The organism is Pseudobutyrivibrio xylanivorans DSM 14809, from assembly GCF_900141825.1.
GTDB lineage: Bacteria > Bacillota > Clostridia > Lachnospirales > Lachnospiraceae > Pseudobutyrivibrio > Pseudobutyrivibrio xylanivorans.
Window position 1 is genome coordinate 1 of record NZ_FQYQ01000021.1, and the last position, 43,393, is coordinate 43,393.

General features: G+C 37.5%; 47 protein-coding genes and 1 pseudogene. 2 read left to right on the top strand and 46 right to left on the bottom strand.

Translation table 11 applies throughout. The annotated features are described in order from the left end of the window. Nucleotides 1–146 precede the first annotated feature (146 nt). The 31 genes from BUA88_RS12440 to BUA88_RS12595 all read right to left on the bottom strand — a co-directional run bounded on the left by BUA88_RS12440 (nucleotide 147) and on the right by BUA88_RS12595 (nucleotide 24,913). Nucleotides 147–1,463 carry an IS4 family transposase gene (locus BUA88_RS12440; RefSeq protein WP_072916781.1) on the bottom strand — a complete coding sequence of 439 codons (1,317 nt, stop codon included), beginning with the start codon at nucleotides 1,461–1,463 and terminating at the stop codon, nucleotides 147–149. A gap of 210 nt (nucleotides 1,464–1,673) precedes the next feature. Continuing rightward, on the bottom strand, nucleotides 1,674–2,021 hold the full coding sequence (rsfS, locus tag BUA88_RS12445) for a ribosome silencing factor (RefSeq protein WP_072918555.1): 348 nt from the start codon (nucleotides 2,019–2,021) through the stop codon (nucleotides 1,674–1,676). Nucleotides 2,022–2,024: 3 nt separating this feature from the next. Then, a complete protein-coding gene (gene nadD, locus BUA88_RS15935; protein WP_083572517.1) occupies nucleotides 2,025–3,218 on the bottom strand; it encodes a nicotinate (nicotinamide) nucleotide adenylyltransferase in 1,194 nt (397 codons plus the stop codon). Nucleotides 3,219–3,227: 9 nt separating this feature from the next. Continuing rightward, a complete protein-coding gene (locus BUA88_RS12460; protein WP_028247079.1) occupies nucleotides 3,228–3,515 on the bottom strand; it encodes a YhbY family RNA-binding protein in 288 nt (95 codons plus the stop codon). 13 nt (nucleotides 3,516–3,528) lie between these two features. Beyond that, nucleotides 3,529–4,812 (bottom strand): GTPase ObgE, encoded by a 1,284-nt coding sequence (obgE, locus tag BUA88_RS12465; RefSeq protein WP_072918558.1) that lies wholly within the window; start codon nucleotides 4,810–4,812, stop codon nucleotides 3,529–3,531. A gap of 59 nt (nucleotides 4,813–4,871) precedes the next feature. After that, nucleotides 4,872–5,156: a 50S ribosomal protein L27 gene (gene rpmA / locus BUA88_RS12470; RefSeq protein ID WP_015549701.1), complete on the bottom strand. Its 285-nt coding sequence runs from the start codon at nucleotides 5,154–5,156 to the stop codon at nucleotides 4,872–4,874. 3 nt (nucleotides 5,157–5,159) lie between these two features. Further along, entirely contained in the window at nucleotides 5,160–5,486 is a 327-nt protein-coding gene (locus BUA88_RS12475; RefSeq protein ID WP_072918561.1) for a ribosomal-processing cysteine protease Prp, read from the bottom strand. Between the two features lie 2 nt (nucleotides 5,487–5,488). After that, a complete protein-coding gene (gene rplU / locus BUA88_RS12480) occupies nucleotides 5,489–5,797 on the bottom strand; it encodes a 50S ribosomal protein L21 (protein WP_072918564.1) in 309 nt (102 codons plus the stop codon). Between the two features lie 162 nt (nucleotides 5,798–5,959). After that, complete coding sequence (locus BUA88_RS12485; RefSeq protein WP_072918566.1) at nucleotides 5,960–6,328, bottom strand: hypothetical protein; 369 nt, start codon at nucleotides 6,326–6,328, stop codon at nucleotides 5,960–5,962. 24 nt (nucleotides 6,329–6,352) lie between these two features. Continuing rightward, nucleotides 6,353–6,925, bottom strand: coding sequence for a thermonuclease family protein (locus BUA88_RS12490; RefSeq protein ID WP_072918568.1), 573 nt, complete (start codon nucleotides 6,923–6,925; stop codon nucleotides 6,353–6,355). Between the two features lie 36 nt (nucleotides 6,926–6,961). Continuing rightward, nucleotides 6,962–7,846: a ribonuclease E/G gene (locus tag BUA88_RS12495; protein ID WP_072918570.1), complete on the bottom strand. Its 885-nt coding sequence runs from the start codon at nucleotides 7,844–7,846 to the stop codon at nucleotides 6,962–6,964. Then, on the bottom strand, nucleotides 7,836–8,552 hold the full coding sequence (locus tag BUA88_RS12500; RefSeq protein WP_072918573.1) for a TIGR03936 family radical SAM-associated protein: 717 nt from the start codon (nucleotides 8,550–8,552) through the stop codon (nucleotides 7,836–7,838). Before BUA88_RS12500 ends, BUA88_RS12495 begins: the two co-directional genes overlap by 11 nt. Next, entirely contained in the window at nucleotides 8,542–10,410 is a 1,869-nt protein-coding gene (locus BUA88_RS12505; protein ID WP_072918575.1) for a TIGR03960 family B12-binding radical SAM protein, read from the bottom strand. The genes BUA88_RS12500 and BUA88_RS12505 overlap by 11 nt, the downstream gene beginning before the upstream one ends. 9 nt (nucleotides 10,411–10,419) lie before the next feature. Beyond that, on the bottom strand, nucleotides 10,420–11,700 hold the full coding sequence (hisIE, locus tag BUA88_RS12510; protein ID WP_072918577.1) for a bifunctional phosphoribosyl-AMP cyclohydrolase/phosphoribosyl-ATP diphosphatase HisIE: 1,281 nt from the start codon (nucleotides 11,698–11,700) through the stop codon (nucleotides 10,420–10,422). Nucleotides 11,701–11,721: 21 nt separating this feature from the next. After that, the gene (gene hisB, locus BUA88_RS12515) at nucleotides 11,722–12,318 is read right to left on the bottom strand and encodes an imidazoleglycerol-phosphate dehydratase HisB (RefSeq protein WP_072918580.1); all 597 of its coding nucleotides are present in this window, start codon (nucleotides 12,316–12,318) and stop codon (nucleotides 11,722–11,724) included. Between the two features lie 126 nt (nucleotides 12,319–12,444). Further along, nucleotides 12,445–13,737, bottom strand: coding sequence for a histidinol dehydrogenase (gene hisD / locus BUA88_RS12520; protein ID WP_072918583.1), 1,293 nt, complete (start codon nucleotides 13,735–13,737; stop codon nucleotides 12,445–12,447). Then, nucleotides 13,724–14,380 (bottom strand): ATP phosphoribosyltransferase, encoded by a 657-nt coding sequence (gene hisG / locus BUA88_RS12525; protein ID WP_072918586.1) that lies wholly within the window; start codon nucleotides 14,378–14,380, stop codon nucleotides 13,724–13,726. Before hisG ends, hisD begins: the two co-directional genes overlap by 14 nt. Before the next feature lies 1 nt (nucleotide 14,381). Then, nucleotides 14,382–15,368: an ATP phosphoribosyltransferase regulatory subunit gene (gene hisZ / locus BUA88_RS12530; protein ID WP_072918588.1), complete on the bottom strand. Its 987-nt coding sequence runs from the start codon at nucleotides 15,366–15,368 to the stop codon at nucleotides 14,382–14,384. A gap of 82 nt (nucleotides 15,369–15,450) precedes the next feature. Next, on the bottom strand, nucleotides 15,451–15,984 hold the full coding sequence (locus BUA88_RS12535; RefSeq protein ID WP_072918591.1) for a Holliday junction resolvase RecU: 534 nt from the start codon (nucleotides 15,982–15,984) through the stop codon (nucleotides 15,451–15,453). Beyond that, nucleotides 15,971–16,906 carry an RluA family pseudouridine synthase gene (locus BUA88_RS12540; RefSeq protein ID WP_072918593.1) on the bottom strand — a complete coding sequence of 312 codons (936 nt, stop codon included), beginning with the start codon at nucleotides 16,904–16,906 and terminating at the stop codon, nucleotides 15,971–15,973. Before BUA88_RS12540 ends, BUA88_RS12535 begins: the two co-directional genes overlap by 14 nt. After that, nucleotides 16,875–18,740 (bottom strand): YgiQ family radical SAM protein, encoded by a 1,866-nt coding sequence (locus tag BUA88_RS12545; RefSeq protein WP_072918596.1) that lies wholly within the window; start codon nucleotides 18,738–18,740, stop codon nucleotides 16,875–16,877. The genes BUA88_RS12540 and BUA88_RS12545 overlap by 32 nt, the downstream gene beginning before the upstream one ends. Nucleotides 18,741–18,797: 57 nt before the next feature. Then, on the bottom strand, nucleotides 18,798–19,493 hold the full coding sequence (locus BUA88_RS12550) for an ATP synthase subunit B family protein (RefSeq protein ID WP_072918599.1): 696 nt from the start codon (nucleotides 19,491–19,493) through the stop codon (nucleotides 18,798–18,800). Nucleotides 19,494–19,499: 6 nt separating this feature from the next. Next, nucleotides 19,500–19,988, bottom strand: coding sequence for a pantetheine-phosphate adenylyltransferase (gene coaD / locus BUA88_RS12555; protein WP_072918602.1), 489 nt, complete (start codon nucleotides 19,986–19,988; stop codon nucleotides 19,500–19,502). Between the two features lies 1 nt (nucleotide 19,989). Then, complete coding sequence (gene rsmD / locus BUA88_RS12560) at nucleotides 19,990–20,541, bottom strand: 16S rRNA (guanine(966)-N(2))-methyltransferase RsmD (protein WP_072918605.1); 552 nt, start codon at nucleotides 20,539–20,541, stop codon at nucleotides 19,990–19,992. Between the two features lie 2 nt (nucleotides 20,542–20,543). After that, nucleotides 20,544–21,023, bottom strand: a complete 480-nt coding sequence (locus BUA88_RS12565) for a CinA family protein (RefSeq protein WP_072918608.1) — start codon at nucleotides 21,021–21,023, stop codon at nucleotides 20,544–20,546. Further along, nucleotides 21,023–21,565: a CDP-diacylglycerol--glycerol-3-phosphate 3-phosphatidyltransferase gene (gene pgsA / locus BUA88_RS12570; RefSeq protein ID WP_072918611.1), complete on the bottom strand. Its 543-nt coding sequence runs from the start codon at nucleotides 21,563–21,565 to the stop codon at nucleotides 21,023–21,025. Before pgsA ends, BUA88_RS12565 begins: the two co-directional genes overlap by 1 nt. Further along, nucleotides 21,562–22,890 (bottom strand): 30S ribosomal protein S12 methylthiotransferase RimO, encoded by a 1,329-nt coding sequence (gene rimO, locus BUA88_RS12575; protein ID WP_072918613.1) that lies wholly within the window; start codon nucleotides 22,888–22,890, stop codon nucleotides 21,562–21,564. Before rimO ends, pgsA begins: the two co-directional genes overlap by 4 nt. A gap of 5 nt (nucleotides 22,891–22,895) precedes the next feature. After that, on the bottom strand, nucleotides 22,896–23,138 hold the full coding sequence (gene rpoZ, locus BUA88_RS12580; protein ID WP_028247100.1) for a DNA-directed RNA polymerase subunit omega: 243 nt from the start codon (nucleotides 23,136–23,138) through the stop codon (nucleotides 22,896–22,898). A gap of 2 nt (nucleotides 23,139–23,140) precedes the next feature. Next, complete coding sequence (gmk, locus tag BUA88_RS12585; RefSeq protein WP_072918637.1) at nucleotides 23,141–23,776, bottom strand: guanylate kinase; 636 nt, start codon at nucleotides 23,774–23,776, stop codon at nucleotides 23,141–23,143. Further along, nucleotides 23,769–24,032 carry a DUF370 domain-containing protein gene (locus BUA88_RS12590; RefSeq protein ID WP_330390300.1) on the bottom strand — a complete coding sequence of 88 codons (264 nt, stop codon included), beginning with the start codon at nucleotides 24,030–24,032 and terminating at the stop codon, nucleotides 23,769–23,771. Before BUA88_RS12590 ends, gmk begins: the two co-directional genes overlap by 8 nt. Before the next feature lie 2 nt (nucleotides 24,033–24,034). Next, nucleotides 24,035–24,913: a YicC/YloC family endoribonuclease gene (locus BUA88_RS12595; RefSeq protein WP_072918618.1), complete on the bottom strand. Its 879-nt coding sequence runs from the start codon at nucleotides 24,911–24,913 to the stop codon at nucleotides 24,035–24,037. A gap of 116 nt (nucleotides 24,914–25,029) precedes the next feature. Between BUA88_RS12595 and BUA88_RS12600 the strand changes: the two genes are divergently transcribed. After that, nucleotides 25,030–26,781, top strand: a complete 1,752-nt coding sequence (locus BUA88_RS12600) for an Rqc2 family fibronectin-binding protein (protein ID WP_072918620.1) — start codon at nucleotides 25,030–25,032, stop codon at nucleotides 26,779–26,781. On the opposite strand, the gene recG is transcribed toward BUA88_RS12600, so the two are convergent. The 9 genes from recG to BUA88_RS12645 form a co-directional block, all read right to left on the bottom strand. After that, on the bottom strand, nucleotides 26,749–28,797 hold the full coding sequence (gene recG, locus BUA88_RS12605) for an ATP-dependent DNA helicase RecG (RefSeq protein ID WP_072918621.1): 2,049 nt from the start codon (nucleotides 28,795–28,797) through the stop codon (nucleotides 26,749–26,751). The two genes, BUA88_RS12600 and recG, sit on opposite strands and share 33 nt — an antisense overlap. Before the next feature lie 5 nt (nucleotides 28,798–28,802). Further along, a complete protein-coding gene (locus BUA88_RS12610) occupies nucleotides 28,803–30,317 on the bottom strand; it encodes a DAK2 domain-containing protein (RefSeq protein WP_072918622.1) in 1,515 nt (504 codons plus the stop codon). 14 nt (nucleotides 30,318–30,331) lie between these two features. Further along, a complete protein-coding gene (locus BUA88_RS12615) occupies nucleotides 30,332–30,691 on the bottom strand; it encodes an Asp23/Gls24 family envelope stress response protein (protein ID WP_072918623.1) in 360 nt (119 codons plus the stop codon). A 119-nt stretch (nucleotides 30,692–30,810) separates the two neighbouring features. Further along, a complete protein-coding gene (gene rpmB, locus BUA88_RS12620) occupies nucleotides 30,811–30,996 on the bottom strand; it encodes a 50S ribosomal protein L28 (protein WP_015549663.1) in 186 nt (61 codons plus the stop codon). Nucleotides 30,997–31,119: 123 nt separating this feature from the next. Further along, entirely contained in the window at nucleotides 31,120–32,604 is a 1,485-nt protein-coding gene (locus tag BUA88_RS12625; RefSeq protein WP_159430898.1) for a peptidoglycan D,D-transpeptidase FtsI family protein, read from the bottom strand. Next, entirely contained in the window at nucleotides 32,543–33,874 is a 1,332-nt protein-coding gene (locus tag BUA88_RS12630) for an FtsW/RodA/SpoVE family cell cycle protein (RefSeq protein ID WP_072918625.1), read from the bottom strand. Before BUA88_RS12630 ends, BUA88_RS12625 begins: the two co-directional genes overlap by 62 nt. 1 nt (nucleotide 33,875) lies before the next feature. Continuing rightward, the gene (locus BUA88_RS12635; RefSeq protein ID WP_072918626.1) at nucleotides 33,876–35,984 is read right to left on the bottom strand and encodes a peptidase U32 family protein; all 2,109 of its coding nucleotides are present in this window, start codon (nucleotides 35,982–35,984) and stop codon (nucleotides 33,876–33,878) included. A 56-nt stretch (nucleotides 35,985–36,040) separates the two neighbouring features. Continuing rightward, nucleotides 36,041–36,466: a cell division protein ZapA gene (locus BUA88_RS12640; RefSeq protein WP_072918627.1), complete on the bottom strand. Its 426-nt coding sequence runs from the start codon at nucleotides 36,464–36,466 to the stop codon at nucleotides 36,041–36,043. A 98-nt stretch (nucleotides 36,467–36,564) separates the two neighbouring features. Continuing rightward, a complete protein-coding gene (locus BUA88_RS12645; RefSeq protein WP_072918628.1) occupies nucleotides 36,565–37,188 on the bottom strand; it encodes a hypothetical protein in 624 nt (207 codons plus the stop codon). 201 nt (nucleotides 37,189–37,389) lie between these two features. On the opposite strand from BUA88_RS12645, the pseudogene BUA88_RS12650 reads away from it, so the two are divergent. Then, a pseudogene (locus tag BUA88_RS12650) lies at nucleotides 37,390–37,644 on the top strand (substrate-binding domain-containing protein); the annotation flags it as partial. A gap of 110 nt (nucleotides 37,645–37,754) precedes the next feature. Here BUA88_RS12650 and BUA88_RS12655 read toward each other — a convergent pair. The 6 genes from BUA88_RS12655 to BUA88_RS12685 all read right to left on the bottom strand — a co-directional run. Further along, nucleotides 37,755–37,955 (bottom strand): hypothetical protein, encoded by a 201-nt coding sequence (locus BUA88_RS12655; RefSeq protein ID WP_072918630.1) that lies wholly within the window; start codon nucleotides 37,953–37,955, stop codon nucleotides 37,755–37,757. A gap of 131 nt (nucleotides 37,956–38,086) precedes the next feature. Further along, nucleotides 38,087–38,740, bottom strand: coding sequence for a hypothetical protein (locus tag BUA88_RS12660; protein WP_072918631.1), 654 nt, complete (start codon nucleotides 38,738–38,740; stop codon nucleotides 38,087–38,089). Between the two features lie 23 nt (nucleotides 38,741–38,763). Further along, nucleotides 38,764–38,958: a hypothetical protein gene (locus BUA88_RS12665; RefSeq protein WP_143151439.1), complete on the bottom strand. Its 195-nt coding sequence runs from the start codon at nucleotides 38,956–38,958 to the stop codon at nucleotides 38,764–38,766. A 165-nt stretch (nucleotides 38,959–39,123) separates the two neighbouring features. Further along, on the bottom strand, nucleotides 39,124–39,369 hold the full coding sequence (locus BUA88_RS12670; protein ID WP_072918633.1) for a hypothetical protein: 246 nt from the start codon (nucleotides 39,367–39,369) through the stop codon (nucleotides 39,124–39,126). A 276-nt stretch (nucleotides 39,370–39,645) separates the two neighbouring features. Continuing rightward, on the bottom strand, nucleotides 39,646–39,912 hold the full coding sequence (locus BUA88_RS12680; RefSeq protein WP_072918635.1) for a hypothetical protein: 267 nt from the start codon (nucleotides 39,910–39,912) through the stop codon (nucleotides 39,646–39,648). Continuing rightward, on the bottom strand, nucleotides 39,900–43,393 hold a 3,494-nt coding region (locus BUA88_RS12685; RefSeq protein WP_278335528.1), incomplete at its 5' end, for an RHS repeat-associated core domain-containing protein. The genes BUA88_RS12680 and BUA88_RS12685, both read right to left, overlap by 13 nt.

Sequence of the window (43,393 nt, forward strand, 5' to 3'; positions counted from 1 at the left end):
CAATGTCATTAAGTTAACATTGCAGTGGAGACTAAAATAAAGAAAACGAGATTGGAGCTATAAACTTCAATCTCGTTTTTTCATTTTAAGCATAACAAATAGACAGATGATAAATCTGCCAGCAAAGCGTTTTTAAATTATTATTTTTATGCTACTCTATATAAGAAACCACGAAATACTTTTGCTGTGAGGTTTCTTTCTCGGTGCCTTCCAGTTCTAATTGGGATTGTATTTCTAGCAATAATGGTTTCTAAATTAGGTGATGTTGTTTTTCCTTGAAAAAATTGTCTACATACATGAGCAGCGACTGAGAAGTTCGCCTTGTATGTATATTTTCTTTGCTTTTTTTCAATGACTACGTGCGAGGTAATCATTTCTGCAAAGTTATACATTATCAAATGGGCATAGATTTCCTGATGAATACACATCACCTTTTTTGAATGAAAATTAAGCATTCCTATTGTGTATTTTAAGTCTCTAAATGAGCTTTCTATTCCCCAGCGTTCTGCGTACAATTCTTTAAGTTTTGATGGCGGATATTTCAATGAATCTAAGTTTGTTACAACACTCTCATATATTCCATCACTAATTTCAAAACGTACAAGTCTAAAATAAAGCTTATAAAATCTAGTAGGGTCACTTTTCCTAGATATAGAAGGAAGATAGTCAAACGGTGTGGTTGCAGGAAGTGCCCTGTAATGATTTCTGTCTTTAAACAATTTTTTTGTTTCAATCGTTTGCTTGCGAGTGAGGTTTAATTCAATACTAACATCATATTCAGGCTCTTCAGGTAATTCAAAACCTGCTTTTATTCCACATATTCCATCTCTTATACGAATTAGAAAGAACCATCCCTTTTCCTGTATATGTGCCATGCTGTTATAAGATTCATATCCTCTGTCAGCTATGATGAGAGCACAATCTATATTTGATTTATCTACCATTTGTTGTAATGCTAAATGTTCATTTAGATTTCGTTTTCCCTGTATTAATGCATCTGCATATATGTGCTTATTTAAATCATACAGCGCATTCAAATGCAGAAGATTATATGGCTTTTGCCCATTAGCACCTGGATAATACGAGCTTTTATCATCATAATTGGTCGGTATTTGTATATCAGAACCATCAACCGCAAGAATTACCATATCGTTACTATCTTCCGACATCAACTTATTAGTAAAACCATTAAAAATAGCTTTAAATGCTTCTGCCTTAATCTTTTGTCGTTGCTGCACAAAAGCAGATGCAGACGGCAAAGATTCAACATTTGGGAAAATATCTATTAGTTCATTTGTAAGACTTTTACTTTCCATACCAATAATGGATTTGATAATCGTCAGGAATGGTAATTTCCTATTTCTTATGAAGTCAGTTTCTTTATTATTTACATAGTTACACATACTCTTAGCGGTAGATTCAATCTCTGAAATTAAAATTTTTTTGACATGTTTAGGTTTCATATGTTACCTCCTCGTAATCAAGTTTTCCCTTAATTACAAGGGCCGCTTTCGCTACCTTAAAAACATCAGTAGCGAAAGCGGCCACATATTTCTCTTGTTATGTCAACATATATTTATAAAAAAGAAGACCCCTATACCATTTCTGGTATAGAGATCTCAATTGATTCATCTTAACTTAATGACATTGACCATTTTGGTCGTCCTTATATTTTATAAATCTTTTGCATCAATTAAGATTCCATCTTTCCAGATTCTCTCAAGATCATAGAAAAGTCTATCCTCTTCAGAGAAAAGATGAACAATAACATCCTCATAATCCATAAGTACCCATGTACTCTGTCTGTTTCCTTCAATTGACTTAGCATGAATACCCTGCTCATAAAGGAGTCTGTCTACTTCATCCTGCATTGCATTGAGCTGATTCTGATTAGATGCTGAAGCAACAATAAAATAATCAGCCATAATACTGATATTTGAAATATCAATCGCTTTAATGTCGATTGCTTTTTTATCATCAAGGGCTTTGCAAACAATCTTTGCCATTTCTCTTGCGTCCATAGTCTACCTCTTTTCTTTCATGTACTGTTTATAGTAATTATATGTATCTACTGTAGTAGGGTCTACCATATCTGGATTATTGTTCAAATAAGCGACAGAATCCTCTAAAATCATGTAAACACATCTATCTAAATCTGTATATGCTTCCGATCTCAATATATCAAGTCTAGGCTGTTTATCTCTACCTGGTTCAATATAATCAGCGACAAAGATAATCTTATCTAATAAATTCATATTAGGGCAACCTGTTGTATGATACGTGATTGCGTGAGCTATCTGTGGGTCATACACATCATATTTTGAGGAACAGAAATATGCTCCAACCTTTCCATGCAATAAATGTGGATATTTTCGCTCTATATCACTGATTGGAAGATCGTTGCTTTCGCATATATCTAAGCGTTCTTCATCACTAATGCATTTAGCACAATCATGAAGCATTCCGGCAACCATAGCTGTGTAAGCCGGATAATTCCATTTAAGGGCCAATGCATAAGCTGTAGTAGCAACACCTAATGTGTGTACATATCTGCCTGGCTTAAGTGCAATTTTCATCTCCTCTGATAATTTCAAAATATCAGGATATGAATACTGATGCTCACTATATAAATTATGATTGATAATATATTGAATGACTTCAGGTTTAAGACAATCTTTAACCTTCTCATCTTTATAAAAATCTTCTCTTACTTTTGATGAAGCAATACCGTTAGCTGCATAATCTATTAGGAAAAACTCTCCTTCAAAAAGAGTTTTACACTCTTCTATAGATTTATTGAGAAGCTCAGTATCATCACCCAGTCTTGGTGCCACTAAAATAGTAGCAGCATTGGAAATAATCTCAGGTTTTACCCAGTTTTTAAAATTTAAAAGACTATCACTACCCATTATAAAGAACAAATCATCATCAGGATGCTCGTTCTTTAATTCTGTCAAAGTGATATATGAGTAGCTCTTACCGGAACGATAAATTTCTCTATCATCAATAGATAATTCTTTATCGTTCTGGATTGCCAGTTCTACCATTTCAAGTCTGCAAATATCAGCAACCGATTCTGCAGTATCCTTATGGGGCGGCGTTCCGGCAACCAAAAGGTATACTTTGTCTAGGTTATACTGATTAAGCGCGGCCTTAGCTATCTCTATATGTGTGTTGTGAATTGGATTGAATGTCCCGCCATAAATACCAATTCTCATGCTGTCTCCTTACTGAGGAAGCTTAATAGTAGGCTTCTTCGCTGCTCTATAAAGAATAATTTTTCTGCCGATTACTCTAACAACCTCTGAATGTGTACGCTCAGAAAGAACCTGTGCAATCTCCTTTGGGTCATCAAAGCAGTTCTTTAAAACATTAATTTTAATAAGCTCTCTTGCCTCAAGTGCCTCATCTACAGCGTTTGTATACTCCGGAGTAAGTGAAGCCTTACCAATCTGAAGAATTGGACTCATATCAGCTGCAAGAGATGATAAATATGCTCTCTGTTTATTTGTCATTTCGATCTCCTAATTACTTGTAATAATCAAACACAAGGCCATACATTCTAACTGTATCACCTTCCTGGATACCCTTTTCCTCAAGTTCCTTTAAGATACCCTGCTCTTTAAGGAAGTTCTGGAAGAATAAGAAGCCCTTCTCAGATTCGAGATTAGTGTAACCAAGCATTTTCTCAATGCGAGGACCTTCAACTACATAGTCGCCCTCATCGTTAATCTCAACAGTGTATGGCTCCTCACTAAATGCACGAATTGTAGGATCAAATTCCTGCTCGTATACGATAAGCTCGTCATCGCATGTATCAAGAAGTCTTACAACCTCGTAAAGAAGCTCTTTAAGGCCCTTTCCACTAACTGCAGAAATAGGATAAACCTTAATTCCCTTAGGCTCGAATTCAGCCTTTAATGCTTCGATAACCTCATTAGATTCCTCGCCGATAACATCCATCTTATTAGCAGCAATAACCTGTGGCTTCTTAAGAAGCTCTGGGTCGTATGCTTGAAGCTCTGCTGAGATAGTCTTAATATCCTCTACTGGATCACGACCTTCAACTGACGCTCCATCTACCATATGAATGATAACCTTAGTACGTTCAATATGACGAAGGAACTCGTGTCCAAGGCCGATACCTTCTGAAGCACCCTCGATAAGGCCTGGAATATCAGCAATAACAAATCCATTTATATCATCAACATCAACAACACCTAAGTTTGGAGAAAGTGTTGTAAAATGATAATTTCCAATTTTAGGCTGAGCATTAGTTACACGTGAAAGGAATGTTGATTTTCCAACATTTGGATATCCAACAAGACCAACATCAGCAATAACCTTAAGCTCAAGGATAACTTCAAGTTCGATGGCATCAACACCTGGCTTAGCATACTTTGGTGCCTGCATTGTAGAAGTTGCAAAGTGCTGATTACCAAGACCGCCCTTACCACCTGGAAGAACTATCTGACGCTTATTATCTCCAGACATATCAGCAATAACTCGACCGCTTTCAGCGTCCTTTATTACTGTACCCTCTGGGACCTTAAGGATAAGATCCTCGCCATTTTTACCATGACAATTATCTTTGCCACCCTCTTCACCTGCTCCCGCAGCAAATTTGCGTCTATGACGGTAATCAACCAAAGTATTGAGTCCTGGGTCGACTTCAAAAATAACGTCGCCACCTTTACCACCGTCGCCACCATTTGGACCACCATTTGGTACATACTTTTCACGTCGGAAGCTTACGTGACCGTCGCCACCTTTACCTGATTTTATAATAATTTTTGCTCTATCAGCAAACATAGATTTCTCCTCAAATTTAAAATTGACCCGACTTACATAATGTTAGTCGGGTCAAATGATTACTGTTCTACTGGATAGACAGAAGCCTGCTTCTTGTCTCTACCTTTTCTTTCGAAACGAAGTACTCCATCAACTAAAGCAAAAAGTGTATCGTCTCCACCGAGACCTACATTGTTGCCTGGAAGAATCTTTGTACCACGCTGTCTGTAAAGAATATTGCCAGCCTTAACGAACTGACCGTCTGCTCTTTTAGCGCCTAATCTCTTAGACTCTGAATCTCTACCGTTCTTTGTAGAGCCTACACCCTTTTTATGAGCGAAGAACTGAAGGTTCATCTGTAACATGTCTTACACCTCCTTGTATTGTAATGAAATATATTCATCACCGTATTGTTTTTGAATTTCGTCCAAACCTAATATCATAGAATCAAGCAATAGCTTTGATTTATCCGAAATACCATCCGGGAATGCCATGGTCATATAACCACCATCCTCGGCAGCCTCACTGGAAAATGCATCATCCGTAAACTGTTCAATACTATTAAAAGTATTAATAACAAGAACTGATACCGCCGCACAAACAATATCCTGACCGTGATCAGCATATCCTGCATGGCCATCAAGTGAAACATTAACTATTTCATTATTGTGTTTGGAAATCACTACGCTAATCATAATTAGCCGTTAATCTTTTCGATCTTAACCTGTGTGAATGACTGTCTGTGGCCATTCTTCTTGTGGTAACCTGTTTTTCTCTTATACTTGTAAACGATTACCTTCTTACCTCTGCCTTCCTTAACAACAGAAGCCTCAACTGTTGCGCCTGCTACTGTAGGTGCACCAACCTTGAGTTCCTTGTCGCTAACAGCAAGAACCTGATCAAAAGTAACCTTCTCACCAGCCTCAACGCCGAGCTTTTCAATGGTAATGATATCGCCTTCAGAGACTTTGTACTGCTTACCACCTGTTGCAATAATTGCGTACATGGTTTGTTCCTCCTTTTTATCATTACTCGCCAGTTTCGGTGGTGCTTCGGAATGAAACACACTTTAAAAACCACACTGAGCGGCATACTCAAGTATATTAACACAGGATTTTCACTACGTCAATCCAAATTGTTCATAAAACTTAGAAAATTTATAAGATAACTAATCCACCTGATGAACAGCTCCAAGATGCTTTTTTAAATAGGCGTCCAATGAACTTAAATTCTTACTATTTACATCACGAATCTTCTTTGCCTCATCTTCTAGACAATGTCTACAAGTACGCCTTAAATCATCCTCTTCACTCTGCTCGAACCAACTATTAAACTGCTCATCCAAATCCATATCCTTATGAAATCTGAATTTGCTCAGCTGTAAGGTAAGCTGAGAAGTCGAACGAACACGGACAGAATCCTTTGCTTCATCGGTAAGTGTAATTTCTGGAAAGTCTTTAATATATTTTACGATTTCCTCTTCAGCAATTTCCTCTGCTTTTTTCTCTACAACCTGAATGATTTCATTAATATCCATAGCTGCACCCCCGCAGATTAAGAATTAATCCCACAATTTTCTGAAGCCATCATATTGCCAAAGACCAGTATTATTATCCTTGGCTTCTTTCATGAGAGCCTGTAAACAATCATCATGAGCTACTGTAGGCTCATATCTTTTTGCTACGCCATACCCATTCTTAACGATTATAGCATTAACCATTGAATTTTCTATGTTCTGCTCATCAAAGGTGTTAGTCACATCATCTAACCATACATAAGCTAAAATTCTGTCATACTGATCATCAAAATCAACATCATATTCAAGGTAAAGCTGATCCGTGTTAGCAAGTAACTCCTTAGTATAATCGCTTGCCATTACACCATACTCATTGTTACGTTCTTCCTCGGCTGCAACAGATTCCGGAGTATCGATACCAATCATTCGAACACGCTTCTGTTCCCCTACAGCATCTTCTACAATAATCGTATCACCATCTACAGTTCTGACGAATTTTACTGCATCCAAATTTGAATCCTCATAACCATTGACACTATTGTATACCTTCGGACTACTACATCCAATTAAAAAAATGAAGAATAGTATTAAAGCTCTTTGCAATTTCTTATTTTTCATAAATAATTCTTCTCTTTCTGTCTCAATATTAAAGCATTATAGAATTATAGGTGAAAACAATCTTGATCGTGTTATTTCCATTAGACCTAGATTAGTAAAACCATGAATAGTCACATCAGAATAATCATCTTTAAAAGCATCCTTCGCAATTTCTATAAGCTTATCTTCTTCCTTATTTGATACTTTTAATAAATCAATAATAATTATTCCAGAGATTGAGCGTAATCTAAGTTGCGCTGCAATTTCTTCTAATGCCTGTCGATTTATTTCCATAGGTGAACCTTTGCCACCATTCTTTCCGGAATTAACATCAATAACGGTCATGGCCTCAGTAGGTTCAATAACAATATTTCCACCATTTTTTATATATGCAACTTTTAACGTTACATTATCAAGTAGCTTTGTTAAATCAAACAATTGCCATAAAGAAAATGATTCATCTGTGTAGGCTCTTATGTTTAGATTTTTAGAAATGATTTCGTCTAAATCGGATACTATTTCGCAATCCTTATCCGCAAATTTTTCAATAAAGAAATCTATAAAGTCTCTATAATCCGATGTAGGATTATCCTTTATGAAATTGCAGGAATAAGGCTTAGTACTTTTCTTATCCTGTGTTATTTGCACCCAAAACCTGTCATTTTGGCATACCTTCTTTTTCTCCGAATGTCTTTCAATAAAGAATTCAGGTTTAAGCTTTCGATTCTCAATAAATCCCTTATCCCCTGTGGAAAGCTTTAATATGCACGCATCTATATCATTTAAAACCTTTTCTACTGCTGCCTCACAAACTGTGCCAACCTTCGTAATATCAAGATTAATTACATCTAATGGTTTATCATTTTCATCAAAAGAAACAAGGAGCCGAAGCTCCTTATCATTGTATATTCCTTTTGTAATTACGCATTTTTTAATGCTCATCACCAATATCTCCTAAAGAAATTAAGGAATCTGGCTCGCCAGTAAACATGTCGATTCTTCTGATATCAAGTGACAGCTCATCAAAATCAGGTAATCCGATGAATTCATGGAAAGCCTTAATCACTAATTCTGGCTTAATATTATCAGTACTTCCACTTGAAAGAAGAAGGTCATACTCTGGCACACCTTCTTTAATAATTAAATTAAAACGGTAAATAAGAGGTTTTAAATCAAGCTCTCTTTCACCTTTCTTAGTCTTCTTAACAATATTGATAGAAACTGCTTCATCAAAAAATCTCTCCTTTAAATCGATAATATTATCGATGTAGCAGGCATCATCCTTTGAATCCTTATAAGTCACAACATAGCTTGCAGCTGTAACTGCAGACATACATTTTTCTGCTGTATCTGGAAGATACTTAAAACCTGTAATCTCCAAACCTTCTACCATGTTATCATTTAAAGCCTTAAGAGCTGATGCAGAATCTACCTTTTCCTTTAAATCAATATCCATATACTCACCCTCTGAGGTAAGACCTACGCCTAGTGGTGCAGCGAAAGACATAATCTGATGAGGATTAAATCCTTCTGAATATCTGATTGGAAGCTCTGATCTTTTAACAGCCTTCTGGAAAAATCTCATAAGGTCAAGATGACCTACATATCTCATTATGCCAGTTTTGGCAAATTTAACTCTAACGCGCATTATGACATACCCCCGATCCAATAATTCCAGCACCACAACCGTTGCAGCTCATTTTACAGTTAGGAGTAACCTTTGCGTTCATGGCATTGTTCCACTCTCTCTTAAGGAAATCCTTTGTAACGTGACAATTAATGAAATCCCATGGAAGAATCTCATCTAAATCACGCTGACGGTATGCATAATAATCTATAGAAATATTATTCTTTTCAAAAGCAGCAAGCCACTTATCGAAATCAAAGTACTCGCCCCATGCATCAAAGAAGCATCCACTCTTATATGCATCTAAAATTGCTGGGCAAAGTCTACGGTCACCGCGGGCAAACACACCCTCAAGAACAGTAACATCAGAATGATGCCAGTTATACTTAAGAGACTTTTGATTGAGCTGTGCCTTCATTTCGTCATTAACAACCTTAGCACGACGTAAGTATTCTCCAGCCTCGTACATTGGAGCCCACTGGAAAGGTGTAAATGGCTTTGGTACGAAGAACGATGTAGAAATAGTAATCTGGCAGCGGCCCTGACGCTGTTCCTTTGGAACAGTATCGTAATATGCAGCAGCAACTTCATTAGCAAGCTGTGGAATAGCCTTCATGTCTTCGTCTGTCTCTGTAGGAAGACCAAGCATGAAGTAGAACTTCACCTTATTCCAGCCACCCTTAAATGCAAGTGTGGCACCGCCAATGATATCCTCTACAGTAAGACCCTTGTTAATAACATTTCGCATTCTCTGTGAGCCTGCCTCAGGAGCAAAAGTAATGCTGGATTTTCTAACATCCTGAACCTTAGACATAACATCAAGTGAAAATGCATCAATTCGTAAAGACGGTAATGAAACATTAACGCCCTCTGATAAACAGTCATCAATAAGGAAATCCATAAGCTCTCCAAGCGCATGATAATCACTTGATGAAAGTGAGCTAAGAGAAATCTCCTCGTGCCCTGTAGATGCAAGAAGTTCTCTAGCCTGTTCCTTAAGAACATCAACAGACTTCTCTCTATTTGGACGGTAAATCATACCAGCCTGGCAGAAACGACAACCTCTGATACAACCACGCTGAATTTCAAGAACAACTCTGTCCTGAATAGCACGGACAAATGGAATAAGCATCTTTGTTGGATAGCTTGAAGAGTCCATGTCCTTTACCACCTGACGGTCAATGACTGCAGGTACGTCATCATAAATAGGCTTAAAGCTTTCGATTGTACCATCAGATTCCTTATAAGTAACCTCATAAAAAGCTGGCACATAGATTCCTGGAATCTTTGCTGCAGCTCTAAGGAAAGACTGACGGTCGAAGCCCTTTGCCTTGTGTTCCTTATATAAATCAAGAAGAAGTGGATAGCTGGTCTCACCCTCTCCTACGTAAACTAAATCAACAAAATCAGCGATAGGCTCTGGATTAGTAGCGCAAGGGCCACCTACGATAACAATAGGGTCATCGTTTTCACGATCCTTTGACTCTAAAGCCACACCTGCTAAATCAAGAATCTGAAGTATATTGGTGTAGCACATCTCATACTGAAGAGTCATACCTATAAAATCAAAATCCTTGATAGCATCCTGTGATTCTAACGCAAAAAGAGGTATATTACGCTCCTTCATCAGATTATGTAAATCTGGCCATGGCGAATATACCCTTTCACAATATGTATCCTCACGCTTGTTAAGCATATCGTAAAGGATAGCTATTCCAAGGTGAGACATACCTACTTCGTAGACATCAGGGAAACACATAGCAAATCTGATGTCTACGTCAGCAGGATTCTTTTTTACACTATTAAATTCGTTGCCGATATATCGTGCAGGCTTATCAATCTGCATCAAAATATCGTCAGGTAATGCAAGTTTTTTCATATAATAATTTTATCTTTGAGCAAGCTCAGATGTAATATCTTCCCAGGTAACTCCTTTGGCAACCATAAGAACCATCATGTGATACAGGAAGTCTGAAATCTCATATTTGGTCTCTTCAGAATCAGGATTCTTGGCTGCAATAACAATCTCTGTAGCCTCTTCACCCACTTTTTTAAGAATCTTATCCAATCCCTTATCAAAAAGGTAATTAGTGTAAGAACCTTCCTTAGGATTCTTCTGACGATCTGCAATGACTGCATAAACATCCTCGAATACCTTAAGTGGATTACGCTCAATATACTCCTTTTTTACTATCTCATTGAAGAAGCAGCTAGGCGCACCAGTGTGACATGCCACTCCAACCTGAGAAACTTTCGCCAAAATAGTATCAAAATCACAGTCAGCAGTCAATGACTTGACAAACTGAAAATGTCCGCTCGTCTCGCCCTTTACCCAAAGAGACTGACGAGAACGGGAATAATATGTCATCTTGCCTGTACGAATTGTAGTATTAAACGATTCCTCGTTCATGTAAGCAAGCATAAGAACCTCGCCTGTCTGGAAATCCTGAATAACAGTAGGTACAAGTCCGTTTGAATCAGGCTTTAAATCAGACCATGCAAGCTTTGGTTCGAAGTTGTCCATCTTGATTCCAGAATCAGAAAGCTCACTCTTCATCTGCATGATATTGAAATTAGTATCATTGATGAACTGTCCTGAAATACCACGAATCTGATCTGACTTAAGTACTTTAAGTACCTTATCAAGGTCATACTCATCTACCTGAGCAATATATGGAATCTCAGTGATGTTCTCCAAGCCCTCTAAAAGAGATGTATTCATGATAAGCAGCTCATGAATATTGCTTGGAAGAAAATCCTTTGTCTTAAACAGGAAATCAACTGTTGAAAGACTTACAAGCATTTTCTGTGAACCAAATCTGGCACTCGCTTCCTTAATCAAATCAATTGTCTCAGGCTTTGAACCGTTAAGAATAACCTCCACACAACCAGCATAGAGAAGCTTCTTAACATCCTCGAGACGTTTAATGTTTCCGCCACCAGCTGTCTTAACCTGAACGTTACGATTAATCTCTCTAATTGCAAGAATATTCTTCTCGTGCTCCTCATCATCAGTAGATAAATCATAACAAATAATTTTATCTATACCGCTGTCATCATATACTGATGCCAACTCGAGTACATCCTTTTTTACATCAAGCTCAGTAGGGCTTTTTACCGCCATACCATCTTTAATATAAATAGTGGCAACTATGTTTTTGTGTTCCATGTCAAGTCCTGCTCCTTTAAATTAAATTGAACCCTTTGTAGTCATAGTGGAATTATTAAGTCTTGGGTCAATAGTTGTAGCCTCGTCCAATGCTTTGGCAAATGCCTTAAACATCGCCTCACACATATGATGTGAATTTCCCGGTGTAAGAACCTTAATATGTAAATTCATTCCTGCTGAATAAGAAATAGCATAGAAAAATTCCTTTACCATCTCTGTATCCATATACCCTATTTTCTCCGTAGGAAATTCTGCTTCAAAAGATAAATATGGTCTGTTACATAAATCCACTGCAACAAGCACTAATGTCTCGTCCATCGGAAGAATACAACTGCCATATCGTTTTATCCCAAGCTTTCCCCCGCAGGCTTTTTTGATTGCATTGCCAAGCACTATACCAGTGTCCTCGATAGTGTGATGACAATCAACCTGTAAATCCCCCTTTATTGACGCAGATAAATCAAAGAGACCATGTCTTGTAAAAGCATCAAGCATATGATCAAAAAATCCTATGCCTGAACTTACCTGACACTCACCTGAACCATCTATTGAAAAATCGATGGTAATATCTGTTTCTTTTGTTTTTCTAGCAACCTTTGCCCTGCGTTCCTCTGACATAATTTCACCTAATTATTTATAATTTCCACGCCTTTAATTATAACGTAAATACGTATCTAATTAAAGGATGGTAAACTACACAAAATCCGCTAATAAATTTATATAAAATTCCCTTTTTATCAAAAACTAAATGTCCTCAAATCGTACCTTGATTGAGTTTGCGTGAGCTGTAAGCTGTTCGTTATTTGCAAACTTAACAATGTCTGGATATACAGCCTCAAGAGCTTCTTTAGAATACGAAATGATGCTTGATTTCTTAACAAAATCATCCACTGAAAGTGGTGAGAAAAATCTTGCTGTTCCGTTTGTTGGAAGCACGTGATTTGGTCCTGCAAAATAATCTCCAAGTGGCTCAGAAGAATACTGACCAAGGAAAATAGCTCCAGCGTTTTTCACATAAGTCATAGTCTCAAAAGGATTAGCTGTGACAATTTCCAAGTGCTCTGATGCAATAGCGTTTACGCAGTCCACTGCATCCTTCATATTGTCAGCCACAAGAAGATATCCAAAGTTATCAAGTGACTTCTGGATAATGTCTTTTCTTGAAAGGATCTTTACAAATCTTTCGATTTCCTTTTCTACCTCATCTGCAAGTTTCTCTGATGTAGTAACAAGAATAGCTGATGCAAGTTCATCATGCTCTGCCTGTGATAATAAATCTGCAGCCACGTATGTAGGATTAGCAGTCTCATCAGCAAGAACTAAAATCTCTGAAGGTCCAGCAATAGAATCAATAGATACATAACCAAACACTGCCTTTTTAGCAAGGGCTACGAAAATGTTTCCAGGACCTACGATCTTATCAACCTTGGCAATTGACTCTGTACCAAATGCCATAGCTGCAATGGCCTGAGCACCTCCGCACTTGTAAATAACATCACAACCTGCTTCGTTTGCTGCAACAAGGGTACTTGGATTTACTTTTCCTTCCTTGTTACATGGAGTGCACATATAAATGCATTCAACTCCAGCAACCTTTGCTGGCATAATGTTCATAAGAACTGATGAAGGATAAACAGCCTTACCACCTGGCACGTAAACACCCACCTTTGCAAGTGGTGTAACCTTCTGTCCAAGGATAATACCTTCTTCTGATGTAAACCAACTGTTCTGCTTCTGCTTTGCGTGGTATTTTTCAATGTTAACAAGAGCCTTACGAATAACATCAACAAGCTCCTGTGGAACAAGAGTATATGCTTCTTCAATCTCCTCTTTTGTAACTACGATATTGCCAGCATTAATATCAGCTCCATCGAATTTCTTCGTATATGCGAATATTGCCTCATCGCCATTTTCTCTAACATTATTTACGATTTCATTAACAGTAGCCTCGTACTCTGTGTACTGGTTTGGGCTACGCTTAAGAAGTGTCTCTAAAATATTATCTATAGTATTTGCTGTAAGCTTAAGCTTTCTCATTTTCAAGTGCTCCCTTCAGCTTCTCAATAAGCTCAGTAATTCTTTCATATTCCATCTTCATAGACACCTGATTTACTACCATTCTTGCTGAAAGTGGACATACTTCCTCGAGAACTACAAGTCCGTTTTCTCTAAGAGTAGAACCTGTCTCAACGATATCCACGATGACTTCAGAAAGTCCAACGATAGGTGCCAGTTCGATAGAACCGTTTAACTTAATAATCTCAACCGTCTGATTCTTAGTGTTGTAGAAATGATCCTTAGCAATACGAGGATATTTGCTGGCAACACGGATGAGTTCATGATGCTTTAATAACTCAGCCGCCTCAGCTGGTCCACAGACACACATTCTGCATTTTCCAAAGCCAAGATCTAAAACCTCGTAAATATTGCGGTTCTCCTCAAGGATAGTATCCTCACCTACTACACCAATATCTGCAGCTCCATACTCAACGTATGTAGGAACATCAGGTCCCTTTGCCAAAAAGAATTTAAGTTTTAATTCCTCATTAGTGAAGATAAGCTTTCTTGTATCAGGATTTTTCATCTCATCGCAGGTGATGCCAATGCTTTCAAATAAAGCAAGTGTTTGTTTTGCAAGTCGTCCCTTTCCAAGGGCGAATGTTAAATATCTATCGCTCATTTTATTGTCTCTCCAATGCTAACATCAGTTGGTCAACGGTAATAGCAAAGCCAATGGCAGGTGAATCCTTGCCAAAGAGGCTAAGTAATGAATCATAACGGCCACCCTTAACAAGTGGTTCGCCAACTCCATAGGAATATCCTGTAAAGATGATTCCTGTGTAATATTTGTATTCAGAAATCATACCAAGCTCAAAGGAAATGAAATCCATCACCTTATTTTTATTAAGTAAGTCATAGAGCTTTGTAAGATACTCAAGTGCATCATAAACCTTCTTATACTTCTTCGCCTTATCCATATAAGGCTTCCATTCTGAAGGTGAATTTAAAATCTTTCCTGTGAGATCAAATAATTCAATAAGGCTCTTTGATACTCCAGCACTTTCGAGAAGTTCCTTTGCTCCAAAGAAATTCTTATTTGAAATAAGTCCTACAAGCTTTTCTTCCATGTCCTCTGAAAGATTTGCTGCATCAATAAGTCCTCGAACAATATCATAATGACCTACACCTATTTCAAATTCCTTAAGTCCACTTTCCTTTAAAGCATTTACGACAATAGTAAGAATCTCAGCATCTGCATCTACAGAACTGTCTCCTATAAACTCGCATCCTGCCTGTGTACTTTCTTTTAAACGTCCCTGAAGGCTATGATAATTTATAAATACATTACCTTCGTAAGAAAGCTTAACTGCTCCATCTGTATCTGAGAAATACATAGCCGCCGCTCTTGCAATAGATGGAGTAATATCAGGTCTTAATACAAGAGTATTTCCATCTCGGTCAAAAAACTTAAACATTTCATTGGACTCACAAGAACCTACTTCTCTAGAGAATGTATCAAAATACTCGAAGGTAGGTGTTGAGATTGGTGCATAGTTGTACTTTTTAAAACATTTTCTAAGATTATATAAAGTATCAAGTCGTCGCTCATATTCACTGTTGTAAATGTCGCGTACACCCTCAGGTGTGTGCAAAGTCAAATTTTTCATATTATTTTTCACCTCATCGGTTTTAATTTCACTTTAGTCTGCTAATGTAATAAAGTAACAATATCAAAAAACAGCCACAAAGTCAACCTTTGCGACTGCTCAAATCAATATTAATCATATCAAGGTACGGAACCAGAAGGTTGGGTTTAGTTTGAAAGAAATACTTTTCATCAAGCTCTTCTATCCTAAAGCTCTTCCTTCCGCCCTCTGTCATTCTATCCCAGAAAGTCTTTAACTGGGCATATGTAAGATAATAATAAATATCTCTTTCACTAAAGAAAATAAGTATGAAGGCCAATCCATCCTGAGCCTCCCATTTGCCCATGAAATCTATCTGATGCTGATGAATGTTCTGAAGTGGGAAGGTATCTTTGTTACATTCCTTGGCATCAAAACAAACTGGAATCCCCTGTATGGCTCCCACATAATCAACAGTAGATTTCTGATCAAAATAGGCAAGTGTAATATGCCCCTTCTTGTCCATATCAATAGGCGTAATAGGTGTAGGGATTTTCTGAATCAGTGCCAAACCATTTTCTTCATAGACCTCATTAGTCTTATTAATAAATTCCTCGAAGGTAGAACCTCGAAGCCCCCTTGATTTAAAAGTAGACATTAAACTCCTCCGGCTCTTTTGCCTCAAAACATCTTCCATCTTCAAACTCGATAGAAAATGCATGAAGAAGCTGCGATTTTACATTAAGCCTTTTGTTGATATTCGTATTTCCGTATTTCATGTCACCTAAAATCGGATGACCGATTGAAGTTAAATGTGCTCTAATCTGATGTGTTCGTCCAGTAATCAAATGAATCTCAAGTAGTGTAAGGTCGTTATCCAAATGCTTTAAAGGACGATAAGCCGTCTTAATTGGCTTTGCATCTTTGGTATCTTTATTGTGGATTGTAACCTTGTTTGTGGCCTCATCCTTGTATAGGAACCCGTCAATAGTCTGGGACTCAGTTATATTTCCGATAACGATAGCATGATAAAGCTTTTTACAGCTTCGCTCCTTAAGTGCCAATCCAAGATTCTGAGCGGTTTTAAGATTCTTGGCAAACAAAACAATGCCCGAAGTATTTCTATCAAGTCTGTTACAGATACTAGGATGGAAATGCTTGAAGCTCTCCTCTGTCAGCTGCCCCGTCTTAATCATGTAAGAGATTGCCATCTCATTAATAGAAACCTCTCCATCAGAATCCTTCTGAGACTTAATTCCAGATGGCTTATTAATAATAATCATATCATCATCCTCGTAGACAATGTCTATGATATTAGGTCCTTTTGAAATAGCCTCATATAATGGGTCAGCGTTAGATGCACCACTCATCTTCTCAAATGTTTCATCTGAAAACCAGATTTTAACCACATCTCCGCTATTAAGTTTTTCTGAACCATCAGCCTTTTTATCATTTAAAGTGATATTCTTTTTGCGTAGCATCTTATAAATAAAAGAAGTGCTGGCTTCAGATAATACCCTCTTTAAATATTTGTCAAAACGCTGATTGCTATTTGCGTCGTCTATTCTTAGTTCTTTCATTTGATGTCTTTTTATTATTCTTAATATTTTTACCTTTAATCTTTCTAGGTGGGATAAGGCATTCTTCACCAAATCCAATTAAGTCCTCTCGTCCAGCCTTCATAAGAGCCTCTTTTACGAGGTCATAATTCTCTGGTCTCTTGTACTGAATGAGAGCGCGCTGCATAGCCTTCTCATGAGGATTCTTGCAGACATAAACAGGCTTCATATCTCTAGGATCAATCTCTGTATAGTACATTGTAGTCGAAATTGTACTAGGTGTAGGATAGAAATCCTGAACTTGCTCAGGAGACAAATGATGGTCACGTAAGTATTCAGCCAATGCAATAGCATCATCCAATGTGGAACCTGGATGGGAACTCATTAAATAAGGCACCAAATACTGCTTTAGACCAAGTTCTTTATTAATCTTCGCATATTTATCGCAGAAAGCATTGTAAACGCTTATATCAGGCTTTCCGAGGTAACTAAGTACATTGTTAGAAATGTGTTCCGGAGCCACCTTAAGCTGGCCACTAATATGATACTTACAAAGATCTCTTAAGAATGTATCATCCTTATCGTACATTACGTAATCAAAACGCACACCAGAACGAACAAATACTTTCTTAACCTTTGGCAATTTTCTAAGCTTAGTAAGAAGCTCTACGTACTCTTTATGACTAACCTGAAGATTAGGACACTTAGTAGGGAAAAGGCACTGTCTATTCGTACATACACCCTTTTCCATCTGTTTTTTACAAGATGGATTTCTAAAGTTTGCAGTAGGACCACCTACATCATGAATATAACCCTTAAATTCTGGATCCTGAGTGATAAGCTTTGCCTCATCAATAATGGATTCTTGACTTCTTGACTGAATAATACGTCCCTGATGGAATGTAAGGGCACAGAAATTACAGCCACCGAAGCATCCTCTATTACTAATTAATGAGAACTTAACCTCCTTAATAGCAGGAATACCACCATCCTTCTCATACATGGGATGATAGGCGCGCATGTATTCTATGGCATATACATCATCCATCTCCTGACGTGAAAGTGGCTTCTGTGGAGGATTTTGAATGACGTACATTGCGCCGTCATATGTCTCAACTAATTTCTTAGCTGTAAATGCATCCGTATTTACGTATTGAGTATAGAAGCTTTTTGCATAAGTCTTTTTATCAGCTTTGATTTCCTCAAAAGAAGGAAGAATAATACCATCTTCAGTAAAAGACTTATCTCTAGTTTTATATACTGTACCGTCAATATATGTGATATCTCTTACATCCATTCCTGACGCAAGACAATCCGCTATTTCAACAACGGAACGCTCTCCCATGCCGTAAGAAATAATATCAGCACCTGAATCCAAAAGAATTGAACGTCTCACCTTGTTTGACCAATAGTCATAATGGGCAAGTCTTCTAAGAGATGCCTCGATACCTCCTATGATAATAGGCTTTGTTTTATAGGTGTGACGGATCAGATTACAATAAACGATAGTAGCGTAATCAGGTCTAAGTCCAGCCTTTCCACCTGGTGAATAGTTATCGTATTCTCTGTGATGCTTTGAAACGCTGTAATGGTTAACCATAGAATCCATGTTACCTGCAGAAACAAAGAAGCCCAAACGAGGTTCTCCAAGGATATTGATAGAATTATCATCCTTCCAATCCGGTTGAGGAATGATTCCTACAGTATAGCCATGTAATTCTAGTATTCGACATATAATTGCAGCTCCAAAAGAAGGATGATCAACATAAGCATCTCCACAGACATAGACAAAGTCCAGCTGCTCAATGCCTCTTTCCTTCATATCCTTTTTAGAAACTGGTAAAAATTGTTGCATAAATACCTCTTAAATAATTAAGGCATCCAACCTGTGGATGCCCCTAAATTTTGATGATTACTCTTTATTAAAGAACTGATCTGGAATATCAAGTGCAGGTACGTCTTCCTCATCGTTTGAAGATGCAGCAGAAATAGCTGGCTCTTCTGCAACTGGTGTATGCTCTGAAGCCGGTGCACTTGCTGGATCAGAATTTCCTTCGTTAAGTGAATCTGGAACAAGTGATGCTCTGTTTGCATCTACAGTATCCAAATATGTCTGCATTGTAGCAAGGAATGTCTCATTACGATTCTTAGCTGTTTCAATAGAGTTAGCAAGGATTGTCTGGATATTAGCAAGAAGCTCATCCGTATATGCGATAGCTCCCATGCGAATATTATTAGCATCCTCAGTTGCTCTATCAATCTTTTCCTGAGCATTCTTCTGCGCAATAAGAATAACTTCATTAGCCTGCGCATATGCCTGTTGCATAATCTGGTGCTCAGATACAAGCTCGTTAGTCTGAATCTGTGCTTTGCTGATAATCTCATCAGCCTTTGCCTTTGCGTCTGCTAAAATCTGCTCACGATTGGCAATCATACGCTGATATTTCTTTATTTCATCAGGTGTCTTTGTTCTAAGCTCCTGAATTAAAGATTCTAACTCATCTCTGTTAACAACAATCTTGCTTGTAGAAAATGCTGTTGGCTTACAATCATCAATATAAGCTTCAATCTCATCAATAATATCTTCTATTTTACTTGCGTTTGGCATGATGTTTTACTTCTCCTTGTTTTTAAATTTGGCTTCTATAAGAGGTATAACCTGAGATGGAACAAATAGGCTGATATCTCCCCCGTAAGACGCAAATTCCTTTGCGACTGTAGAACTCAAATAAGAATACTGTAAAGATGTTGTCATAAACAACGTTTCAAGCTCAGGATATTGAACCTTATTAGACTGAGCCAGCTGAATTTCATTTTCGAAATCAGTAACAGCTCTAAGGCCCCTGATAATAACCTGTGCATCCTTTTCTTTTGCAAAATCGACTAATAGACCTTCAAAGCTTTCAACTTTGACATTATCTAAATTTTCTGTCAATTCTCTTATCATGTTAACACGTTCGTCTACGGAAAACAACGGATTTTTTTGCTTGTTGTTAAGGACACCAACTATTAATTCATCGCTTAACTTACTAGCTCTTTTAATAATATCCAAATGACCAAAAGTAATTGGATCAAAACTTCCAGGATAAATTGCTCTTCTCATTCTAAACCTTCTTTAAAAATATATGTTTATTAGTCTTATAGACCTTCTCTTTAACAATGGAATATCCTAATTCAGAAACGTAATCAAAAGATGTTTCAATGCTGGCTTCCACAATAATCATAGTGTCATCCGTAATATAATCTCTTGAAACAAGAGACTCCAACACTTGCTTTTCAATAAGCTTATTGTAAGGAGGATCCATAAAAACTATATCAAAACCATCAGAGCATTTTAACCTGCTGATAGCAGAAAAAACATCTTCATTAAAAACTTTGGAACAATCCTCAAACTTAGCCTTTGCTATATTGTGATTAATACAATTTAATGCCTTTTTATCTTTTTCAACAAAGACAGCCTCTTTAGCACCACGGCTAAGAGCCTCGATTCCCATCTGACCGCTTCCAGAAAACAAATCTAAAAAATTGCAATCAGGAATGTCAAAAGCAATCATGTTAAAGAGTGTTTCTTTTATTCTGTCTGAGGTTGGTCTGGTATCTAGTCCTTCTGGAGTTTCTAGAACCATGCCACGTTTACTACCGGATATTATTCTCAAAGTTATTCACCTATTTTGTTAATACATTCTCCAAGAAGCTCCAACGCTTCTTTTGTAGCTGAAGTTCGGACTGTAGTTCTGTCTCCTTTAAGATGAAGCTCTTTAACTATGCATTTATCATCTCCATACGCACAGCCAATATATACAAGCCCCACAGGCTTTTTAGGAGAACTACCACCTGGCCCAGCAATGCCGGTTGATGATACGCCAAAATCCGCTTTAGCTTTTTTTCTAACACCCTTAGCCATTTCGACAGCAGTCTCATAGCTAACGGCTCCATGTGCCATTAAAGTAGAATCCTTTACTCCAAGATTCTTCATCTTGGCTTCGTTTGAGTAGGTAACATACCCTTCGTTGAAACAATCTGAAGCTCCTGGAACATCTACAATAGTACTGGCAATCATTCCACCTGTACATGACTCAGCGGTGGCTACAGAATAGCCACCTGCTGTCAAAGTGCTAATGATAGAATCAATATTCATTAATTCTGCTCCTTAAGCACATCAATATTCTGATAGATATAAATTACAAGGGATAAAATTGTCATAATGAGTGCAACCCATTTGAAGATTTCTCCAAGAACCTGAAGCCAACCAAATGGAAGATTTGCTACCAAAATAACAATCATAATCATCTGAGTTGTAGTCTTAATCTTGCCAAAAATATTAGCAGCGATAACAAGACCATTTTCAGCAGCGATAAGTCTAAATCCAGAAATAATAAACTCTCTTGCGATGATAACAATTACATACCATGCTGCAAGCTGACGTGTCTGGATGAGACAAATCATAGCAGAACAAACAAGAAGCTTGTCTGCAAGTGGATCCATAAACTTTCCAAAATTAGTTACAAGATTGTATTTACGTGCAATCTTGCCGTCGGCCATATCTGTAAGTGATGCTGCGATAAAGATAAGGTCAGCGATGATTCTAAGTGCTGTGCTTTCTGGCTTGATAAGTAGAAAGAACACAAAGAATGGGATCATGATAACTCTTAACAGTGTTAATTTGTTTGGTAAATTCATAACGCTACATCTCCTATCAAATCATATTCATCAAAGCTTGTAACAGTCACATCAACAAACTGACCGCTAACAAGCTCGGTGTCACTATTAATAAAAATGAAGCCATCTACTGATGGAGTGTCTCGATAAGTACGCCCGATAAACACACCATCCTCAGGAAGCTTTCCTTCAACGAATACAGGAATAGTTCTTCCTACGTAATTCTCATTGTTGGACATTGAAATGTCCTTCTGGCAAAGCATAACTTCTTCCTGCCATTTATGCTTTAAATCTTCGTCTACCTGATTATCCCAAGTAGCTGCGACAGTGCCATCCTCTTTCGAATATGCGAAAGCACCAAGTCTGTCAAACTTCATATCTTTGATGAACTGAAGTAACTCCTGATGCATTTCTTCTGTCTCACCTGGAAAACCACAAATCAATGTAGTGCGAAGTGAAATATCAGGCATTGCTTTTCTTAAACGATCAGCAATATTCATAATATCAGCCTTGTTAGTCTTGCGTCCCATCTTTCTGAGAAGCTCATCATTACAATGCTGAATAGGCATATCTATGTAGTGACAAATCTTTGGCTGTGAAGCCATGCATTCTATAAGCTCATCTGTGATTTCTTCTGGATAAGCATATAAAATACGAATCCATTTAAGGTCCTCAATCTCACAAAGCTTATTTAAAAGCTCTGGTAAAGATTTTTTACCATAAATGTCCATTCCATAAACGGTAGTCTCCTGTGCAACAAGAATAAGCTCTTTAACGCCATCAGCAACAAGCTGCTTTGCCTCAGCTAAAACCTGCTCCATAGGAACTGAACGATAATCGCCTCTGATATATGGAATGATGCAGTATGTACAACGTTTGTTGCATCCCTCTGCTATTTTAAGATAGGCGAAATGCCCACCTGTTGTAAGAACTCTTTTTCCGTCCTTAGGAAGACCAGTAAGTGGCTTCTTATAAACAGGCTTCTCGCCATTCTTTTCAAGTACTTTATTAATTGCATTTAAAAGCTCATCATATGAATTAGTTCCAATGATGGCATCGACCTCAGGAAGGTCTGAAAGAATCTCATCTGTGAAACGCTGGGCAAGACATCCTGTAACAATAAGACCTTTAAGATTTCCAGTCTCTTTGTACTGGCCAAGATCTATAATGTTCTGAATGCTTTCCTCCATGGCATCAGCAATGAAAGAACATGTATTTACAACGATGATATCAGCCTCAGCTTCGTCATCGCAGATAGTAAATCCCTGTTCCATCAAATCTCCAAGCATATGCTCAGAATCAACCAGGTTTTTATCACAGCCAAGAGAAACAAATAAAACTTTCATATAAATTAGTTATTAACTTCCTCGTTTAAGATTTTGATAGCACCGTCATTAAGCTCGTTAACAGCAATTGAAAGTGGCTTATCACCCTTCTGATACTTGATAAGTGGATCAGCACCGTCGATGATCTGACGTGCACGCTTTGCTGTAGCAGCAACGATTGTATAACGTGAGTTAACTACTGGCTCCTCACCAACCTCAACATTCTCATTAACCTTTTCCATAAGTTCTACATAAGATGGATGTATCATAATTAATTACTCCTTTCAAACACCTTTAATTCATTCTTCATATCATTGATGGCCTTAGTATTTCTAGAAACCTTGAAATGCTCAGCCTGAATTATATTATGAACCTGATCAACTGCTCTTTCTAATGAATCGTTAACAATCAGGTAATCATACTGTTCCATGTACTGAGATTCCTTACAAGAAATAGCAAGTCTCTGTGCTATAACCTCCGGTGTCTCAGTGCCTCTGCCAACTAATCTGTTTTCTAATTCCTTAGCAGATGGTGGCATCGTAAATAACAATAACGCATCTGGATACATCTCCTTAACCTGGAGTGCTCCCTGAATCTCTATCTCGAGGATAACATCTTTTCTGCGTTCAATAAGCTGTTCTACATAAGCTCTTGGTGTGCCGTAGGAATTTCCATTGAATGTAGCATACTCTAAAAGCTCATTATTTCTAATCATATCATCAAACTCTTCACGAGTTTTGAAAAAGTATTCTCTACCATCTTTTTCTCCAGCACGCATGCCTCGAGTAGTGGCAGAAATAGAAAGATTATAATCGTTAGGGTGGGCCTCAAGTAGATGCTTCATAATAGTTCCTTTTCCAGCACCTGAAAAGCCTGAGAGAACTATCACGAGCCCTTTATCATGCATCATAATCCGATTCCTCCTTCGTGGAATTTTCTATTATTCTCCCCGCTATTGTATCCGGCATTAGAGCTGATAAAACTACATGCTGGTCACAAACTATTACACATCTTGTACGTCTACCCTGCGTAGCATCAATAATCGTACCCTTCTCCTTCGCATTTGCGATAATACGCTTTGCTGGCGCAGAATCTGATGTTACCATGGAAACAATTTTTTTGCTATTAATAATATTTCCAAAACCAATATTTACAAAAGCCATAATTATTCTATATTCTGAATCTGCTCCCTAACTTTTTCGATAAGAGTCTTGAGAGTGATTCCAATATCTGCGATTTCAACATCAGTAGATTTTGAAAGGATTGTATTAGCTTCACGATTGAGCTCCTGTGCAAGGAAATCAAGCTTACGGCCAACTTCTTTATCCAAATCAAATACTGAACGTGTCTCAGTAACATGACTCTTTAAACGAACCATCTCTTCGTCAATGCAAATCTTATCTGCATATAAAACTACTTCCTGAGCGATTCTGCTTTCATCGATTTTAGTATCCTCTAAAAGCTCGTGAACCTTTCCCAGAAGCTTTGTTCTGTATTCTTCGATAATCTGAGGACTTCTCTGTTCAAGCTTATCAACTAAGACAAGCATCTCATCCATCTTTGAAACCAAATCAGCTTCAAGACGATTACCCTCTGCAATACGTGCTTCGATAAACTGCTTAATGCAATCATCTAAGGCCTTAAGTACAAGCTCTTTTAAGCTATCCTCATCAGCTTCCATCTCCTCAAGCTCAATAACATCAGGAAGACGTGAAATGCTGCTGGCCTTCATATCGTTATCAACGCCAAGCTTCTCAGCCATAGCAGAAATAGATTCATAATACTTTAACGCAATGGCATCATTAATAGATACCTGATAACAGGCATCAGAATGCTCGTTAAGCGTAATATAAACATCTACTTTTCCCCTGAAAATACTCTCGCTGATTTTATTGCGAACTGTGCTCTCTAAGAAATTGAGTTTCTTAGGAAGTTTGATATTAAGATCGAGATATCTGTGATTTACAGACTTCATCTCAATGGTGACCCTAGCGTCACTATTTTCGGCAATTCCTTTGCCATAACCTGTCATGCTTCGTACCATGTGAGTCTCCTTTTGGCTATGTATGTCGCAAACTATCCCACATTTACATAGTTGTTTTTAATTATAATTAAAGATACAATAATAGTCAATTATAGATTGAAAGGACTATTGGTTTTATGGCACTTGACGGAATTTCTATACACGCATTGGTTCACGAATTTAACAAAAACCTTTTAAACGGAAAAATCAATAAAATTTCTCAACCTGAAAAGGAAGAGTTATTAATTACTATAAATACACAAAACGGAAACAAGAGACTTTTAATATCAGCAAATGCTTCTCTTCCGTTTATGTATATAACAGCTGACAATAAGCCTGCTCCTGCCACAGCACCAGGCTTTTGCATGTTGCTTAGAAAGCATATTGGTGCAGGACGAATTATCGAAATCTCTCAGATGGAATTAGAGCGTGCTATTCGTTTTAAAATCCAGCATCTAAACGAAATGGGTGATATCACATTTAAATATCTATACGTAGAAATTATGGGAAAGCACTCTAATATCATCTTCTGTAATGAAGATAATATGATTCTAGATGCTATTAAGCATGTTCCATCATCAGTAAGCTCTGTACGTGAGGTACTTCCAGGCCGTGAGTATTTCATTCCAGCTCAGGAAGGAAAAATAAATCCTCTTACTGTCACAGAGGATTACTTTAAAAGCACCATCTTAAAGAGAAGTGAATCTATATTCAGAGCTATCATGTCATCTTTTGTAGGAATAAGTCCTACAATTGCGAATGAAATATGTTACAGAGCCGGCATAGATTCAGACGCCAGTTGTGCATCACTTTTCGACGAGCATAAGGACGCATTATTTAAGAGCTTTTCTGATTTAATGAAGGATGTTTCTTCAGACAAATATAATTACAACATTGTGATTGATGAAGCAAAGGACGAGCCTGTAGAATACGCTCCTGTCATCCTTACTATGTATCAGGATAAATCTTCAAAAGCTTATGAAAGCATGTCAGAAGTTTTGGTTGAATTCTATGCTAAGAGAAATCAGTATACAAACATCAGACAAAAATCCTCTGATTTAAGAAAGATTATCTCAAATCACATAGAGCGAGCTTCTAAGAAGCTGGATTTACAGTTAAAGCAGCTTAAGGATACTGATAAGCGTGATAAATACAAGCTTTATGGTGAATTGCTTCACACATATGGCTACGAGGCAAAGCCTCAGGATAAATCAATTACAGTAATAAACTATTACAATAACGAAGAGCTTACTATTCCTTTGGATCCAGATTTTAGCGCATCGGAAAATGCCAAGCGATACTTCGATAAATATGCAAAGCTAAAAAGAACGGCCGAAGCACTTGATACATATATTGAACAGTCCAAGCAGGAATTGGACCTTTTAAAATCAATCGAAACTTCACTTAATATTGCTGAGACTGAGACTGATTTGTCAGACATTAGACGAGAGCTTTCCGACCACGGATTTATCAAGAAGCATTCTGGAAACAAAAAGGAAAAGGTTAAGAAAAGCAAGCCTCTTCATTTTGTGGATGACAACGGCTTTGATATCTACGTCGGCAAAAACAATTACCAAAACGATGAGCTTACATTTAAATTTGCCACTGGCAACGACTGGTGGTTCCATACCAAAAAGATTCATGGAAGTCACGTTATCGTAAAGACGAATGGCAAAGAACTTCCTGACAGCTCCTACGAATATGCAGCAGAACTTGCGGCTTACTACTCTTCTGGCAGAGATACAGATAAAGTTGAAATAGACTATCTCCAGAAGAAGAACGTAAAAAAGCCCGCCAGTGCTGTGGCAGGCTTTGTAGTCTATTATACAAATTATTCTATGGTTGTATCTCCAACCTTAGAGCACGTAAAACTGGTTAGCCAGGAATAAATTTAATGTGGACCTTAGATCTGGATGATTTTCCAAATCGGGGTCCTCTTTTAGTATTTGGTCAACATCATTAGATGCCATTTCAAGTTCGTAGGCATCCTGATAAATATCCGCAACCTTAAAACTAAATTCACCGCTTTGTCTCACGCCAAACATATCTCCCGGTCCTCGAAGTTTTAAGTCCTCTCTTGCTATATAAAATCCATCATTTGATTTGAGCATAATATTAAGACGATCACTCTGCTTATCATCCTTACTCTCATTCATAAGAATACAATAGCTTTGTGCATCTCCTCGTCCTACGCGTCCTCTAAGCTGATGCAATGCAGCCAAACCAAATCTGTTTGCATTTTCAATCATAATTACAGTTGCATTAGGAACATTAACACCTACCTCCACAACTGTAGTAGATACAAGAATCTGTGTCTTATGTTCTGCAAAATCAGCCATTACCTGATTCTTCTCAGCTGGCTTCATCTTTCCATGAAGAACTCCTACTTCATACTGATCCTTAAAATATTCCTTAAGCTTCTTGCTGTAATCAGTAACATTCTGAGCTTCAGTTGTTTCGGAAGCCTCTACCAATGGGCAAATAATATAAACCTGATGCCCCTTCGCTATTTCATCTGAAACAAATTTGTATGCAGTAGGTCTCATACTTTCTTTGATGACACAAGTCTTGATTGGAAGTCTGTTGGCAGGTAGCTCCTTTATAACAGATACATGCATATTTCCATAGAGAATCATCGCAAGCGTTCTCGGAATAGGAGTAGCCGACATAACAACGATATGTGGGTGATTCCCCTTTGATGAAAGCTTATCCCTCTGCTGTACTCCAAATCGATGCTGCTCATCTGTAATAACAAGAGCCAAATCTCCAAAGGTTCTACCTTCAGAAATAAGAGCATGGGTTCCAATTATAAGGCAAGCTTCATTTTCATCCACAAGCTTCTGCATGGCCTTTTTTTCAGAAACTTTCATAGAGCCTGTAAAAAGTGCAACTGGTATATCCAGCCCTGCCTCATTAACCCAGTTTAAAAAAGTCTCATAGTGCTGCTTTGCTAGAACTTCGGTTGGAGCCATAATAGCAGCCTGATATCCTGAAAGCGCAACATCAAGCATCGCCAAGAAGGCAACGATTGTCTTACCGCTGCCTACATCTCCCTGAATCAATCGCTGAGTAACATAATCTCCAGTTAAATCAGAAAGCATCTCATCCAATACCTTGGACTGATCACCTGTCAGGCTGAACTTCAAACCTGCTCTAAAATCATCGGTTTCCTTGTGATGAGTAATTTGAAATTCGTTAGGAAAAGATACCGCCTTACCTTCCTGCAACCTTGAATTCAGAATAAAGAAGAACATCTCTTCATATGCAAGACGCTTTCTCGCTGCCACTAAATCATCAAAGGTCTCTGGAAAATGATAGGTACTTATAGCCTTTGAATAAGGCACAAAACCATTTTTTTCCTCTAGTGCAGCAGGTAATCGATCATCAGATATTTTACAGTGAGCAAGAGCTTCTTTTACAGCCTTAAGGACTGTTGTGTTGCCAAGCCCCTTTGTCAGGTGATAAATAGGCTGAATCTGCTTTCTAAGCTCCAGATATTTTTCCGGTTCAAATATGGCCGGTTGGGACATTTTGAATCGCCCCTTATCAAATATCAGTCTTCCGTAAAAAATGTAAACTTTACCAGGCTCAAGAGTTCCTTTTAGGTAATTGGAATTGAACCAAACCAAATCAACAGGTATGTCTCCCGCATAGGCTGTAGCAGATAAAATATCCATCCTGTTTTTTGAGCGAAAAGCCTTAGGAGAAGTTTTAATTCTTCCAGAAATACTTATTAATGAATTGACACTATCTTTATCTGGTGCCTGTGGCTCTGGATAAACTAAATATGTACGTGGAAAAAAAAGGAGTATATCCTCAATGGTATATACTCCTAACTTATTTAAATATTTAGCTGTCTTTTCGCCAACACCTTTTATAGTGTCTACTGGTGACAACATTTCCATTACATCTACTCCACTGAAACAATGTATGCGTAAACAGCTTGACCACCTTCAGAAATCTCTACTTCGAGATCTGGATACTTCTCTTCGATTTCCTTGCCAAGTGCCTCAGCCTTTTCCTGGTCACTTCCTTCGCCCCAGTAAATAGATACAACAGCAGAATCCTCAGAAACCATCTCATCGATCATCTCCTTGAATGCCACAGAAATATCAGCATTTACTGAAAGAAGTCCTGAGTCACCCATACCCATCCAGTCATCCTTTGTGATTTCCTTATCGTCAATCATAGTATCACGGACAGCATAAGTAACCTGACCTGTCTTAACATTCTTGATTTCCTCAGTCATGTTAGACTCATTATCCTCAACGCTTGCATCTGCATCAAATGAAATAAGAGCTGTAATTCCCTGTGGAATAGTCTTTGTAGGGATAACTACAATCTTCTTATCCTCGCAGATAGCAGCTGCCTGATTAGCAGCAAGGATAATATTTTTATTGTTAGGTAATACAAAAACAGTCTTTGCATTAACCTTTTCTACTGCGCTAAGAATATCATCAGTACTTGGGTTCATAGTCTGACCACCTGGAATCATGTAGTCACAACCAAGCTCTGTGAAGATAGATGTAAGACCTTCGCCTGTAGCAATTGAAACAAATCCCATTTCCTTTGCTGGCTCAGAAGGAGCAGCCTTTGGCTCTTCCTTAGTCTCAGCTGTAGCATCATCACCAATCTTAATATCGCTAACTGTACCAACAGAAAGTGACTGAATCTTAGACTGAATTTCTTTAATCTGGTATGTTGCAAGTGGCTTATCTGTCTCGATAACAAATTCAATTGTAGTCTTAACCTTTTCTGCAGCCTTAACAACACCTTCACCAGCTGCTACTGGCTCGTAGTCTACTTCCTTACCAATGAGAGCATCATAAGCACCCTGAAGTACACATACAAGACCCTGTCCGCCGGAATCAACTACGCCAGCCTGCTTAAGAACGGGAAGCATATCTGGAGTCTTAGCAAGAACATCCTCTGCCTCAGCGATAACAGCCTCAGCAAACTCAACGATATCGTCAGTCTTGCCCTTCATTTCCTGTGCCTTATCAGCTGCACCTCTGGCAACTGTAAGGATAGTACCTTCCTTAGGCTGCATAACAGCCTTGTAAGCTGTCTGTACGGCCTTTTCAAAAGCCTCAGCTAAAATATCAACTGTAACCTCATCATAATTACCCATGACCTTTGTAAGACCACGGAATAACTGAGATAAAATAACACCAGAGTTACCTCTGGCACCACGAAGTGAACCAGAAGAAATAGCCTTTGCTACTGTCTTCATATCTGCATCCTTGAGCTCAGAAACAGCATTAGCTGCAGACATGATAGTCATTGTCATATTGGTACCTGTATCACCATCAGGTACAGGGAATACGTTTAACTCATTTATCCATTCTTTTTTAGCTTCGAGATTTCTTGCTCCCGAAAGGAACATCTTTGCTAACAAAGACGCATCGATAGTTTGGATCTCCACTATAAATTGCCTCCTTAATCGATAACACGTACGCCTTCGACGTATATATTGATTGTATCTACATTTAATCCTGTAAATGATGATACCTTGTACTTAACTGTTTCAATAAGATTCTCAGCTACTGCCTCGATGCTAACACCGTAAGAAACAATAACATGAAAATCAAGCGATATAGCATTATTCTCGTTAATAGAGACGCTGATACCGTGATTTAAATAATCCTTCTTTAAAAGCTTAACCAAGCCGTCTTTCATATTAACAGCTGCCATACCAACAATGCCGAAGCACTCTACAGCAACCGAACCAGCATAGGTCGCAATTACATCTGTGTCTATAACAATCTTACCAAGTTCTGTTTCCATTTGACCTTGCATAAAATTCAACCTCCAAATTCGCATATTTCTTCATGATGAAGTAATTATATACTAATCTGAGAAAAAATAAAAGCCACTCCCCATATAAAGAGTGACTTTCAATATCGTGTCATGTAAGATTAAGCACGCTCAACCTTGCCAGAACGTAAACAAGAAGTACATACATATAACTTCTTAGGTGTTCCATTCACATTACACTTAACGGACTTCACATTAGACTTCCACATATGATTGGATCTTCTATGAGAATGGCTCACATTGTTACCGAAATGAGCGCCTTTTCCACAAACTGCACATTTTGCCATGATTGCACCTCCTTGTAATATATTTCAAAAACCAAGTGTCGCTTCGAATTAAGCAACAAATGGATTATAGCAAAGCAATTTAGAAAATGCAATCATTTTTTCCTAAATAAATATGAATAATTGCTATTTTTCAAAATAAGCCTTGAAAACACTGGCTGCCAAAGGGGCCGCATACTTACTTCCATATCCTGCTCCCTCCATAATAACAGCTACTGCCAACTTCTTGCCATTTTCATCCTTGGCATAACCTACAAACCAGGAATGAGTAATCTTTTTATTTTCGGTATACTCAGCAGTTCCAGTCTTGCCATATACCTTTAAATCTCCAAAATCCACCTTTTCAGCCGTTCCGTCAGTAACAACTGCTTCCATATACTGATTCAAAAGATTTGCCTCAGAAGCGGTAATAATAGAGCCATATGATACAGGCTCAGTTTCACTGACCACTTTACCATCATCACTGATTATACGATCTGCAATATAAGGCTCCATCAACTGACCATTATTTGCAATAGCTGAAACCAGCATGCACATGTGAAGTGGAGAAACCGTAGTACGTCCCTGACCAATAGCTGTTTGGGCTACAATGCTTTCTTTGGTATCACTATTAATTGCAAACTTTGAAGCCTTGGTACCACTAATCAAAGTAGGCAACGTATCATTAAACAATAAATCTTCAGCTGTAGATTGAAATTTTTCTCTATCAATTTCAACGCCCATGGATGCATAAGCACTATTGCAGGAATTAGAAAATGCTGTAAGCAAATCTTCCTGACCATGAGACTTATTGCCACTACAGTGAATTGTATAATCATCCACATCAAATTTGCCACTGCATTTATAAAAAAAATCTGATGGAGAATTTCCATCTCTTAAATACGCTAAGGTTGTAACAATCTTAAAAGTAGAGCCAGGTGGATATGAGCCATTTGTAGCTCGATTTAAAAGGGCTGAATCTCCTTTTTCAGTATCATTTATATCATCCCAATACTTATCAATAGTATTAGGATTGTAATCTGGCTTTGATACCATGGAAATTATCTTACCTGTATCTGGGTCTATTGCTATAACAGCACCATCAAACATTCCAAGTCCATCATAGGCTGCTTTTTGTGTTTCATAGTCAAGAGTCGTATAAAGGCTGTCCCCCATACTCTTCTGTCCCGTCAGACTGTTATTAATCTGGTCAGAAAGAGTAATGTGTGATTTCAATAGGTCAAAGGAATAATTGGCCTCCAACCCAGCCATCCCGTGATCTACATAGCCTACGGCATGAGAAAAGAGCCTCTCGTCGGGATAGACACGAACTTCATTGCCCTCCTCATTCTTGGTCGTTTTCGCAATAGCTCTTCCATCTGCCGTGTATATGCTTCCTCTTTCCACATCATCTGCAAAAACAGAAAAACGTGAGTTATAGGAATTATAAATAAAGCTATCAGCATCAACCACAAGGAACCTGACAAAATACGCAATCATCCCAGCAAAAAAGATTAAAAACATAAAAGCTGTGACATAGATTTCCTTACGAATTGATTTTTTATTGTGATTAGTAGTCATATCTTCTTCTGCCTTTCGCTGATATCCATAATTCTTCTGAACTTTCAGCAATAAAGAATCCAATAAACATTGATAATAACGAACTTCCACCATAACTAATAAATGGCAAAGTAACTCCAGTTGAAGGAATAAATTTAATTACTCCTCCTATATTTAAAATAGTCTGGATTCCAAAAATGATTGCAATTCCACTAACAACCAGCATATAAAAACTATTAGAACAGTTAAACGCACAGTTAAGGAACATAATTGTGCTACACATGTAAATGATAATGAGACAGATTGCAACGATAGCTCCCATTTCTTCTGAAATAGCAGCAAATATAAAATCCGATACAACAACAGGAATTTTAGCTGGCATACCATTACATATGCCAGAGCCAAGCCATCCACCTGTTCCAATGGCAAAAAGCGATTGTGAAATCTGGTATCCTTTGTCATCTACAACAGAAAGAGGATCCAGCCAGGCTATAAATCTTGTCTGAATATGAGGAAAAGCATTAAAAGCAATTATGCCACCTACAATTGCACCTCCTATTTCAAGACCCAGTAAGATGTAATTTTTGTATGCAATAAAAGTAAGAAAAACATAAGCAGCAAGGAAAACAAGAGCTGTCCCTAAATCCTTGGAGTGCACCAGCACAAGCACATGCATACCTGCACCTATTGTAGAAAAAAGGTATCCTCTGAAATCTCTGAAAGTAACAATGCATCCAGCAATAAAAAACAGATAAGTAATCTTAACAATCTCACTAGGCTGAATACGTATTCCCAACACATTAAATGAAAGACGGGCTCCATATTCAATATCTCCAATAAAACTAATGGCTAGCAATGATACAATTCCAATAGCCGCAAACACAAATAAATATTTGGATATTTCAGGAATTTTTCTAAGAAAGTAAATGACAATAACAGCAACTACAAGAGAGACCACCCCATTAATAAGCTGACGAATCGACTTGTTAAAGTTTAATCTCTCAATAAATACAAAGCTGAAACAAAGCATTAACAACATATTATTAATCAGTGCCTTAGATGCAGGCACTGATAGATTGTTTAAAAAAATAGCTATTACGGTCAAAAATATTAATTGAAAAACAGTCGTTAGAATTACATAAGGATTTTCCTTTGCAAAATATATAACTGCAGCAGAATTGCAAAGAAATAAAACTATCATAACAGCCTGAATCGTAGTGAGAATACTCCCCACTACCTCGTTTAGCTTCGGTTCAAATATCTGAATCAGGTCTATAACAGTAAAAATAATAATGTAAGATAATATTGTTATTCTGGAAAAAGAAGTAATTACGCTAACCACTCTACTCTACGCCTCTTTTTAAATGTCCTTTTGTGTAATCTTCTTTGATATGAACTAATTGATTATTGTTAAATACGTTATCGTAAATACGAAGTATCTCTTCTGTTTCTTTATAATCTTCAAGAGTAAAATCAAGTCTAAATTCCTTTACTCCAAGATCAATCAAGTCTGATTTCAAATCAAATGCAATATACTTCTTGCTATTGTAAATCGTGTTATAACAATAATCGCAGTTACACTTAATTATATGGTTCTCGTTTTTTCGATCCACGAGTGTCACAGTGTCATTATTTTTCTTACAGCCCACTGTGTTTTTGATAGTACAGTTAGCAGTAATCATCATAGGAATACGGCTGTACACTATCATCTGAGAATTTGCATTATCTCTATGCTTAAGTTCTTTAAGAGAAAGCTCATAAGAAATGCAGTCACGGTTTAAACCAAGAGCCCTAAAGCCCTGAATACTTCGATTGTTAAAAGTATAAAGTCTGTAATCAAGGATTATCTTTTCTAAAGGATATCCCTGATCTTTTAGCCATCCGAGTTCATCAAATGACGCAGCTATAACACCTTCTGCTGATTCTGGAATAGAAATGTTAGTATATTCATCTCTAAGAATTGGAGGAAGGTAAATATATAAATCTCCATCAAAAAGCTTTCTTGCCTCAACATATAAATTGGCAGGAACAGCCAGCGATTTTATAAAATCAAACTTTCCTACAGCTTTAATCTGTTCGATAGTAGAAACAGTAACAAAAGTATCCTGTTTCTGTGAATGATTACCCTCAAATGAAAGCTTCTCAAATTCATTAATAGTTGGATTAGAAGCATTGCCAGAAATATCTAATAATAAATTTTCTACAGCCTCTCTTCTGGCATTCTTAATCACTGATACTGGAAAGAAAATATCTTCGTCTGCGTCAATATCAAGCTTTACTAATTCAAAAGGTGTATTACCAAGACCAGAAACAGCCTTTTTTATATCCTCTTTTGTAGTAGGCTTCTTGCTGGCCTTTTCTATCAACTGACCAGAAGCTACGCCTTCATGTCCATTATTATCGTAAAAACGAACTGAAAATTCTTCACCAAGCAAAGCTTTAACTCTGCAATTCACCTTTATCTTTGATGAATTTTCATAAGCAGGCTCTGTTTCAGTTTTTGTATGAGAAGGAGCCTCAAAGGTAATCATATCTGGACCATTGTGCTTGTGAAGATACAAATCAGTAAAACCACTACGATTACCGTAATCAAGAAGCTTCTGAATATCTTCCTGGGAAACAGAATAATTACGGGCTCCCTTATATAAATATTCATCTAAATAATGTCTGTAGACACTAACAACACCTGTGGCATAAGAAAGCTGCTTCATACGGCCTTCAATCTTAAAGGACATTACACCAGCTTCAATCATCTCAGGAAGATAGTTTATAGTACAGAAATCCTTTGGTGAAAGGATATAATTACCCTTCTTATTAAGCTTTTTGCCATTCTCATCAAATGCATCATATGGCAAACGGCAAGGCTGTGCACAGCGACCTCTGTTGCCTGAACGACCGCCAAGAATAGATGACATGAGACACTGACCAGAGTAGCAAACACAAAGAGCTCCGTGAATAAAGCTCTCAATCTCAAGATCAGGACACATCTGATGAATCTTAGAAATCTCCTGACAAGAGATTTCTCTGGCTGTAACAATACGTGCTGCACCTAAATCCTCTAATAGCTTAGCGCCATATCCTGTACAGGTGCTAACCTGAGTACTCACATGAATGTGAGTATCCGGGAAATATTCTCTGATAAAATTAAAAACACCAAAATCCTGAACTATGAATGCATCAATGCCGTTTTCAACATATGCACGTAAATATTTATATAATTCGCCTTCAATCTCAGGATTTTTAAGCAATGTATTTACAGTAAGATAAGCCTTCTTTCCGCGAATGTGAGCATATTTGATTGCTTCTGCAGCCTCCTCTATAGAAAAATTCTTAGCATAGGCTCTGGCGCCAAATAAATCACCGCCAAAATAAACGGCATCCGCTCCCGCATCCACAACAGCTTTAAAAATTTGCAAATCACCTGCTGGTGAAAGTAATTCTAATTGATTCATATATTTCCTTTACTAAAAAATTAAAATAAAAACGAGTCCCTATGAAGGGACTCTGATTAGTTGTCTGATAACGAACCTAGAAGAGCATCCTCTAGGGAAGCCTCAAGCTTTGTCTTATGAAGAAGAAGTTCTTTGTTCTCCCTCTCAAGCTTTGCAATAGTCTCTTCTAATGTCTCAGTTTTCAGCTGAGCTGAAATTAAATCATGCTTAAGATTATATATTTCTTTGTCTCGAATATCTAAATCTGACTCCAGAGATTCAACCTGTGTTTTGGCTTTGAAGTAGTCGTCAGCAATATTCAGCTCTAATAATGTTGCTTTAAGGTCAGCTGAAATACGCTTGTATCCATCAATTGAATTAAACTCATCAAGCTTAGAATTGATGTAATTAGCTACGCGCTGAAGATATTCCTCCTCCTCGTAACCACTTAACGTATATACTTTTCCGCCTATAAGCACCTTTGCGCTTTTTTCGGAAACCATAACGCATCCTCCCGTCAGAAATTCAATACTTATTATAGCTATCTTTGTGGTTAAAAACAAGTAAACTATACTATTCAAAATGAATTTGATTTTTTACATCAATTTTCTACATAATATACTCGTCTAGAGCTTCCGTCCGTATCGCCTTCGCCTGTTTCCCTGGCTTCTTTTAGTAATGCCTTAAAATCTGCTATATCACGTCCTGAATCAAATGGGGTCACATATATTGCATATATGACATGATTATTGTCAGTGTTTAAAATCATAGCCACGTGTGCGTAATACTGTTTTCCCTCCATGGTGCCCGTGTATGTATATAAGAAAGTTTTGGTTCCATCAATATATGTGGTTTCAGAGGATTGCCTTGCGGCGTCGGGTATCATTGATACAGCCAGCTCATCTATTTTTTCATACAAAACTGATTCACTTACAAAATATGACACCCATAGATGATCTAGCGCCTCATCCCCTAAGATAATGGTGGAGTTTTCTGAAATAGTCAGTGATTCCGTCTCCTCATAATTAGAAGGAATGGCAAAAGTCATTCCACCAGTGCTATAGGAAAATGTATCTTCCATAGAAATAGATTTCGTAGTTTCTATACCAACATTTCTTTCCAAATAGCTATGCAATAGGATTACGATTAGCCCAGAAATAGCTATGATAACAAGCAACATTATAAGAGCTAAACTAGAGCTATCTTTTTCTTTTACTTCGCTCACTCCACACACCTCCTGCTATGAATATTAATAGCAAAAAAATGTGTTGAATATGAGAACTTAAAAAGATGCCAGGATATCCCAGCATCTTTTTTAGTGTAAAGGGTGAAGTGTTATTCATTTATAAGTTTCTTATAAAAGTGTCCATCATTTTCAAAGACATTATCTAAGAAGAATTTTGCCAGATGTTATGTTACTGATACAGATGCCCAAGCTGTGGGTGTTATGAAGGCATTTCAATCGGCTGGTTACAAGGTGCCAGGGGATATTGCGTTTGTCGGATTTGATAATTCATCCCATTCACAAAACTCCAATCCGCCTCTCACCACTATCGAAGCTTATCCAGAAGCCATGGCAAAAGCTTCCTTGTATAGGCTGCTAGATATAATGGTAGAAAAAAGTCATATACCATTAAAAATCGAAATAGGAACCACATTAATTCAAAGAGGATCAGCTTAATATTTTCAAAACAACCCCCCACCCATTTAATAAAAACCTTGGGGTCTTTTAAAATATCCACAAAAACACTAGTAAATACAGTATTATAAGTATATGGAATGGGGGGCTCTTTATCCCCAGAAAAAGAAAACATCCTTTATAATATCCAAATCCACTTCTTCATAACTTTTAGTCTTATATCTATCTATCTCTGTCAAAATATACTTTACGCTATCTGTATCCTCCTTGATTAATTCCTTTAAATCATTTCTATCAGGTATATATTTTTCTATTAATTTTATTACTGCACTCTGCATTGAATCCTTGTCCATTTCTATTCTCCTATATTTCTCCTCTCTTTAAAGAACCGGTGTCTCTTCATAATTCATATCTATTCTCCCTAGCAATAACTATAGCCCTTTACTGTGTCTGATTATATCTAATATGAATTTCAACATTTTAATTACTTATTATTTCTTAATACAAATTTTACACCTTGCTTCTCTAAATCATCTCCAAGGCGAGAACCATTTTCCCAATATAATCCCCACTTAAACAACGTGTTCCCTAATGAATCAACTGCTTTATATCCTCCAACTGAAAGGCTGTGAGTAAAAAATTTGATATTATTAATATCAATAGTATTGTTCCCCTTTGTACTTACAATAGTTATTTTTTCTCCATCTTTCACTAGATAGTATGTATTATTCATAAAAACGCCTCGCATAGAAAATACTATACAAACTGAGGAGAATAATGTTATAGCTACTGCCGTATCAAAAACAACAATCTCCATCAAAAAAATTATTGCATACATACCAAAAGAAAGTATACCTAAAATATAATTCAATGAACTTGCATAAGCCCCCTGATTATTTGAATAACAATAATACTCTCCATCTATAATATTCTTTTTTCCACGCTTACTTCCTACAAGTCCAAATACCCCTGCAACTATATAAATTATAAATAGAATCAAATAGACAAAATCTACATGTTTAGGGAAAATAGACCATTTGTTCATACCATATATTCCTAATACTACAGTTATCAACGATATCAATAATCCATTTATTCTGTTTTTCTTGCTATTCTTCAGAAAAAGCTCCTTACTCATCTATAGCTTGCCTCCAACTTGTTTTATTCACTATCTGTTGCACAGTTATCAACACTCGTAACTACACCCATAAGTTCATCAATAACTTTATTTACTAATTGATCATAACCACATCCAAACTTCTTTTGAACAGTCTTTTGAAGCAATCCTCTATTATAGTTCAAAAAATTACTTGTTAAATAAGCTATTATTGCATCAGTAGTTTCATATTGATTCATTTCAATAGCTGCTCTATACATTCCTGGTAGCCTGTGAAAGCGAATGGCTGGATGATCTTGCCATCAGTGGTGTAGCCATGCTTATGCTCTTTGATTTTAATTTATAACTATGAAAAAACTGCAAAGCCCAACATTGGCTTTGCAGTTTAAACATGAATCGGTTTATTAAGTATTATTCTCGTCTGTCTTTCTTTTGTCGAAAAGAGGTATATTTTCCTTCTCTATTCTTTTAAGAAAATTATTTTTTCCTTTCATCATAGGATCAATCAAGAAGAAGGTTCTTTTTCTACCTGACTTAAATACCTTTATATAATTATTGTTAGCTATTTCAACTTTACTAAGCTCAGAGAATTTAGTTTGCTTTTTTAGTATAAACAATTTAATAACAGTAATATCATCTCCATCTACCACAATATCCCAAAATCTTGGCGTGGTATATAAGAAGAAAAGTAATGAAAGAAAATAAAAAACAACAAATAATCCAATTGCAGCTGATGAAAATTCTTCATCAAAATAAATCCATGATGCATTATACTTATAAAAGTGGACACAACATTATAATTGTGTCTACTTGCTTGACTGTGTTCCAAGCCATAAAAATGCCTGTATCCACTACAAGTGTGTTGCATAGTTATCATACTGTAATGGTATACAGGCACATTCCCTTATAATTCGTACAGGAATATTTTATTTTCCTTTTACTATTTTTTTATAAGATTCTGCCAAATCAAGTAATTCTATACCTAGAGAATCACTATAATCCCACGAATCTATTATAAATCTAGTATAATTTATGTTTAAACACTCTTCATTTTTCATTTTTCTTAACTCTTCGACAATACCAACAAGTTGATTGATATTTTTAACACTCTTTCCATCCATTACGTCCTGAATTTCTTTATTTACTTCTGCTTCTATTTTATCAATTCTTTCGTTAAGTTTTAATCCACACATTGTATAAGATCCTCCAAATTATTTATAAACCATTGAGTCGCTCCCCCTAAATACTGATATCCATAACCAAACTGAGGAGCTGCTTGCCCAACAATCATAACTGTACCTTCTCTAACCTGAAACTGTTGAACCCCACTCATGAGATTCCATTCAAATGGCAATGCTAAATTATATCTATTTGTCAAAGGGGAAAATGTTTCAAATAAATATCGTCCTCTAGCTTGAGCATTTACACCATCATAAAAACGTAATCCAAATGTGTCACTACCAGCAACTTTCATTTTTATCGTCCTAACATCGAATGATTCTAATATTTGTTTTCTATAACTCCTAGGCACACCCTGTTCCTTTAAATATTGCGATGCCTCTCTTACTCCTTTATAAACATCATCTGAACTTCTTGCCAATTCTGCACCTGAGGAACCTGATTTGTTTATAAATTTGCCAGCAACTTTCCCTATCCCCTTTGCAAGGCCATAACCAGCCGCAGCGCCAAGCGCCCCTGCTCCTGCTGCTAATGCGGTTTGACCTAAACTTACTGAACCATTATTAATTAGCTGAGTTGTTACACTTCCAGCCGCACCACCTGCAGCGCCAGCCAAAGTTGTTCCAATCAGACCAACACCTGTTGCTGTCAATCCTCCTACTACTGCACCTTCAACGACGGAGCCAGCCAACGAACCAAAATCAAATTCATCTTGCTTTCCAGTCGCAATAGCTACGCCCTGACAAATTGCATTTATACCACCGCCTATGACTGCACCCGCAGCGGCTCCTATTAGTATGTTTGCAAATTTACCATCTTTATCTATAAGATTCTTAGAGTCATTCCAACAGTATAAATAATGGTTTTGTGATTCAGGCATTTCAACAAATCCTCTTACCTGATCTTCCCCAACAAATCTACCATTCTCTGCACTATAGAATCTCGCCTGGGCAAACTTAAGGCCTGATACCTCATCTTCCTGGTAGCCTGTGAAAGCAAATGGCTGGATGATGTTACCATCTGTTGTGTAGCCGTGTTTACGTAACTTTCCTGTTCTTGGATCTATGTTACGACCAAAATCATCAAATGCATAAGAGCTAACAGCTACACCGTCTGTTCCAGTCATGTACATTGGAGAACCAAGTTCATCCTGGAGATAGTAATAGTTGTTGCCTGATTTGCTCATGCTTACTACATTGTTATCATAGATGAAGTTTTCTGTCTCGCCGTTAACTGTGCGTTCAAGAAGGTTATAGTAGTCTCTTGAAAGGTCACATAAGTATTCAATTTTCTCTTCAGGTCTTGTGGATGCCACACGGAATCCTAATCCGTTATACTCATTCTCCACTTCCCCTTTATTTGAGTCTACCACTTTTGAAAGCATATTTGTTGCATCAAAAGTAAAGGTCTTTTGTAAAAGACCATCCACGTACTCTTTTGTCTGGTTGCCACGCTTATCATAGTCATATGTCTTTACGATAGCCTGACTGTTATTAAGTTCCTTAGCCTGAACAAGTCTGTCTAATACATCATATGTATACGAAGTTCTAGAATCATGTTCAGCAAGTAATGTTCTATTTCCGAATGCATCGTACTCATAAGCAGACTTAACCATTCCGTCATGTGTAGTCTGGGTAAGTCTTCCTAAAGCATCGTAGCTGTACTTATACTGTCCTGAAACCTTCTCAAGATCACGTCTGCTTCTATTGATTCCTGAAATAAGGCCTGTAGTGTCATAAGTATAGAAGTACTTATCAAGCTCGCCCTTGCTGTCGTAGCTTGTCATACTCTCAAGGTTTCCACCTGGAAGGTATGAGTACTCTGTAGATACACCATTTGGAAGAAGCTTAAGTGAGAGTCTTCCAAGCTCATCATAAGAGTATGTAGTCTCCTCACCATTTCCAGAAATTCCTGAAAGCTTTCCTTCTTCATCGTATGTGTAAACAGCTGCTCTTCCATCTGGATAAACAAGCTTTGTCTTTTCTCCTATGGCATTGTATTCGTAACCTACAGTTCTGTTCTTATAATCTGTAACCTTAGTGAGACGACCCAAAATATCGTTCTCAAGGGTGGTCTTTCCAAGCCAGTCATTAATCTCCTTGAGCTGGTTTAACTCGTTGTATGCAAACTCTACAGTTCTGCCATCGCCATAGCCCACCTTTGTTACGATACCTTGGTTATTGTAGCTGTAGCTTGTGGCAAAGTTATCCCTGTCAGTCTTTGTTATAAGACGTCCGTACTGGTCGTACTCATAAGTCTCTTCCTGACCAAGAGCGTCAGTTATCTTTGTAAGCTGTCCTGAAAGGTCGTATGAGTAAAGTGTTACGTGACCATCCTCACCTACTACAGGCATCTTGTCATCTTCAACTCTGCCTTCAGCTCTGTGTACACTCTTAAGGTTATCAAGTGCATCATATGTGTATGCCGTCTCGTTGCCAAGAGCATCCACTACGCTCTCAAGACGTCCTGTAGCTGTGTAAGTATAAAGTGTTGTGCTTCTGCCATCAGTAACCTTTGTGGCACGTCCCATGGCATCATACTCATAAGATACTGTACGGCCATCTGAGCCTTCCACCATGGATACTCGGCTGAGAGGATCATAGCTGTAAGAAATTTCATAGCCATCAGCAAAGCTTCTCTTTACAATTCTTCCTACTGTATCATAATCAAGGCTCTGCTCTAATCTTCCGCAGAAATAGATAGCCTTAAGCTTTCCACCATCTGTGTATTCGTATTTACGAACTCTTCCTGCAGCATCTGTAACTGATTCAATATTTCCAAGCTTTGTGTATGTATAAGATGTCTTATTTCCAAGAGCATCTGTCTCAGAGATTACTCTGCCAAGTAAGTCATAGTCTCTTGTGAACTTATTACCTAAAGTATCTGTTGCTTCAATTACATTTCCATTTTCGTCATAAGCATAGGTTTTCTCATGACCAAGAGCATCTATCTCTTTTATGATGCGATTAAGAACATCATACTCTAGACTTCTTACCTTTATATCACCAAGATACTCAGCTACCACATTTCCATTCTTATCGTACTCAAAGCCTGATGTTCTTCCCTCTGGATCAGTAACCTTAGTAAGACGCATAAGAGGGTCGTACTCATATTTAATGGTACCACCATTAGGCAGGAGAACCGCCTCCTGCTTACCCATTACGTTATAAGTGATTTCTGTTACAAAGCCAGCCTCATCAACTACCTTTGAAACACGTCCCATGACATTCATTTCAAAGTTCTTTACTGTACCGTCTGCCTCTTTTACAGATGTCACCTTACCCATTTCATCATAGGTATACTCTCTTGTATTACCAAGAGCATCTGTAGTCTTTACGATTCTATCAGCGTTATCGTATTCGTATGTAGTAACTGCTCCGTCAGCTGTGGTTGTCTCCACTACACGGTTAAGCTCATCATAAGCATACTCTGTAACCACTCCGTCTGGATCAGTTATGGTATTTACGTTACCCTTTTCATCATAATCAAAAAGAG

Coding starts and splice junctions, on each gene's coding strand:
- BUA88_RS12440 (WP_072916781.1), bottom strand. CDS start 1,463: ATGAAACCTAAACATGTCAAAAAAATTTTAATTTCAGAGATTGAATCT.
- rsfS (WP_072918555.1), bottom strand. CDS start 2,021: ATGGACGCAAGAGAAATGGCAAAGATTGTTTGCAAAGCCCTTGATGAT.
- nadD (WP_083572517.1), bottom strand. CDS start 3,218: ATGAGAATTGGTATTTATGGCGGGACATTCAATCCAATTCACAACACA.
- BUA88_RS12460 (WP_028247079.1), bottom strand. CDS start 3,515: ATGACAAATAAACAGAGAGCATATTTATCATCTCTTGCAGCTGATATG.
- obgE (WP_072918558.1), bottom strand. CDS start 4,812: ATGTTTGCTGATAGAGCAAAAATTATTATAAAATCAGGTAAAGGTGGC.
- rpmA (WP_015549701.1), bottom strand. CDS start 5,156: ATGTTACAGATGAACCTTCAGTTCTTCGCTCATAAAAAGGGTGTAGGC.
- BUA88_RS12475 (WP_072918561.1), bottom strand. CDS start 5,486: ATGATTAGCGTAGTGATTTCCAAACACAATAATGAAATAGTTAATGTT.
- rplU (WP_072918564.1), bottom strand. CDS start 5,797: ATGTACGCAATTATTGCAACAGGTGGTAAGCAGTACAAAGTCTCTGAA.
- BUA88_RS12485 (WP_072918566.1), bottom strand. CDS start 6,328: ATGGATATTAATGAAATCATTCAGGTTGTAGAGAAAAAAGCAGAGGAA.
- BUA88_RS12490 (WP_072918568.1), bottom strand. CDS start 6,925: ATGAAAAATAAGAAATTGCAAAGAGCTTTAATACTATTCTTCATTTTT.
- BUA88_RS12495 (WP_072918570.1), bottom strand. CDS start 7,846: ATGAGCATTAAAAAATGCGTAATTACAAAAGGAATATACAATGATAAG.
- BUA88_RS12500 (WP_072918573.1), bottom strand. CDS start 8,552: ATGCGCGTTAGAGTTAAATTTGCCAAAACTGGCATAATGAGATATGTA.
- BUA88_RS12505 (WP_072918575.1), bottom strand. CDS start 10,410: ATGAAAAAACTTGCATTACCTGACGATATTTTGATGCAGATTGATAAG.
- hisIE (WP_072918577.1), bottom strand. CDS start 11,700: ATGGAACACAAAAACATAGTTGCCACTATTTATATTAAAGATGGTATG.
- hisB (WP_072918580.1), bottom strand. CDS start 12,318: ATGTCAGAGGAACGCAGGGCAAAGGTTGCTAGAAAAACAAAAGAAACA.
- hisD (WP_072918583.1), bottom strand. CDS start 13,737: ATGAGAAAGCTTAAGCTTACAGCAAATACTATAGATAATATTTTAGAG.
- hisG (WP_072918586.1), bottom strand. CDS start 14,380: ATGAGCGATAGATATTTAACATTCGCCCTTGGAAAGGGACGACTTGCA.
- hisZ (WP_072918588.1), bottom strand. CDS start 15,368: ATGAAAAATTTGACTTTGCACACACCTGAGGGTGTACGCGACATTTAC.
- BUA88_RS12535 (WP_072918591.1), bottom strand. CDS start 15,984: ATGTCTACTTTTAAATCAAGGGGGCTTCGAGGTTCTACCTTCGAGGAA.
- BUA88_RS12540 (WP_072918593.1), bottom strand. CDS start 16,906: ATGAAAGAACTAAGAATAGACGACGCAAATAGCAATCAGCGTTTTGAC.
- BUA88_RS12545 (WP_072918596.1), bottom strand. CDS start 18,740: ATGCAACAATTTTTACCAGTTTCTAAAAAGGATATGAAGGAAAGAGGC.
- BUA88_RS12550 (WP_072918599.1), bottom strand. CDS start 19,493: ATGCCAAACGCAAGTAAAATAGAAGATATTATTGATGAGATTGAAGCT.
- coaD (WP_072918602.1), bottom strand. CDS start 19,988: ATGAGAAGAGCAATTTATCCTGGAAGTTTTGATCCAATTACTTTTGGT.
- BUA88_RS12565 (WP_072918608.1), bottom strand. CDS start 21,023: ATGAATATTGATTCTATCATTAGCACTTTGACAGCAGGTGGCTATTCT.
- pgsA (WP_072918611.1), bottom strand. CDS start 21,565: ATGAATTTACCAAACAAATTAACACTGTTAAGAGTTATCATGATCCCA.
- rimO (WP_072918613.1), bottom strand. CDS start 22,890: ATGAAAGTTTTATTTGTTTCTCTTGGCTGTGATAAAAACCTGGTTGAT.
- rpoZ (WP_028247100.1), bottom strand. CDS start 23,138: ATGATACATCCATCTTATGTAGAACTTATGGAAAAGGTTAATGAGAAT.
- gmk (WP_072918637.1), bottom strand. CDS start 23,776: ATGCATGATAAAGGGCTCGTGATAGTTCTCTCAGGCTTTTCAGGTGCT.
- BUA88_RS12590 (WP_330390300.1), bottom strand. CDS start 24,032: ATGGCTTTTGTAAATATTGGTTTTGGAAATATTATTAATAGCAAAAAA.
- BUA88_RS12595 (WP_072918618.1), bottom strand. CDS start 24,913: ATGGTACGAAGCATGACAGGTTATGGCAAAGGAATTGCCGAAAATAGT.
- BUA88_RS12600 (WP_072918620.1), top strand. CDS start 25,030: ATGGCACTTGACGGAATTTCTATACACGCATTGGTTCACGAATTTAAC.
- recG (WP_072918621.1), bottom strand. CDS start 28,797: ATGGAAATGTTGTCACCAGTAGACACTATAAAAGGTGTTGGCGAAAAG.
- BUA88_RS12615 (WP_072918623.1), bottom strand. CDS start 30,691: ATGCAAGGTCAAATGGAAACAGAACTTGGTAAGATTGTTATAGACACA.
- rpmB (WP_015549663.1), bottom strand. CDS start 30,996: ATGGCAAAATGTGCAGTTTGTGGAAAAGGCGCTCATTTCGGTAACAAT.
- BUA88_RS12635 (WP_072918626.1), bottom strand. CDS start 35,984: ATGAATCAATTAGAATTACTTTCACCAGCAGGTGATTTGCAAATTTTT.
- BUA88_RS12640 (WP_072918627.1), bottom strand. CDS start 36,466: ATGGTTTCCGAAAAAAGCGCAAAGGTGCTTATAGGCGGAAAAGTATAT.
- BUA88_RS12655 (WP_072918630.1), bottom strand. CDS start 37,955: ATGGACAAGGATTCAATGCAGAGTGCAGTAATAAAATTAATAGAAAAA.
- BUA88_RS12660 (WP_072918631.1), bottom strand. CDS start 38,740: ATGAGTAAGGAGCTTTTTCTGAAGAATAGCAAGAAAAACAGAATAAAT.
- BUA88_RS12665 (WP_143151439.1), bottom strand. CDS start 38,958: ATGAATCAATATGAAACTACTGATGCAATAATAGCTTATTTAACAAGT.
- BUA88_RS12680 (WP_072918635.1), bottom strand. CDS start 39,912: ATGTGTGGATTAAAACTTAACGAAAGAATTGATAAAATAGAAGCAGAA.